Origin of the sequence: uncultured Gemella sp., assembly GCF_963515875.1 — a bacterium.
Lineage (GTDB): Bacteria > Bacillota > Bacilli > Staphylococcales > Gemellaceae > Gemella.
Window position 1 is genome coordinate 1 of the sequence record NZ_CAUPZX010000006.1, and the last position, 55,050, is coordinate 55,050.

General features: G+C 30.9%; 44 protein-coding genes. 10 read left to right on the forward strand and 34 right to left on the reverse strand.

Annotated features, from left to right (window positions below; translation table 11 throughout):
- Positions 1-368 precede the first annotated feature (368 nt).
- A complete protein-coding gene (locus RWL85_RS02155; protein WP_314084365.1) occupies positions 369-2,066 on the reverse strand; it encodes an N-acetylmuramoyl-L-alanine amidase in 1,698 nt (565 codons plus the stop codon).
- Positions 2,067-2,280: 214 nt separating this feature from the next.
- Between RWL85_RS02155 and galE the strand changes: the two genes are divergently transcribed.
- Complete coding sequence (gene galE, locus RWL85_RS02160) at positions 2,281-3,303, forward strand: UDP-glucose 4-epimerase GalE (RefSeq protein WP_314084368.1); 1,023 nt, start codon at positions 2,281-2,283, stop codon at positions 3,301-3,303.
- 49 nt (positions 3,304-3,352) lie between these two features.
- Here galE and RWL85_RS02165 read toward each other — a convergent pair whose 3' ends face one another.
- The 10 genes from RWL85_RS02165 to RWL85_RS02210 all read right to left on the reverse strand — a co-directional run bounded on the left by RWL85_RS02165 (position 3,353) and on the right by RWL85_RS02210 (position 15,608).
- On the reverse strand, positions 3,353-4,039 hold the full coding sequence (locus RWL85_RS02165) for a C39 family peptidase (RefSeq protein ID WP_314084370.1): 687 nt from the start codon (positions 4,037-4,039) through the stop codon (positions 3,353-3,355).
- 443 nt (positions 4,040-4,482) lie between these two features.
- Entirely contained in the window at positions 4,483-6,255 is a 1,773-nt protein-coding gene (locus tag RWL85_RS02170) for a CHAP domain-containing protein (protein ID WP_314084373.1), read from the reverse strand.
- A gap of 282 nt (positions 6,256-6,537) precedes the next feature.
- On the reverse strand, positions 6,538-7,539 hold the full coding sequence (locus RWL85_RS02175) for a glycosyltransferase family 2 protein (protein WP_314084376.1): 1,002 nt from the start codon (positions 7,537-7,539) through the stop codon (positions 6,538-6,540).
- A gap of 56 nt (positions 7,540-7,595) precedes the next feature.
- Positions 7,596-9,365, reverse strand: coding sequence for a glucosaminidase domain-containing protein (locus RWL85_RS02180; RefSeq protein WP_314084379.1), 1,770 nt, complete (start codon positions 9,363-9,365; stop codon positions 7,596-7,598).
- Between the two features lie 284 nt (positions 9,366-9,649).
- Entirely contained in the window at positions 9,650-10,357 is a 708-nt protein-coding gene (locus tag RWL85_RS02185; protein ID WP_314084382.1) for a sugar phosphate nucleotidyltransferase, read from the reverse strand.
- A gap of 10 nt (positions 10,358-10,367) precedes the next feature.
- Complete coding sequence (locus tag RWL85_RS02190; protein ID WP_314084385.1) at positions 10,368-11,246, reverse strand: DMT family transporter; 879 nt, start codon at positions 11,244-11,246, stop codon at positions 10,368-10,370.
- A complete protein-coding gene (locus tag RWL85_RS02195; protein WP_314084386.1) occupies positions 11,236-12,105 on the reverse strand; it encodes a choline/ethanolamine kinase family protein in 870 nt (289 codons plus the stop codon). Before RWL85_RS02195 ends, RWL85_RS02190 begins: the two co-directional genes overlap by 11 nt.
- Positions 12,106-12,311: 206 nt before the next feature.
- Positions 12,312-13,862 carry a hypothetical protein gene (locus RWL85_RS02200; RefSeq protein ID WP_314084389.1) on the reverse strand — a complete coding sequence of 517 codons (1,551 nt, stop codon included), beginning with the start codon at positions 13,860-13,862 and terminating at the stop codon, positions 12,312-12,314.
- A gap of 14 nt (positions 13,863-13,876) precedes the next feature.
- Positions 13,877-14,899 carry a ribitol-5-phosphate dehydrogenase gene (locus tag RWL85_RS02205; protein WP_314084392.1) on the reverse strand — a complete coding sequence of 341 codons (1,023 nt, stop codon included), beginning with the start codon at positions 14,897-14,899 and terminating at the stop codon, positions 13,877-13,879.
- 1 nt (position 14,900) lies between these two features.
- The gene (locus RWL85_RS02210) at positions 14,901-15,608 is read right to left on the reverse strand and encodes a 2-C-methyl-D-erythritol 4-phosphate cytidylyltransferase (protein ID WP_314084394.1); all 708 of its coding nucleotides are present in this window, start codon (positions 15,606-15,608) and stop codon (positions 14,901-14,903) included.
- A 163-nt stretch (positions 15,609-15,771) separates the two neighbouring features.
- Here RWL85_RS02210 and RWL85_RS02215 point away from each other — a divergent pair, with 163 nt between their 5' ends.
- Positions 15,772-17,253: an oligosaccharide flippase family protein gene (locus RWL85_RS02215; protein ID WP_314084396.1), complete on the forward strand. Its 1,482-nt coding sequence runs from the start codon at positions 15,772-15,774 to the stop codon at positions 17,251-17,253.
- Positions 17,254-17,266: 13 nt separating this feature from the next.
- Positions 17,267-18,742 (forward strand): MBL fold metallo-hydrolase, encoded by a 1,476-nt coding sequence (locus tag RWL85_RS02220; protein WP_314084399.1) that lies wholly within the window; start codon positions 17,267-17,269, stop codon positions 18,740-18,742.
- 2 nt (positions 18,743-18,744) lie between these two features.
- Here the strand turns inward: RWL85_RS02220 and RWL85_RS02225 are convergent, their stop codons facing one another.
- From RWL85_RS02225 to RWL85_RS02255, 7 genes are read right to left on the reverse strand one after another with little or no spacing between them, the layout of a single operon-like run.
- Positions 18,745-19,737: an acyltransferase family protein gene (locus tag RWL85_RS02225; protein ID WP_314084402.1), complete on the reverse strand. Its 993-nt coding sequence runs from the start codon at positions 19,735-19,737 to the stop codon at positions 18,745-18,747.
- Between the two features lie 16 nt (positions 19,738-19,753).
- Complete coding sequence (locus RWL85_RS02230) at positions 19,754-20,470, reverse strand: phosphate ABC transporter permease (protein ID WP_314084406.1); 717 nt, start codon at positions 20,468-20,470, stop codon at positions 19,754-19,756.
- A gap of 1 nt (position 20,471) precedes the next feature.
- Complete coding sequence (locus RWL85_RS02235; protein ID WP_314084409.1) at positions 20,472-22,607, reverse strand: LicD family protein; 2,136 nt, start codon at positions 22,605-22,607, stop codon at positions 20,472-20,474.
- A 7-nt stretch (positions 22,608-22,614) separates the two neighbouring features.
- Positions 22,615-23,577: a glycosyltransferase family 2 protein gene (locus RWL85_RS02240; protein WP_314084412.1), complete on the reverse strand. Its 963-nt coding sequence runs from the start codon at positions 23,575-23,577 to the stop codon at positions 22,615-22,617.
- A complete protein-coding gene (locus RWL85_RS02245; RefSeq protein WP_314084415.1) occupies positions 23,561-24,406 on the reverse strand; it encodes a phosphorylcholine transferase LicD in 846 nt (281 codons plus the stop codon). The genes RWL85_RS02240 and RWL85_RS02245 overlap by 17 nt, the downstream gene beginning before the upstream one ends.
- A complete protein-coding gene (locus tag RWL85_RS02250; protein ID WP_314084418.1) occupies positions 24,399-25,616 on the reverse strand; it encodes a DegT/DnrJ/EryC1/StrS family aminotransferase in 1,218 nt (405 codons plus the stop codon). The genes RWL85_RS02245 and RWL85_RS02250 overlap by 8 nt, the downstream gene beginning before the upstream one ends.
- Before the next feature lie 34 nt (positions 25,617-25,650).
- Positions 25,651-26,331, reverse strand: a complete 681-nt coding sequence (locus RWL85_RS02255; protein WP_314084421.1) for a sugar transferase — start codon at positions 26,329-26,331, stop codon at positions 25,651-25,653.
- A 241-nt stretch (positions 26,332-26,572) separates the two neighbouring features.
- Between RWL85_RS02255 and RWL85_RS02260 the strand changes: the two genes are divergently transcribed.
- Positions 26,573-27,511, forward strand: a complete 939-nt coding sequence (locus RWL85_RS02260; RefSeq protein ID WP_399533438.1) for a DDE-type integrase/transposase/recombinase — start codon at positions 26,573-26,575, stop codon at positions 27,509-27,511.
- Between the two features lie 94 nt (positions 27,512-27,605).
- Here RWL85_RS02260 and RWL85_RS02265 read toward each other — a convergent pair whose 3' ends face one another.
- Together RWL85_RS02265 and RWL85_RS02270 are read right to left on the reverse strand one after the other, a co-directional pair.
- The gene (locus tag RWL85_RS02265; protein WP_314084427.1) at positions 27,606-28,616 is read right to left on the reverse strand and encodes an acyltransferase; all 1,011 of its coding nucleotides are present in this window, start codon (positions 28,614-28,616) and stop codon (positions 27,606-27,608) included.
- The gene (locus RWL85_RS02270) at positions 28,616-29,719 is read right to left on the reverse strand and encodes a hypothetical protein (protein WP_314084430.1); all 1,104 of its coding nucleotides are present in this window, start codon (positions 29,717-29,719) and stop codon (positions 28,616-28,618) included. The genes RWL85_RS02265 and RWL85_RS02270 overlap by 1 nt, the downstream gene beginning before the upstream one ends.
- 668 nt (positions 29,720-30,387) lie before the next feature.
- Between RWL85_RS02270 and RWL85_RS02275 the strand changes: the two genes are divergently transcribed.
- The gene (locus tag RWL85_RS02275) at positions 30,388-31,425 is read left to right on the forward strand and encodes an acyltransferase family protein (protein WP_314084433.1); all 1,038 of its coding nucleotides are present in this window, start codon (positions 30,388-30,390) and stop codon (positions 31,423-31,425) included.
- Between the two features lie 141 nt (positions 31,426-31,566).
- Here the strand turns inward: RWL85_RS02275 and RWL85_RS02280 are convergent, their stop codons facing one another.
- The 5 genes from RWL85_RS02280 to RWL85_RS02300 form a co-directional block, all read right to left on the reverse strand.
- Positions 31,567-32,493 carry a helix-hairpin-helix domain-containing protein gene (locus RWL85_RS02280; RefSeq protein WP_314084436.1) on the reverse strand — a complete coding sequence of 309 codons (927 nt, stop codon included), beginning with the start codon at positions 32,491-32,493 and terminating at the stop codon, positions 31,567-31,569.
- A 1-nt stretch (position 32,494) separates the two neighbouring features.
- Positions 32,495-33,586 carry a hypothetical protein gene (locus RWL85_RS02285; protein WP_314084439.1) on the reverse strand — a complete coding sequence of 364 codons (1,092 nt, stop codon included), beginning with the start codon at positions 33,584-33,586 and terminating at the stop codon, positions 32,495-32,497.
- A 167-nt stretch (positions 33,587-33,753) separates the two neighbouring features.
- The gene (locus RWL85_RS02290) at positions 33,754-34,479 is read right to left on the reverse strand and encodes a Fic family protein (RefSeq protein WP_314084442.1); all 726 of its coding nucleotides are present in this window, start codon (positions 34,477-34,479) and stop codon (positions 33,754-33,756) included.
- Positions 34,480-34,893: 414 nt separating this feature from the next.
- Entirely contained in the window at positions 34,894-36,948 is a 2,055-nt protein-coding gene (locus RWL85_RS02295; RefSeq protein ID WP_314084445.1) for a heavy metal translocating P-type ATPase, read from the reverse strand.
- 1 nt (position 36,949) lies between these two features.
- Entirely contained in the window at positions 36,950-37,231 is a 282-nt protein-coding gene (locus RWL85_RS02300; protein WP_274460090.1) for a DUF6110 family protein, read from the reverse strand.
- A 576-nt stretch (positions 37,232-37,807) separates the two neighbouring features.
- Between RWL85_RS02300 and RWL85_RS02305 the strand changes: the two genes are divergently transcribed.
- Genes RWL85_RS02305 through RWL85_RS02315 form a run of 3 tightly spaced genes read left to right on the forward strand, consistent with a single transcriptional unit; the run spans position 37,808 to position 39,885 of the window.
- On the forward strand, positions 37,808-38,737 hold the full coding sequence (locus tag RWL85_RS02305) for an SAM-dependent methyltransferase (protein WP_314084451.1): 930 nt from the start codon (positions 37,808-37,810) through the stop codon (positions 38,735-38,737).
- Positions 38,738-38,755: 18 nt separating this feature from the next.
- Positions 38,756-39,316 carry a class I SAM-dependent methyltransferase gene (locus tag RWL85_RS02310; RefSeq protein WP_314084454.1) on the forward strand — a complete coding sequence of 187 codons (561 nt, stop codon included), beginning with the start codon at positions 38,756-38,758 and terminating at the stop codon, positions 39,314-39,316.
- On the forward strand, positions 39,313-39,885 hold the full coding sequence (locus RWL85_RS02315) for a CYTH domain-containing protein (RefSeq protein ID WP_314084459.1): 573 nt from the start codon (positions 39,313-39,315) through the stop codon (positions 39,883-39,885). The genes RWL85_RS02310 and RWL85_RS02315 overlap by 4 nt, the downstream gene beginning before the upstream one ends.
- Before the next feature lie 86 nt (positions 39,886-39,971).
- Here the strand turns inward: RWL85_RS02315 and RWL85_RS02320 are convergent, their stop codons facing one another.
- Entirely contained in the window at positions 39,972-40,217 is a 246-nt protein-coding gene (locus RWL85_RS02320) for a hypothetical protein (RefSeq protein WP_314084462.1), read from the reverse strand.
- 75 nt (positions 40,218-40,292) lie between these two features.
- Here RWL85_RS02320 and RWL85_RS02325 point away from each other — a divergent pair, with 75 nt between their 5' ends.
- Positions 40,293-41,504, forward strand: a complete 1,212-nt coding sequence (locus tag RWL85_RS02325) for a Fic family protein (protein WP_314084465.1) — start codon at positions 40,293-40,295, stop codon at positions 41,502-41,504.
- A 149-nt stretch (positions 41,505-41,653) separates the two neighbouring features.
- Here RWL85_RS02325 and RWL85_RS02330 read toward each other — a convergent pair whose 3' ends face one another.
- The 7 genes from RWL85_RS02330 to RWL85_RS02360 form a co-directional block, all read right to left on the reverse strand.
- Positions 41,654-42,685 (reverse strand): hypothetical protein, encoded by a 1,032-nt coding sequence (locus RWL85_RS02330; RefSeq protein ID WP_314084468.1) that lies wholly within the window; start codon positions 42,683-42,685, stop codon positions 41,654-41,656.
- Complete coding sequence (locus tag RWL85_RS02335) at positions 42,679-43,833, reverse strand: hypothetical protein (RefSeq protein ID WP_314084471.1); 1,155 nt, start codon at positions 43,831-43,833, stop codon at positions 42,679-42,681. The genes RWL85_RS02330 and RWL85_RS02335 overlap by 7 nt, the downstream gene beginning before the upstream one ends.
- A 659-nt stretch (positions 43,834-44,492) precedes the next feature.
- Positions 44,493-45,122 carry a polysaccharide biosynthesis tyrosine autokinase gene (locus tag RWL85_RS02340; protein WP_314084474.1) on the reverse strand — a complete coding sequence of 210 codons (630 nt, stop codon included), beginning with the start codon at positions 45,120-45,122 and terminating at the stop codon, positions 44,493-44,495.
- A gap of 9 nt (positions 45,123-45,131) precedes the next feature.
- Complete coding sequence (locus RWL85_RS02345) at positions 45,132-45,797, reverse strand: Wzz/FepE/Etk N-terminal domain-containing protein (RefSeq protein ID WP_314084477.1); 666 nt, start codon at positions 45,795-45,797, stop codon at positions 45,132-45,134.
- Positions 45,798-45,918: 121 nt separating this feature from the next.
- Complete coding sequence (locus RWL85_RS02350; protein WP_314084479.1) at positions 45,919-47,388, reverse strand: LCP family protein; 1,470 nt, start codon at positions 47,386-47,388, stop codon at positions 45,919-45,921.
- Between the two features lie 3 nt (positions 47,389-47,391).
- Positions 47,392-48,246 carry a diacylglycerol kinase family protein gene (locus RWL85_RS02355; protein WP_314084482.1) on the reverse strand — a complete coding sequence of 285 codons (855 nt, stop codon included), beginning with the start codon at positions 48,244-48,246 and terminating at the stop codon, positions 47,392-47,394.
- Between the two features lie 461 nt (positions 48,247-48,707).
- Positions 48,708-49,208, reverse strand: a complete 501-nt coding sequence (locus tag RWL85_RS02360; protein ID WP_314084484.1) for a hypothetical protein — start codon at positions 49,206-49,208, stop codon at positions 48,708-48,710.
- A gap of 187 nt (positions 49,209-49,395) precedes the next feature.
- Here RWL85_RS02360 and RWL85_RS02365 point away from each other — a divergent pair, with 187 nt between their 5' ends.
- Positions 49,396-50,229: a YwqG family protein gene (locus RWL85_RS02365; RefSeq protein WP_314084487.1), complete on the forward strand. Its 834-nt coding sequence runs from the start codon at positions 49,396-49,398 to the stop codon at positions 50,227-50,229.
- A gap of 337 nt (positions 50,230-50,566) precedes the next feature.
- Here RWL85_RS02365 and RWL85_RS02370 read toward each other — a convergent pair.
- Positions 50,567-55,050 (reverse strand): LPXTG cell wall anchor domain-containing protein (locus RWL85_RS02370; protein ID WP_314084490.1); only part of this gene is annotated, 4,484 nt, incomplete at its 5' end.

A 55,050-nucleotide genomic window follows, 5' to 3' on the forward strand; every position in this document is an offset into this window, starting at 1 on the left:
CTGTATTTACTGCGATTGGAGTTGCTAATACTGTTAGTACTCCTAATCCTAATTTCACGCTGTTTTTTGTCATAATATTTCACCTCAAAAAAAATTCCTTATTTTTTATAAATATCATCTTTTATTTTACACCAATCCACACTTATTTTCAAGGAAAATTCAAACCTTATTGTACACATAAAACGACTCAAAAATCTGATTTAATAAAATCCTATTTATAGAGTCGCTTTATATATTTTTATTAACCAACTTATATAATTCATCAAAAGGCAGGAGTGGCTCCAAAATCGTGATTTTGGAGAAACAAGATTTTATCGAGCCAGTCCCATAATTCTAAATATACCAATAAGTCGACTATTATATATCCCCTATTTATAGTAAGCTATAATTCCGTCAACAATACCATTAGCTAAACGATCTTGGTATTCACTTGTTCTAATCTTACTTAATTCTTCTGGATTATCTAAGAATCCTAATTCAACCAATATTGAAGGGATAGAAGTTTCACGAAGAACCGCAAATGATGCACGTTTAACTCCTCTATCACTAGCTCCTGTTTGGTATAATAGATTTTGTTGTACTTTTAATGCTAATTTCTTACTCTTCTCTAATCTTTCAGGATTATTATGATTAGCTTGGTTTATCTTAGATGGTATGTCAGCTTGTGATTGATAATAATACGTTTCAATACCACGAGCAACACCTCTACCACCTGAATTAAAGTGAATACTTAATAGCATATCCGCACCAGCATTATTAGCTTCTTCTGCACGATCTACTAAGTCCACATCTTTATCAGTAGTTCTACTAGTTAATACTGTGAATCCTAAAGAAGCAAGTTTACTACTCACTTTATTATAAACACTTAGAGTCAAGTCTTTTTCTCTCACACCTTGACTAATCGCCCCAGTATCACTTCCTCCGTGTCCAGGATCAAGGAAAATAGAACGCTTAGTATTCTTATCTCTAGATGCATCCTTCACCCAAGCACCGTTGCTTCCTACATAGTAACGTCCATTGTCTACCCATGAGTTAGTTGCCATTTTTCCATCTGTTCCTAACCAGTAGTTTCCTGCCCATTTATTTCGTGCTAATGTTCCATTATCATCATAGTAATACCAGTCACTTCCTGATTTTACCCAACCTTGTTTCTTCTCTGCTGGTTTTGACACTTCTTGTTTCTTAGCGTTTTTATCCCATAGCCCAGTACTTCCTACGTAGTAACGTCCATTATCTACCCATGAGCTTGTTGCCATACGTCCATCTGCACCTAGCCAGTAGTTTCCTGCCCATTTATTTCGAACTAATGTTCCATTTTCATAGTAGTACCAGTCGCTTCCTGATTTCACCCAACCTTGTTTCTTCTCTTCTTGTTTCTTAGCGTTTTTATCCCATAGTCCAGTACTTCCTACGTAGTAACGTCCGTTGTCTACCCATGAGCTTGTTGCCATACGTCCATCTGTTCCTAGCCAGTAGTTTCCTGCCCATTTATTTCGCACTAATGTTCCATTTTGATCAAAGTAATACCAGTCACTTCCTGATTTTACCCAACCTTGTTTCTTCTCTGCTGGTTTCTTAGCTCCTTGTACCCATAGCCCATTACTTCCTACATAGTAACGTCCGTTATCTACCCATGAGCTTGTTGCCATACGTCCATCTGTTCCTAGCCAGTAGTTTCCTATCCAAGCATTTCTTACAACACTTCCATTAGCATCTAAATAGTACCATGAAGCACCACTTTGTACCCAACCTTGTTTAGCTGTGTTCGTAGTTGTAGCCGCTGGTTTTTGAGCATTTTTTACCCACTCTCCATTGCTTCCTACATAATAACGTCCGTTATCTACCCAAGCGTTCGTTACCATTTTTCCATCTGCTCCTAGCCAGTAATTTCCTGCCCAAGCATTTCTTGCTAATGTTCCATTTTTGTTATAGAAATACCATGTATTTCCACTTTTAACCCAACCTTGAGCTGCTAAAGCGTCATTGCTTGCTACTGTATTTACTGCGATTGGAGTTGCTAATACTGTTAGTACTCCTAATCCTAATTTTAACCTATTCTTCTTCATAATATTTCCTCTTAATTTCTTCTAAAATAATTTTGATTTACATAAATACATATATCTTACCATTTTATTATAAATTCAATATTTTTTCAAAGAAATCCCACATCTGTAACATAATTTTAATATTAATCACAAACTTATTGACACACTACTATACTTTTTATAAAATTAATATATAACTAATAGGAAGGACTCACTTTGGTGAGAAAATTATACTATGACTAAAAAAATATTAGTAACAGGTGGAGCAGGATTCATCGGATCACACACTTGTATCGAATTGTTAAACAATGGAAATGAAGTAGTTGTCGTTGACAACTTATATAATGCAAACAAAAAAAGTTTAGAAGTAGTAGAGAGAGTTACAGGAAAAAAAGTAACATTCTACGAAGCTGATATTCGTGATGAAGCTAAACTAGACGAAATCTTCGAAAAAGAAGGAAATATCTATGGAGTTATCCACTTCGCTGGTTTAAAAGCAGTTGGTGAATCTTGTCAATTACCATTAAAATACTATGATAATAACGTGGCAGGAACTACTACACTATGTCGTATTATGGAAAAACACAACTGTAAGAACATTATCTTCAGCTCTTCAGCTACAGTATACGGAGATCCTCACGCATTACCTATAAAAGAAGATTTTCCATTATCTGTAACTAACCCATATGGACGCACTAAACTAATACTAGAAGAGATTTTAGGAGATGTTTATGCCGCTGATAAAGAATGGAACGTCGTATTACTTCGTTACTTCAATCCTATCGGAGCACACGAATGTGGAGATATCGGAGAAGATCCAACAGGAATTCCAAACAACCTACTTCCATACGTAATGCAAGTAGCTGTAGGAAAATTAGAGAAAGTTAACGTCTTCGGAAATGACTTCGACACACATGACGGTACTGGGGTACGTGACTATATTCACGTAGTAGACCTAGCTCGCGGTCACGTGGCAGCCCTTAAAAAATTAGAAAAAGGTAGTGGTCTAACTAAGTATAACCTAGGAACAGGAGTAGGATACTCTGTATTAGATATTATTAAGAGTGCTTCTGCCGCTGTCGGACGTGACTTACCATATGTTATCGCTCCACGTCGTGCAGGAGATATCGCAGCGTGTTACGCTGATGCTTCAAAAGCCAAAGAAGAACTTGGCTGGGAAGCTCAATACGATGTGAAACGCATGTGCGAAGACTCTTGGAGATGGCAAAGCAAACATCCAAATGGATTTGCTGATTAATATATAAAAAAATTCGGAGCTGGACTTTTTCTACGCTCCGAATTTTATTTTATTTATAAATTACCATAAAAGGTCCACCTGCTGAATTATCTTCAAGCTCCATACTTCGCTGATCCCAAATATCATCAATACTATACCACTTATTAGTTCTCTCAGGGTTATCAGGATCAACCGCATGAGTATTTCCATTCTGATACCCACTAAGAATAATCGCATGTGTACTATACCCTTTAACAAAAATACCATGCCCTACTGCACCAAATACAATATTACCATTTTTTAATGCATTCTTTAGGTCATCTTTAGAATTAATAATACGATAATTAAATCCCCAATGCTCTAATGCAGCAATTGCTCCAAGACTAGAAGTTCCAGAAAATAATGTATTCATCTCCATAGAAGTATCATAAATATAATCAGCAACTTGCACAGGAGTAACATCTTGCTTAAGCCCTGAAATAACCATTGATAGCGAAGTAGGAACACAACCAGATATCTTCATATTAGACATCCCATACCTCTTAAAACCCCATCTAGGATCAGCTTGATAATATTGAGGAAGCTTCACAGGTTTTACAAATTCTGTAGTCTTTTCACTATAAAAATTTTGTATAATATCATCTGATGAAAAATACTCCCATTTCCCTTGTTGATCTTTAATCCATTCAGCCTTAGCATCAGCTATACCTGATAATAGTAAACCAGCAACCATAATCATACTAGTAACTTTCTTCATAAACCTGTCACCTCCAATATCATTCTTATAAAATCACTTATAATTATACTATTTTCACACAATAAAAACAAATAGAACCTACTCAAATTACCCAATTAATTCAAACTTGAGGATGACCCAAAAAACCCTAAATTTTAACAAGGTTTATATGAAAACTCATAGACGCAGTGGTTTATTGATATCTAAATTCGCTTTATAAAAGCTTTTTAGATATCTAATAAACTTTGCGGGGGTGACTCGACAAAATCGATTTCTACGAAATCACGATTTTGAGTCACTCCCATTACATAGAACAGCTCTAAATTAAAAATCACCCCTACATTTCTAATATGATTTTCCCCATGAGCCAAATTTGAACAAAGAACCAAATAAACCACTGAAACCAAGATTAAAATTCTCACTTCAGTGGTTTAAATTATCTAAAAAATTCTGCTGTCTTTATCTTAATACGCTGGTCTTGCATAACCTTTAATATAGCTAGAATTCCAATCATATGTTTTTCTCTTAACTGAAGTATTCTCTCCACTACCAGCATAAGCTAAAGAGTTACCTTCAATTGTTGTAATTACTCCATTATTTACAGATTCAACAATACCGATGTGGTCAGCAAACCCTCCACCATCCCAGTCGAATGTAACAATATCTCCTACCTTAGGTTGTGTTTTACCTTTCCAAATACCTTTTTTCTCCATGATACCGATATGGCGTTGAACTCCGCACTCTCTTCCGATAAGATCGCTTAATCCTGCTTGTTGGAATACATTAGTTACAAAAATATCACACCAGTCATCCTCATATTTAGCAGTATAACCTACAGGTTTTGGATCAACAGAGTTATACTCATCAACAATCTTCTTATGTTCAGCAGAACCAGTTTCTACACCCATATAATTACGAGCGATATCAAGAATTCTATTTAAATTTGTAGTATTAGCAGGATCTTTAACCCACGCTCCATTACTTCCTACATAATAACGATTATTATCAACCCATGCATTAGTAGCCATCTTACCATCTGCACCTAACCAATAGTTTCCAGCCCATGCATTTCTTACTAATTTCCCTTGTGCATTGAAGTAATACCATGTAGTTCCACTCTTAACCCAACCAACATGATCACCAGTTGGAATTGGATCTTCTTTTTTCTTATCTTTATCCCAAGCTCCATTGCTTCCTACATAGTAACGATCTCCGTCTACCCACGCATTAGTTACCATTTTTCCATCTGAGCCTAACCAATAATTTCCAGCCCACTTGTTACGCACTGGAGTACCTTCATCATCATAATAGTACCATACATTATTAGCTTTTACCCAGCCGATTTTTTTCTCTTCTTGTTTCTTAGCATCCTTATCCCAAGAACCATCACTTCCTACGTAATAGCGGTCATTATCTACCCATGAGTTAGTCGCCATCTTACCATCTGAGCCCAACCAATAGTTACCTTGCCATGCATTTCTTACCATTATCCCTTGGTTAAAGTAATACCATGATGAGCCTGATTTTACCCAACCATTTCTTTTTTCTTCTTGTTTTTGTGCATCACGAACCCAAACTCCGTCACTTCCTACATAATAACGACCTCCGTCTACCCATGAGCTAGTCGCCATCTTACCGTCTGCCCCTAGCCAGTAGTTACCGATCCAGGCACTTCTTACTAGACTCCCTTCAGAGCTAATATAATACCATGATGAACCACTTTGTACCCAACCTTGTTTCTTAGTTTCTGCCGGTTTTTGAGCACCTTTAACCCACGATCCATCACTTCCTACATAATAACGACCTCCATCAACCCAAGAGTTAGTCGCCATCTTACCATCTGCTCCTAGCCAGTAGTTACCGATCCAAGCACTTCTTACTAGACTCCCTTCAGAGCTAATATAATACCATGATGAACCACTTTGTACCCAACCTTGTTTCTTAGTTTCTGCCGGTTTTTGAGCACCTTTAACCCACGATCCATCACTTCCTACATAATAACGACCTCCATCAACCCAAGAGTTAGTCGCCATCTTACCATCTGCTCCTAGCCAGTAATTACCTTGCCATGCATTTCTTACAACACTTCCTTGACTATTTAAAAAGTACCATGACGATCCACTTTGCACCCAACCTTGAGCCGCATGAGCATCATTACTAACAACTTCATTAACAGCAAACGGTGTTGCTAATACAGTTAGTAGTCCCAATCCTAATTTTAATTTATTTTTTCTCATAATTATTAATTTTAACTCCTTAGTTCTAATTCACACACTTATGCATTTACTATTATACCACCAACATATATATAATGATATTACAAGTTAGTTACAAATGTGGTTGACTTTCCTACATTTATATAAATAATAAAGGGAGTGACTCAAAAATCGTGATTTCGTAGAAATCGGTTTTGTCGAGTCACCCCCTTACAGTTTATTAGATATCAATAAACCTCTGCATCTATGAATTCCCATATAAACTTTGTTAAATTTCAGGACTTTTGGGTGAGCCCCTCTTAGTTAATTATTATAGTATTCCTTTTTCCACTTAAATCCTTTAATTAATCCTACCACTGTACCCAATCCATAACTAAAATGTACTAAGAATAATAATATTGGAATTAATAATAACGTTATATTGAATTTATTATTAAGGACTGTCATTAATATCACTAGAATTGTAAATAGCACATAAGATACACCAAGAAGTACTGCGAATATTTTCGTAAATGGCAGCATTAACAAGCTAAAAACAATACCTAAAACAAAGACAAACGGTACAAAATGGAAGATAGAAAAAGCCTTAGGATATACATGGCTTACTTTTCCTATCCAATAACCATTTGAATACTTCTGTTTCAACATCCTTTTTATCGTTGGCCTTGTATATTGATACGATAATATATCATTGCTATAGCGAATTTTATAACCATTTTTTCTAATTCTATAATGTAGTTCATTATCTTCAACACGTCCTACTTTTTCATCAAGAAGTCCAATCTTATCAAAAATTTCTTTTCTGTACATTCCTTGAAAAACAGAATTCACATATTGTTTTGAAGTCTCTTTTCTATAGTTTGCTATACCACTTCCAAACATATTCTCTTCAACCAACAATAAAGTTTTACTTAAATCATCTTCATTTTCTATAATATTCGGACGTGGACCTCCACAAACATCCTCTCCACTCTCTATTACTTTCACATTATTTTCTATGAAATTCTCCGTTATATGAGAGTGACAATCCACCTTAAGAATACACTGCCCTCTTGCGGCTCTAATACCCACATTCATTCCTGCAGATAATATGACTTTAGGATTCTTCAATAATACTATATCAAAAAAATCATGATTACTAGCTTTAAAATCTTCTAATATCACCCAACTTTTATCCTTAGACATGCCATCTATGAATATCAACTCTATCTTTTCATGATTATATGTCTGATTCTTAAAATCCTCTATCAATTTTGGTAAAAATTTTTCTTCATTCAAAAGTCCGATTACTACCGAAACTAACATAATTATCTCCTTACCAAAAAGGAAGCTAGATTAAAATAACCTAGCCACATCCTTTTTTATCCGTCTTTTCTTCCTAATTTTTCGTTGGCATTAAACATTATACTCGCAATAGATTCTCCCCAATAAGGTGCTGTTGCATAGTTAACATTCATTCCACCAGCTTTATTTCCTAAGTATGCTCCATTTGCAGGATATCCAGAATTATGTAAATATCTTTCCTTAATCCAACGTGCAGCTCCCATTATACCACCATCTACACTATCGTACTTCGTCGCAGAAGTATACGGTGTATCATCGTATGCTGCAATACCGAAGAAGTTATTTTTATCTTTAGCTATGTTACTTCTTCCCCATGCACTTTCAAGGGCACTGTGTGCTACTAAGTATAACGCATTAACCCCGTATTTTTGTTCAGCTGCTTTGAAAGTAGCGCCTTTACCTGCTAATTTACTATCATTAGCTCCCATTAAACTGTATAGTCTATTGATGTCTGCTGCAGTGTAATTAGTTTTAGAATTTAAATTAGCAAATTGGAATGGATGATCTAATTTAAATGTTCCAAAGTTAATTCCATCCGCAGAGTAATAAGATTTACCTACTTGCATATTAGCATTATGATAAGCAACCATTACTTTAGTACTTGGTGAATATCTGTGATACACATACTTACCATCACTCACATAATCCGGAATAAATGAACTACTAGAATCAACCGCAGTTACTTGACTAGCATTCACATATCCAGTAAGTCCTGCCACTTGAACAGGGATTCTTCCATTCGATTCAGCTCTACCATCTCTAAATAAAACTGTATCTCTTGAAACATGTGATAGAATACGTCCATTAGCATCATAAACAGGGATATATAATGCTGTTACTTTATAGTATGCTGAGTATGTCACTCCTTGTTCAGCATTTTTTACCCAAGCTCCATTACTTCCTACATAGTAACGTCCGTTGTCTACCCATGAGTTAGTTGCCATTTTTCCATCTGTTCCTAACCAGTAGTTTCCTGCCCATTTATTTCGTGCTAATGTTCCATTATCATCATAGTAATACCAGTCACTTCCTGATTTTACCCAACCTTTCTTATTGTCAGTTGATTTTGATGTTTCTTGTTTCTTAGCGTTTTTATCCCATAGCCCATTACTTCCTACATAGTAACGTCCGTTATCTACCCATGAGCTTGTCGCCATACGTCCATCTGTTCCTAGCCAGTAGTTTCCTGCCCATTTATTTCGCACCATTGTCCCGTTTTGATCAAAGTAATACCAGTCACTTCCTGATTTCACCCAACCTTGTTTCTTCTCTGCTGGTTTTGGCGCTTCTTGTTTCTTAGCTCCTTGTACCCATAGCCCATTATTTCCTACGTAGTAACGTCCGTTATCTACCCATGAGCTTGTTGCCATACGTCCATCTGTTCCTAGCCAGTAGTTTCCTATCCAAGCATTTCTTACAACACTTCCATTAGCATCTAAATAGTACCATGAAGCACCACTTTGTACCCAACCTTGTTTAGCTGTGTTCGTAGTTGTAGCCGCTGGTTTTTGAGCATTTTTTACCCACTCTCCATTGCTTCCTACATAATAACGTCCGTTATCTACCCAAGCGTTCGTTACCATTTTTCCATCTGCTCCTAGCCAGTAATTTCCTGCCCAAGCATTTCTTGCTAATGTTCCATTTTTGTTATAGAAATACCATGTATTTCCACTTTTAACCCAACCTTGGGCTGCTAAAGCGTCATTGCTTGCTACTGCATTTACTGCGATTGGAGTTGCTAATACTGTTAGTACTCCTAATCCTAATTTTAATCTATTTTTTCTCATCGTTAATTTCCTTCTTAAATCATATTTATGCACTGATAATTATATCATATTTACACACCTATAAAGGTTACAAATAGGTTATTTTTTATTACATATATATTACAAAATAGTACTAAAAATTGGAACTTAATTCACAAAAAAAGAGTGACTCAAAAATCGTGATTTCCTAGAAATCGATTTTGTCGAGTCACCCTCACACAGTTTATTAGATATCTAAAAAGCTTTTATGAAGCGATTTAGATATCAATAAAACACTACGTCTATGAGTTATCATATACACTTTTTTAAAATTTATGACCTTTCGGGTCAATCCCTTTTAAAATTTCTTCTAACTTTTTATAGTCCTTAACACTATCAATTTCATATATACTGTTAGGTTCTAACTCTTCAACATAAACATCCAGTTTTTCAATATTATCCTTAACCATATTATCCCAGTATAAATTCATAAACTCATTACTAGCATAAGACTCATCTATAAAACTTACTATTTTTTCAGCAGTTTTCTTATCCCAGAAAGACACCCCACTAAGGATTCTTCCCGCTTTACTATCTACAATAATATCTTGAACTTTATAATCATCTCCGTAGATCAAGAACCACTCATTCTCACAATCTTCACGATATACACTAAAATACGTAGAACGCGTGATATCTGCCCTAAACATATTCTTAAATAAATAGTTATCAGCATCAATTACATAACTATCTGCCAAATATTCTTTAACTAAGTATAATGAATAAAAGTTATTGTATTCAGCATATTTCTCATTAAACACTAACTCCACATTATACTTTTCTTTTAAATAATCGAACTGTTCATGCAAATACCCCACAACAACGATTATTTCATCTATTCCTTTTTCTTTTAGAAACTCTATCTGATACTCCACAAGCGGCTTATCTTTAACCTTAATCAAAGCCTTAGGCGTATTATCTGTCATAGGTCTAAGGCGCGTTCCTAACCCTGCAGCTAATATAATTGCTCTCATTATTATGTCGCTACTCCTCTCTCACAATAACATAAACACCTAATATAATGATAATAGATGTAATCACCAATTGTAAATTCACCTCTAAACCTACAAAAAGCATAGAAAATACTATTGTCCAAACGACATAACTCACATTAAGTCCTGTTGCCTTCGCTGGTTCTAGCTTGTTAATAGCCATATAATATAAAATATAAGATATCATATTACTAACAACAAAAAATACAATAAATCCTCCGAATTTAATATCCATACTAGTCTCAATTCCTAGACCGTTGAATGATATTATTACTAAATACGCTAAGAATGATGTTACCTGACGAATCAACAATGTTTCCAATTCATTAAGATTATTTTTCATCGCATATGAACTTAAAACACTCTCACTACCCCAAGCAATCGCGCATATTAAAGCAAACATAAATCCAAGATAAAAAGATTCAACCTGTTCACTCTTATAACTTTGGATAAAAATCCCTATAATTATTAGTGCTATCCCAATAATCGTTTTTGACGACACCTTATTTTTTAAGAATATAATCGCCAAAATGACTGACACGGCAGGATAAATAGCAGTTATTGAAGATGTTAACCCGCTTCCTATATACTTAACCGCGTATAAATTACATTGCATACCAATAGGCCCTGCAAGAAGTGCCCCTACAATAACACTAACACTTTTAATATTTGTAAAAATTTTGAAATTTATTTTTCTATACTTAACTAATATAATTGCCAAAAGAACAAAAATACTAATAAAATCATGAATCACTGCGACTGCGAAAGGCGAGATATTATACAGTGAAAATATATACGCACTTATCGCAAGTCCTAAACCCCAAAACATACCAGACAAAAGTCCAGCTGAAATACCTACTTTATTTTTCATAACTTTCTACATACTCCTTTAAATTCGTTAACGCTCTTAGATATCTGTCTTTACCATATGTTCCAAAATCCGCTCCCTGCTCTTCTTTGTAAATCGTCCATAGACTCCAAAGAAAATCCTGAAGTATCTTATAAATCATAATCTTAGCAACACTAACCGGGGTTTCCTCACTAAAGTAATACTTAAAGAATTCTCCCTCTTCAGCCTTTCTAAAATTAGACTCTAAAAATAATGCCGCTACATCCCACATCGGGTCATTCATCGCAGAATACTCCCAGTCTATAAGATAAACGCGACCAGTCTCGTCTTCGATGAAATTCTCCGGTACAAGATCAATATGACAAGACTTCTTATCAACACCAATTTCTTCTAAATGACTTTGCAAAGAAAACACCTTTTCCCTTATTCTATCATAATACGGATAAGAAATGCTTCCCTCTATCAAGCTCTCATACTTTTTAATCTCATCAAAGATTCGAAACTCACCCTCAAGAACCTTTCCAGAACTATGTACCTTCTTAAGTATACTCGCAATCTCTTCTTTTTTCGCTTTTAAATAATGCGCATCAAAAGTCGTTGCGTTTTCTATATATTCATTTACCTTTATCCCAGATTCAATATCAAACATATAGTTCTTAACATCTAAACCTAAGTCCTCTAGCTTCTTAAGATTCTCTTTCTCCGCTATCCTATCGATCAACTTATCAGTCCCTTTACCAAAGAACTTAACTATATATTTATTATTAGTTGTTTCTACTAGGTAATTACTATTAGTCATACCCCCTAACTTCTCAACCTTTACTATTTCCTCTGATTCAGTAAGCAATTTTTCAATTTTACTCTTAATTAATTGTTTCAATGTAACTCCTCTTTTCTACATTACAATATTATTTATCATTATATCACAAAATACGATAACTAACAGTATTTTTATTATAATTTTTCATTTATAGTAAAATTGTGAGTAACTCAAAATTCATAACTTCAGAGAAATCAATTTTTCAAGCCACTCCCTAATCCAATTTCTAAAGTATATTAAACAGCTTTCATAATATTCTTTAAATCTTATTCATTTATTAACTTTATCTCTTCTTTTAGTATAATTTTATTTTTTTCCACTTTATATTTACATTCATATATTCTTCTATTGGGATAAATAATTAATAATCTTCTATAAGGATTAATTGGGCCCCCTTCAAAAAATACTTGAATATCTTTAGGTATTTCTTCTCTATTCTTTATTAAAATTTTAGGATCAATTTTATCAACAAACTTCTTATCTATAGATAATTCCTTCACAATTTCTGGAATAAGAGTTTCATTAAAATTTATTCCTTTGTAAACTTTGCTGTATATTACATTCAATAAGGGATCAACAAAAAATTTAAAAACCTTATTGTTATTATTAAGAAAAATCATAAATAACAACACTATATAAGCAACCAGTACATTTATAAAACCCTTCACGACCCATTCTATTCCATAGTCTTTAAGATTCTTATTATAAATATGTGATATGAATTTAAGGAAATTCTCCGCAACATTTATCTTCTTGAAAATAAAAAACATAATATACAGTATCACAAATAATCCCATTATTACTATCTTTATTTTAAAAACATTTTTATTAACTTCCGCATTGTTTTTTTCTGTCAAATACTCCTTTGATATCGGATTTCTATCTTTTATTAATTTCCAAACATCTTCGGATACCAACAAGATTATTAGACTCAATATAAATAAAATTGCGTGTAATGTTACATCGCTTAAAACGCTAGCAAGAACTATTACTGCTAATATACCCAAGATTAAATATGGTGAGTTTAGTATATTTAACATTTCTATAAATAATAAAATGAATAAAATAAGAATAATAATTAATTTACAAATTATTATTAGTTCTATATTATTACTGTCTATATTCTTTTGTACTAAAAATATATATCCAGCCCAACACAACATCCTTAAAAACTTCCACCAATTCATCCCTTTCGGACTATAGATTAAGTAATTTATATGACCAATAACATCACTTTCTAATTTATATTCCTTAATATTTTTTTTATCAAACACGAATAAAAAAATACAGAATAAAAAAATACAGAATAAAAAAATACAAAAACTAAAACTTTGTTCTATGCTATTAAAACTTAAATTTTTCTGGGAACATATGAAGTATAATAACAATAATAAAGCCATTATTGGATGAAATAGTATATTGCTTATCAAATTGAATTTATTTTTTTTATCAGATTTTTTATATCTAATTAAATCCACAAAATTTAATACTTTTTCTTTTTCATCAAAGTAGCTTATTATACCAATCTTTTCATCTCCTAAAAAAAATTCTCTTTCGAAATATTTTCCATTTAGAGTTTTATATTTCCTATAATATTCAAATTTACATTTTTTGAAAAATTTCTCAAGTTTATTTCCTTCAGGTTTTAATTTTATTTCATATAAACTAATAATCTCTTTTTTAATCTCTTCTATTTTAGCATCAAGTTTAGCATCAAGCTCCTCATGTAAATCACTTATCTCCTCTAATAACTTATCTCTACTTTTTTGATACCTATCACTTTTTTTTATTTTAATATCTTTTATTTCAATATCCAAATATTTATTCCTCCCTATATCTCCCACTTAAACACCGTTTTAAAAGCTGTATTTAAGTCAGTTGCGAACACTCTATGAATGTCTTTAATATTCTTAACTGGTTTTTCAAGCTCAATAATATTCTTGAATCTTCTTTCAAACTTCTTATTACTAAGCATCTCAATAGCTTTTTCAAAGTCAACTCTTCCCGAACGCGATGAACCTAGCAATGTTAATCCTTTCTCTAAGATATCACGCGTATTAATATTGACCTTATACTCACTAACTCCCATTAATACTAAGCTTCCTTGGGGTCTTATATATTTAATAATATCATTTATCGCATATCCACTTCCATCTCCACCACAACATTCGACTCCATGATCAAAACTTAAGTTTTCTGGGATATCATCAGTAATATACCTTTCTTTAGCAAAACTAAATAATTCCAACTTATCCCAGTGGCGACCTATTACGATTATTTCACAATCTGGCAAAGTGTAATTTATTATATTAGCCATAACATAAGCAAGACTACCATCTCCTATTATAGCTATTCTATCTTTTTTACTATGTGAATTTTTTAAGAACCTATCCATAGCATGCATCCCAACACTTATGAACTCTGTGATAGCTGCTACAGAATCTTCTATCTCATCATAAGCTACAACTCTATCCTTAGTTAAAGCTACGAACTCTCTCATAAAACCGTCAAAACCACTCGATAAAAAATATGTTTCAGGCATATAATTTTCATAGAATTCTTCATCACTTTGTCTTGGTGGTTGGTTAGGTATCATTACTACCTTTTGTCCTACTTTATAAGTGCCTGTAGGGTCAGCAATAACTATCCCTGCGCATTCATGAATAAGTGCCATAGGTAGCTTTTTAACTAATACTTTAGGATCTCTTTTCCCTTGGTAGTATCTTTGATCTGCGTGACACAGCGCCATATAGTTTGGACGGATGATGATTTTATCACTATCATTTATGTTTTCTTCATTGTATTTTACATTAATGAACTTTGGCTTAACTAATTGATATATTTGATTTATCATATTACTCGTCCTCTAGCATACTCTTAGCTATCTTAAGGTCAATTACCGTAGTTATTTTAATATTAGAATATTCTCCCTTAGCTAGCGCTACTTTTTTACCTTTTATAACGAATATTTTACATGCATCTGTAAGTATTTGTTTTTCCTCTTTGTCCAGTGAATTATATAAGTTTAAGAAATCTACACATTTGAAACTTTGTGGAGTTTGACCTTGGTAGTAGTGTGCTCTGTTAGGAATATTTGAAATATATTCTCCATTGGTACTCTCTACAATAGTGTCAACAGCTTCTACCACTGTATCAACAGCATCGCTTTCTTTAGCCAAACGTATATTATCTTTAATAATTCTAAGCGTAATGAATGGTCGAACAGAATCATGAGTAACAATAATATCCTCATTAGTTAAAGGTTTGTATTCATTGATTCTATTAATGATGTTTTCAATCGTTGTGTTTCTATCAACTCCACCAGATGTAATAATAATCCTATCAGCAAATGCTGAAACATATTTTTCTATTAGATTTTCTGCATGAGATACCCAATCTTCATGAACACCAACCACGATTTTTTCGATTTCAGGCTCTAACAAGAACTTCTCTATCGTATGAATAAGGATTGGTTTCTTACCTAATTCTAAGAATTGTTTCGGCATATTACTTATTCCCATTCTAGTTCCTGTGCCACCAGCTAATATTCCCGCGTATATCATTTTCCCGCTCCTTTTAAATACTATTTTTTAATATATTATCTATTTTATTATATCATAGAGAATCAATAAACTTCAAAAATCTTCTATCTTAAACTTATAATTTTTAGCTAATGAATTAAAAATATGATATAATGTTAAATATAATTTTAGAAAGGACTTTTTTATGAAAAACATAAAAGTTAATGCATTAGCAAGTTTAATGGTTAATGTACTAAACATAGTTTTTCCATTAATCACTAATCCTTACTTAACTAGAATACTTAGTAAATCAAACTATAGTTATTTCAACACAGCAAATACCTGGGCTAGCTTTGTCGTTCCTATAGCTGCTTTCGGTATTTATAACTACGGAATTAGATCAATAAGTAAAGTTAAAGATGATAAAAATAAAATTAATTACGTATTTTCAAAACTATTTTATATATCCGTAATTACTTCAATTGCCGTAACGGCTTTATATTTTATATTTATTAGCGTAGGGGAATATGAAACAGAAAATCTAAAACTGCTGTATTATATACTTGGAATTCAAGCGCTATTCCAATTTTTAAATATTGAATGGATGAATGAAGCATACGAAAACTACACATTTATTCTATATAAAACACTATTTATTAGAATAGCTATGTTAGTATCAATATTCGCATTTGTAAAAACAGAAGATGACATTATACCATACGCAATCATAATGAGCGCTACTACAATCTTAAACTATCTACTAAGTTTCTTATGGATAAAAAGAGAAGTTTCATTTATTAAGATTAATATTAAAGACTTGTTAACATCTACAAAGGCACTAACAACAATGCTATTATTAGCAAATGCTAATATGCTTTATACTCTACTAGATAGAATGTTTATTACGAAGAGCCCTGATACGAACTATATTTCATACTATACTATATCTTTCAATATAGTTATGCTTATAGCAAGTGTGCTTAGTGGAGCTCTAAGTGTTAGTTTACCAAGACTGGGATATTATTTAGGAAAAAAAGATTATGATGCATACGAAAACCTAATCAACCAAGGTTCTTCTCTTTTCTTCTTCCTAATGATGCCGACTAGTATCGGAATAATGATATTAGGAACTTACGCAACCGTAATTTATTCATCTGAAAAATACCTAGAAGCAGGAATAGTAACGAGCATCTTTGCTATTAGAACTATAGTTTGGGCTGTTGAGACAATATTAGGAAAACAAATTATGTTCATCAACGACTTTGAAAGTAAGTTGACTTCATTTTACTTTATCGGTGGTGGATTAAATGTAATATTAAATTCTGTGCTATACTTTTGTAATATTTTTAAACCTGAGTATTATATTGGTACAACAATATTCGCTGAAGGACTAGTTGTATTGCTAGAGATACAGTTTATTAAAAAACATAAATTAATAAACTTTGAATCTGTATTTTCACCGTTGTATAAATACCTTATAGTATCACTCGGATTTATTCCAATATATTTCATATCTAAATTCGCATTTCAGATTCACTCTTATGAAATCACATTAAATATGATTCTTATGGTTTGTACAGTTATATCAATCTGTGGAATTTATTACATAATCACCTTAGCAATCTTAAAAGATTCAGCAATATACTATGCGATAAATATGGTTAAAGGTAAAATTAAAAAGAGTTAATAAAGGAGCATTTATGAAACTTTTAAAAACAATAATTATAACAACACTATTATTTATAACTTCTCTGCCAACAGCATATGCTAAAGCTAATGATAAATTACATATTATTACCGTAGCTGAATGGTCAGACGCTATGATACTAGAAAGTAATGGTCATTACGCTATGATTGACACAGGGGAAGATTTCTCATATCCAGATGGTTCAGACTCTAGATACCCTGACAGAGAAGGGATAACAAAAGATAAAAAGAAAATTACCCAAGATAGATTATTTGCGCATATAAAACAATTGGGAATTAAAAAGTTTGATTTCATTATTATAACTCATGCACATTCAGATCATGTTGGTTCTGCACATGACGTACTAAAATCTATCCCAACAGGAAAACTATACATTAAAAAATATAGTGATGATAGAATTTCTGATAAAACTAGACTTTGGGATAATTTATACGGATACGAAAGAGCATTAAAAGCAGCAAAAGAAACTAATACTGAAATTATTCAAGATATCTCAGAAAAAGATTCACATCTAACACTTGGAGATATTAAAATTGATTTGTTAAATTATGAAAATGAGTACGAAAGTGACGGTTCGTTAAAAAAAGTATATGATGACAATTTAAATTCTATCTTGGCAATAGTAAACATAAACAATACTAAAATTTTCTTAGGTGGGGATTTAGAAAATACTGAAAGACACCTTGAAGAAAAATATGGTCCATTAATCGGTCAAGTAGATGTTATGAAATTTAATCATCATGTAGAAACAACAAAATCAAATACGAAAGAATTTGTGGATAAACTTAATCCTAAAAAAATTATTAAAACAGGTATTAGACCTGTAGAAGAAAAATATACGGAATATCTAAAACAAAAAAATATCAGCATTATAAATGCTGGTCAGCTAGACAGAGCAGCAATTTCTTTAGAGTTTAATAATGGAGACGTAAAAGACATTTCTAATGATTATCCTCACTATGGATTTTATAATGAAAATAATATATTAAAATTTAAAAATTGGAAAAATGAAGCCCCTGAAGATGGTTGGACACAGCACAACGATAATTGGTACTATTTCTTTAATTCAGGTACTGTTGCAGTAGGTTGGAAATACCTTGATAACAAGTGGTTCTACTTTAACAATAATGGTTCTTTAAAAACAGGAGTAGTTAAAGATAACAATACCTTCTACTACATAGATAAAAATAACGGAATGTTAACAGATTCATGGAAAGAAATTGATTCAACTTCTAAATATTATTTCAAAAAGGATGGAAGAGCAGCAAAAAATGAATGGGAAAACTTCTATCATTTCGAAGCTAATGGAACTTTAAGCAAAGATAAATGGATCGGTTTCCTTCATACAAATAATGATGGACGACTTAGCCTTTCTGATTATAAAAACTATCCACTTGCAATTGTGCTAATAGCAATAATCATATATATAGGCTATAAAATAAAAAATAGAAAGCATCGTAGTTATTAAAATCACGATGCTTCTTTATTAAAAAATATTTGTTCTCTTATTTGTCTTATTGGAAAACTAAAAATCTTATGAGATAGTATCATACTCAATAACACTGCCATTAATAAAAACGCTAGTTTTCCACTAACTCCATAATTAAATACATTAGAGATATTGAATACTTTATTCAAAATATAATATATATGCATATGCCAGAAGTATACATTTATAGAATTTTCCCCCATGTCTGTAATTACGAACATTCTTCGATTAGGCATCAGCATTATAAGAGCAAAGCACATTCCAAAAGATATGGTATAACTAGCTAATCTTGCTAATGGAGCGTAACTCATTATCTGAGGAAAGAATGGATTTCTTCCTGTGAATAAATATCTCAATCGATAAAAAATATCCAATTCAAAAACACACAACCCTAACCAAATTACAATAATGAGTCCAGCTAAGAATTTATATTTAGATTCTTTAGCTTTAAGACCCACTATATCAAAGTTTTGTAATAATACCCCGCTTAAAAAGAACGGAAAGAATATTATTATTCTTGATAAGTATAGGAAATCTCCAATTCCTGGATCATATCCTACAAAACAAGCCAATACGATCGAAAACATTAAAATATATTCCTTGTTCTGTTTCTCAATTATTTTTAAAATTACTATATATGCCGCCAAGGCAAACATAAACCATGAAAGCCCACCATCCCATAACAAGAAAAATTCAACCTTCACTGTCCCGAGTAACCTTTCCACTATTGCTGAAACTATTTTATACGCAAAGCCAATACTTATATAAAATATAGCTTTAGCTGTAATATTCTTATTCTTGAACATCAATCCAGCTATAAAAATAAACAGCGGAATATGAAACGAATATATAAATAAAAATATACTATCATAAACATTAGATAAACCAGTAAATTGATCTGCAAAATGCCCTATCACAACACAAGTTACAAGAAAAAACTTCAGATTATCCCATAATACTATTCTATTTTCCATAATATTATCCTCTAACTTAATTCCCCTTATGTAAAATAACCTCAGCTAAGTCTGCATCCCCGCGTTTATAAATTGGATTTTCTTTCCAATTATAGTTAGTATTAGGAGTCTTAAAATCTTCTCCATATAAAGTTCTCAAATATTCCTCAGTGTTACTAGGTATCTTCACGTTCACACCTTTAAAATCACATTCTTTTATCCCTACAAATGGTATTTTATAATGATAGACCTCATATCTAGTAGGATTCCCTAATGCATTAATCATAAAAAATATTGTGTCAGAAGAGATTTTATCATCTTCTTTTTTATAGATAATAAAATCTACATTAAGCCCTTTATAGCTGTAAGATAATTCAACTAAACTTTTATTATAATAAAATTCTTTCATTCTTTTGAATCCATTATTTGTAAGATATTTTTCTACCACTTCGAATTCTTCAAAATTTGAAACTTGAACTCCGAAATCCATATCCAAGTCATGGTGTATAAAATCATTTTCTCGGTAGTAACCTAATAACGTTCCAAAATCCAACCAAATATTATAATCCTTCAAATTAGAACTATAAACAACATTCAAAATTTTCTCAAAATTTTCTCTTAACAAATTACTTCTTTTTGAATCTAATTCTATATTAGCTTTCTCATTTAATTTTTTTATTAAGGGGAAGTTCTTAACCACATCTTTTTTATCACCTAAAAAACTAGCTAAACTTCTCTTAAGCCATTGCAACATATTACTTCTCCTTTTTTATATACGCTACAAAATTGTCATGCTGTATTCTTTTTTCTACTGGTGGTATTTCCATATAATCAGAACCATAAATTGTAGTAAGAATATGATCATAATCTCTAGGAATATTATAAACTCTATCCTCGAACTTACATCCAATTACAGCAACTAATGCTTTAGCATTGATTTTAGTACTGTATTTTTTAGATTCCATTAAATAATCGATACATTCACTTTCACTACCCATTCTAGAATAAGCGTTTAGTTTTTTATTCCAAGTTTTAACTCTAGTTAATCTAAATACTACTAATAGTATATAACGGATAAGATTCTTAATACCTGCTTTTTTATTTCTTATACCATACAAAGTGTATACAGAAAGACGGCGATACATATCTAATTTGGTAACTTCTTTATTTATGTCTATATAGTTATCAAAAGGAAATACATCTACGCAAATACCCAATTCTATATCATTTTGAATATAATTATTTTCATAAACAGTTCTGCTATCATACACTCTGTAAAACGGATACGGATATCTAGAATCGTTTTCCCAAGAAACAACCTTATAAATATTATCATTATCTTCTAAAATAGCTTTATATAATTTATCATACTGATCTCTCTTTAAAGAAATGTCCAAATCATCATCCCACGGAATAAATCCTTTATGCCTTACTGCACCTAGCAAACTTCCATATGCTAATGAATAATTAATTTCTTTTTTCTGACAGATATTATGAATATAATCCATGATACCTAATTCTATCTCTTTGATTTCATCCATATCTAATTTTTTATAATTACTCCTATCAGAAGTAATTATTGAATAATAATATCCGGATATTAAGAATAGTATCATACCCAATAGTGAGATACCATAAAGTGTCGAACTTAAGAATAAATTAGATACTAATATTACTAATAACATTAGAAATACAGATAATAGTTCCTTATTTATTATTCCATCATTCTTTTCCTTAAGTATTCTTTTTATCATTAATATGAAAAATGATAATATAAATATTCCCATAAAAATAAATCCTGTTATCCCATTATAGAACATAATTTCTAAATATCCATTATGAGTAAGGTAGTGTTCTCTTATAATATATTCATCTGGATTGATCTTCTTACCTATTTCATACCAATTCCCACCAGAGTAACCAAAAACAGGTTTTTTAGGTACAAAAGATACTGTAGATTTCCAAATTGCAAATCTATTATTAGATATATTTTCTTCACTTGTATCTGTTCTTTCAAGAGATAGATTATTATCTTTAATTTCTATTCGTTCTTTATTATATTTTAAATATTGTTCACTTGTATAATTAACAGCTTTATAACTAAATAAAACAACTATTATCGCTAAAATCACCTTAAATATAGATTTAGCATTCCCTTTTTGGTAAAACATTACAAATGCATATACTACAGATACTAATATTGTACAAATAAAAGCTGTTCTTGAACCAGATAGTACAATATAGATAAAATTCAATGCAATAGCTGTATAAGTTAAATATCTATAGTTTCTCACAATGCTACAGATTTTTGAAGCTAAAAATATAATTACAATTAATGAAACTAACGATAAAAAGTTAGGACTTGCTAAAATACCGAATAATCTAGATTCTATAAACCCTTGTCTAATATACAATCCTTTATAGTCATGTACTCTGTAGCCTTTCAATAATACGAATTGAATTAATGAGACTAATACTCCAAATGTATTAAGTACAGTAACCATATAGAAAAAATAATTATATAATGTTTTACCCTCTTCTCTAGTAATTCCAGTAAATATAGGAAATACTGTTAAGAAATAAATATAAAATATCAACGTATTTTTAATATTTGTAGAATAACCATAAGATATCACTAGAATACTAGTAATTATATTAAAAGCAAAAAATAGTAATAAATATTCTATTGTTTTTATTTTCAGATATACTTTCTTAATAACTAAATTATACGTTGCTAAAAGAATTCCAAGCAACGTCATTCCCCCTGCAACTATCTTGTTAGCTGAAATAAATTGTAGCGGAACAATTAAACCACACATACAATAAACCGCAACAATTAAGATAAATGCCAGATTTATTTTAAAATAATTTTTTTCTAATTGTTTTAACATACTCTAATTAATATCCTCTCTTCTCTATTATTTTTCTATATAGATTTCTATTCAATAATAAGGCAACAAATCCAATTTTTCTACCTTTTGTAAATAATGAATCTGTTAAAATACTCTTACTATGATCTTTTAAATACGATATTAACTTATTTTCTAATTTTTTATCAGTATAATCTTTATCTAGTAATAATCTATCTAATACATAAAAATACGCCCAATTCATTCTCATCTGAGCTACTTCTTTTAATTCAGGGTATTTCTCTAAAATAATCTCTTTATTCTGTTCATAAGCTTCTATTACATTTAGAAATTTAGTTGAGAATTTTTGCGTAGTAATGCTATTTTCTCTATGCACATAGTAGTATTTTTTTTCATTTGTCGCTACTACTATATTACATTTATCAAGAAGTTTTATCATAATAAATGCATCTTCTGCAATTTTCCCAATGTTAAATTTCAAATCTGAAAATAAACTCTTCTTATATAACTTATTAACAGCTGTAACAGATAATACCTTAGCTTCCATAACCATCTTAATAGCTTCTTCGGGACTAAGCGTCCATGTTTTCTTTTCAGTTACTTGTGCTTCAGAAACATTATTATAAACATCATAATGACCACACATTGATAAATCTGCATTAGTTTCTCTTAAATTATCTATCAGTAACTCATACATATTTTCATCAATATAATCATCACTATCTATAAATCCAATTAAGTCTGCTTCAGCTTCTTCTATACCAGTATTCCTCGCATCCGATAAACCACCATTTTCCTTATGAATAACTCTTATTCTATCATCTCTCTTAGCTAATTCATCGCAAAGTTTTCCACTGTTATCAGTTGATCCATCATTTACTAAAATAATTTCTAAATTCTTATACGTTTGATTGATAATTGAGTCTACACAACGTCCTAGGTATTGTTCTACATTATATACTGGTACTATTACACTAATTTTTTCGCCCATAATACTCCCCTTTATACTTAAGATAACTATTTTCCATATCACTTATCACCGCGTCATGATGTGGTACTTGCTTTTCTTTTGAAGGTGGTGTCATATAATCACCAAAAGCAGTCTTCAGATAAATATCATATCCTACAGGTATAGGCATTTTAGTATTTTCGAAATCTATAAAAATATTATCTTCGAATGCTTCAATTGGATATTTTTTCATCATATATCTAGGACCTGTACAAAGTTCTGTTATCCCATCACTTTCTTCAAGCGTATATTTTGTCATTTCTTTTTCAGCTTTTTTCCAGATTTTATAACGTAATTTACTCGGTATTACACCTAATAAAATCGTACTGCCCCATTTCTTTATCGTTCCATGATTTTCTGGAATAGTCTGCGCACAGAATAAAGAATAAATAAGCGCCCAACGAACTTGTTTTCTTCTATCCACTTCATTCTTAGGATAATAATCTAAAGGTATAACATCTAACGCCAGACCATGTGGCATATTCAAATCTTGCTGATATGGTTTTATACATGTTGTTTCTCTATCTCGAATCGTGATAAATAGATTTCTATCGACAAAGTTACTATCGCTTTTTGATAAAAAATATTGTTCCTTGGCATACTTTCTCCAAAGTTCTGGAAGTTTCTCATAGTCTTTTCTAGGCATGAAAAAGTCTAAATCATCATCCCAAGGGATAAATCCTTTATTTCGAAGTCCGCCGATAGCTCCACCACCACAAAGATAACAAAGTAAATCATATTTTTTACAAAATTCTACAAAATATTCAGCCATCTCTAAGCTTTTATTTTGAATTTCTTTTAAACTACTCACCTACTACCTCCTCAACTATTTCCTTGAAGTTATCAATAATTACGTTGACATCTTCGTCACTAAGCCTTGTGTGTAAAGGTAATGTTATTTCTTTTACATAATAATTATACGCATTAGGATAATTTTCAATATCGAATCCTAAATTTTTGTATCCAGTTAATAATGGTAGTGGTTTATAGTGTACATTACAGCTAATTCCACGTTCAGCCATTTTAATGATTATCTCACCACGTTGTTCAAATGTAGCACCTTCAACATGAGTTATATACAGATGCCCACAAGATTTATAATCTTCTGCACTATGGCTTAAAGCTGTAACTCTAGTCCCTTCAAATCCTTTATTGTACTGATCTATAATGTCTTCACGACGTTCTAAAAGTTTAGGATAACGGTCTAGTTGAACTAATCCAATAGAGGCTGCAATATCAGTTAAGTTACATTTATATCCAGGAATAACAATATCATATTCCCAAGATCCTGCTTTTGTTTTAGCTAAGGCATCTTTAGTTTGACCATGAAGTGAATATATTTGGTATTCTCTATAAAGTTCTTCATTATCAAAATCTGGATTTTCTTTCCAAGTTACACTTCCTCCCTCAGCAGTAGTGAAGTTTTTCACAGCGTGGAATGAGAATGTAGTAAAATCAGCTACCGAACCAATTTTTTTACCTTTATAAGTACTTCCTAAAGCATGTGCTCCGTCAGCTACAACAGCGACTCTTCCAAGCTTTTCTTGATATGCGCTATTAGCTTTAAAGAGGTGTTTCTTGCTTTCAACTACTTCGAAAATTCTGTCATAATCACATGGAATCCCAGCTAAATCAACAGGAATAACAGCTTTAGTATTCTCAGTAATAGCATTGGCTAAAGTAACATAATCCATCTCATGACTATCTTCAGCGATATCGACGATAACAGCCTTCGCTCCAACATGGTAAATCACACTACAAGAAGCAGTATATGTCATCGCAGGAACTATAACCTCATCACCTTCACCAACACCTAGAACACGTAATGTTAATTCTAGAGCTGCTGTTGCAGAATTAAGACAAACAGTTTTCGGCGTGTTAGTAAATTCTGACAATCTTCTTTCTAATTCTTTTGTCTTCGGTCCAGTTGTAATCCAACCTGATTTTAAAGTGTTTATTACTTCGTTAATTTCTCCATCACTGATGTCTGGTGGAGAAAATGGTATATTATATTTTTTCATCTCAAACTCCTAATTATTAAAAATCTAGCTAACTCTATTTAACAACCGCAACAGCAGTTCTTATCATTATTTTTATATCATTTATAACACTGAATTCTTCAATGTACTTTAAGTTATATTTCATCTTATCCGGAAGAATTTCCTCCACATAGATTTCATCTACACTTCTTCCACTTCCTTTGAATTTCTCAATAACTTCGTCTTCATCTTTGTACTCAATACTCGCTGGAGAAGTTATCCCAGCAGGAAGAAGTAATGTCGCATTCATTTCATCAGTATACTTATCTACATATTTCGCTATTTCAGGTCTTACTCCAACAAAACTCATATCCCCTACAAGTACGTTAATAAGTTGAGGAAGTTCATCAAGACGCAATTTACGAAGCTTATGTCCTACCTTACTTATACGAGGATCATTTTGCTGAGTAACAGCTGTTCCAAGCTTATCCGCATCTTTAACCATAGTTCTAAACTTAAATATTCTAAAAGTACGACCATAAGTTGTAATGCGTTCTTGCCTGTAAAACACAGGACCTTCACTATCAAGTTTTATCCAAATAGCTATTCCTAAAATTATCGGCGATAAAGGAATAAGCAAAATCAATGCCAATACCTTATCAAAAAGTAATTTCAGAAATAACGATATCTTCTTCTTTTCAATCGAAGCTCTATACTTTTTTACCGCTTCTGTTTCAAATCTATTATCAATATTCATCTTTCACCTTAATAACTAATCAACTTCTTCAATTAGCTCTACTAATTTATTTCATCCTTTTATTATACCATATTTCATAATAGAACTGAAGAAATGGAAGTAAAAAAAGACAACCAAATTAGTGTAGTGTTACAATTGATGTGAGACAAAATATAAAAAAAGAAGAGTAAATCCTGTATAATGAAATTACGACAAATCAAGAAAGGAATTTACTCTTATGAAAACTATTATAACAGAAAACATGCAAAATACACAACGATATATACCTCAGACTTTAGAAACAAGATTAGCTGCAGTAAAAACATATAGAAATAAAAACTCTATTAACTTTATTTGTAGATGTTACAAAGTTTCTAAAGCATCTTTAATGCGTTGGAATAAAAAATATGATGGAACTAAAGAATCACTTATGGATAAGTCTCACAAACCACATTCCCAACATCCAAATGCTCATACCCCAGAAGAATTGGATTGGATTAAAAATCTAATTAAAAGAAATCCTAATATTTCTATGATTGAACTATATGCAAAATTAAAATTTAATAAAGGATATAATAGACATCCTTGTTCATTATTTAGGATCCTTAGAAAATTAGGTTTCTATAAAGATATCGAAAAAAAAGCTAAACCTTATATACCAAAACCTTATAACACTCCAAAAACTTTAGGAGAAAAATGGCAACTTGATGTAAAATATGTCCCTAGACAATGCTACACTGGTAGACATCCTGATAAATTTTATCAATATACTATGATTGATGAGGCTTCTAGAGAAAGATTTATTTATCCTTTTAAGGAACAATCTTCTTATTCAACCGTACAATTTGTTAAGATGGCTATTTCGTTCTTTGGATACAAACCAAAAATTATACAAACTGATAATGGTTTTGAATTTACTCACTTTAAGGACACTAAACAAATACATCCTTTCGATGCATTGTGTAATCAGTTAGATATAAAACACCAACTCATTAGACCTAGAACCCCACGGCATAATGGTAAAGTTGAAAGAAGTCATAGAAATGATAATGAACGTTTTTATAAATACTTATCTTTTTATTCTTATGATGATCTTATTATCCAAATGAAGAAATATCTTTATCGTTCTAATAGACTACCTATGCAGACCTTAGGATGGCTAACTCCTGTTGAGAAAAGGCAAGAGTTACAGAGAAGCTAGCTTCTCTGTAACTCTATCATATCAGGTATTTATTTTTAACTTTTTTTGTCTCACATCATTTACAAATGTACAGGAAGTAAAAAAGACAACCAAATTAGGTTGTCTTAAATGATTTCCCAATAATAAACGGAAAAGTATTATTAATTATCTTAGCAATCAATTCACACAATATTATCGCTAAAAATAGTTCTACAATGGCTATTATATAATTACTAACAAATATTCCCGTATACTTACCAGCAAGTTGCTCCATAATTATATCTAAGATATATAAAACTATTGGTGAATGATATGCATAATATATCAATGTGTTACCACCAATTCTTTCTAGTATTGGTATATTTGGAATATTTTTAAATAATATAAAACTTGCCCAGATACCAAAGAAAGCAGCAACAAAATACAATAAAGTCGAATTAATCTGTTGATAAAAAAGGTCTACTCTAGTGTTGTAAACTCCACATATGATACTTACCGCAACAACTGGTAAAAAGTATAATATTTTGAAATAACTTTGTAACGTGGCTAGATTTCTTCTCAATATATATCCTGATAAAATAAAGATAGTCGCATACGGTACAAGATCAAAACTCCAAATTAACCAAAATTCCATCTCATATAGTTTTTTTCCTAAACAACCACACAATATAAGTACAATATATACAATTATATATTTATATAATGTATCACTGTATTTTATCGCAAAATAACAAACTAGTTCTGCTAAGAATAATACATTTAAAAACCACAGTTGATAATAAATATGCATTCTATCAGCGACTATCATTGCTTTTATGAAATGTATAATATCTATTTTCAATATAAATTGCGGTTGCAAGATAAATGATTTAATAGAAAATATAGAAATATTCATCAATAAGCAAGGTATAACTATTGTTTTAAACTTTCTAACGAAGAATTCAAAGAATGATGTATACTTAGCTACGTTTAAAGTCATTCCAGATAAAAAGAAAAATAAAGGTATATGGAATATATACAGTAATAATTTCATCTTGATTGGAGTGTATCCCATATGACCTGCTATTACTAGGATTATACAAAAAGCCTTTAGCATATCGATATATTCAATTCTCTTACTACTCATTACTGGTCACTCCTTAATATATATATATTCATATCATTTGAAATATCACTTTCTTTCACAAAATAAACATCTCTATCATAATTTTCCTTAAACAATACTCTAATTTTATCAAAAGCACTAGAATCCTTAGGTAAAATGAATTTAATATTATCACTATTTACCGCACCAGAAAGAATATTATTCGTATCTTTCACTCCAAATCCTTTTAGTTTATCATGATATTCCGGTGAGAATGTTTGCCACGTTCCAAAAGTTATTATGTTTTTTGTTAACTTATCTGTCTCAACAAATACCTTACTAACATTAGGTTGTGAACTAATTAAATTCCCATAACCTGCAATAACATATAAGTTCTCTCTATTATTAACTAGCACATTATTATAATCTTTATTAAAATCATGAGGATGATAATTAAACCAATACAATTCATTTTTCCCATAGTTCCAAATAGAGCCCATTAATAGTATGCATGTAGCTGTAAAAATAACGTTTTCTAGATTATTCAATAATTTATAATTTCTTTTTATAAATAACTCATTCCTATATACAATAAAAATAAATAGAGTTAGAATAATGATAGGTATATAAACTCTCTCTACTATTCTTTGCCTAACTATTAGTGCTGTTAACAAAGCGATGGGGCATAAAAATAGCAGATATCCATAAAAACTTTTAGATTTATAAAAAATAAAAACAAGGAGTACAAAGAATGTAAATGACTTGTAAAACTCGTTAGATTTAAACTTAATGAGGATATCTTTAATTGAAAAGTTATATTTTTCTGATACTGATCTTACTTTATCAAGATTATCTAACAACTCATTGCTAAAGATTTCTTTTTCTGAAAGTATCCAAGAATTATGACTTACTAAAGTATTTTCAGTAATACCTATCTTATCTAGACTTTCTTTTTTTGCAGAATAATCAATAGCTGGATAATCCCTTATTAAAGTACTCTTTTCATTCCATTCTATATAAGATTTCTCTACATCATTACTTTGTATAAATAACCAATTAGTTAAACTTACAATAAAAATTGTACTAATTAAAATACATGTTTGTTTTACCTTTTTATTCCTAATTAGTTCAAATATGATTATCACCAAACATAATACCAAAAGACTTGATATTATTTGAACTCTAAGAGAGATACCTATAAATATAAGTATAGTAGGAAAAACTATATTTTTTTCTTTATAAAGTAAAAATATTCCCGAGATAGATAACAAATAAGCAACCACAGAATATGTAAAATATTTTAATAAAGAAACCTCTATTACTAAAACTATTATCCATAGAACTATTTTATATTTCCTATCTCTCATCAGATAAAACAAACATGAAAAGCTTATACTATACGCTGATACTAAAAAAACGAAGAAAATATTAATATTTGAAAATAAACTCTGTAATATTACTAATATCTTAGTTAATATTATTCCCATGTAGGGAAGTAACATATATCCTTTATTTAAAATCGAATAATTAATTGTAACATCATCAACAGCATGATAAATATATCCATATAAATATCTATACAGCACTACAATTAACAATGGTATAACAATTGAAATTATTAGCGATGTAGTTTTCTTCACTACTTACCTTTCCCCCTTCCCTTAAAATATAATACTCAAAATTTAATAACACTAGTATAATACTATAATTAAAAGTTTTTTTCAAATTATATCTAACTTTACTTTTCCTTATACTATACTATTGTATTTTTTTATGATATATTGTTACTAATCAAATTTCTTAGAGGTTTATTATGAATTTTTCAAAACGAAATATTAATATTGATATTATTAAAACACTTGCATTATTACTAGTTATTGGCTTACACTTTTTTCTATACACAAAATTTTACTCTATAGAGTATACACTTATTAGTATACCATTCGTTACTGTACGTAATATTACAATGACATGTGTTCCTTTGTTTATTGTTGTTACTGGTTATTTAAATAAGGATAAAACTTGGAATAGAAAATATTATTTAAATATTGGTCGTATTTACCTACTGTATTCATTTGCTATGTTTATTTTAACACTAGTAGATAATAAATATGCTATTAATACTATTCTATTTAAAACTACTCTTATTAATATCTTACATTATAAATACTACGGATGGTATATTAATATGTATGTAGGTCTAATGTTAATCGCACCTATTATTAATATATCTTTTAAAAATATGACAGATATAACTAGAAAGCACGCAATGTTAAATATTATATTAGCTATATCTATACCAGTTACCTTATTAAATTTATTTTATGGTATTAGATATTCTATCTTAGGTTATATTTTGCCAAATTGGTGGTCCCTTACATGGCCTCTTTTATATTATATTATAGGGGTATGTTTCTCATATAATAAAAATATATTAAATAGAAATTCTAAGTTTACATTAAAATTACTTGCTATAACAAGTATATTGTCAGCTCTAGTTTATTACAAATTTCAGATATATGTTGAATCTGGACTTCATATTAACATCTTCATCGTAATTATTACAACATGCATTTTTTCATGGTTGCTTAATCTCGATATTAACGTGAATTCTAAACTTAGGACTAGCATCATTTTTGTATCGAATAATACCTTGCTAGCCTACCTACTTTCATATATTGTGGATAATATTACATATCCTTTTGTAAATCAGATTACTAATACGACTATAAGATTTAGTCTATTTCCAGTGGTAGTAGCCCTGAACTTCATACTTACAATAATTCTTGTTATTATCGTAAGAATTATATTATCGACACTTTCAAAATCTATAAAACTAGTAAAAAGGTAGTTTCGCATTATTGTGAGACTGTCTTTTTATTACCCACCGCAAAAACCTCGAATCCAGTTCCCTAGATTCGAGGTTCTGCTCAATATATGCCTTTAATCAACCGATAAAAACTTATTCTAACCAGTTGTTGTTCTCTGTTTTTTATACTTCCTTAAACTCTATACCCGCTTCTTCTAACTTCGCAATAGTCTTCGGTCCAATACCATCTATGCTTAAAACTTCTTTTTTAGTATAGTTCTTAAAATCATCTTTAGTTCCAATTCCAAAATTCACAAGATTCCACGCATAATCACTTCGGTTGATACCTAAACTTTGTAAAAATCTGTCCATTCCCATTTTTTGGCTTTGTATCTTTTCTTTCTCTTCTTTGATTTTTCGTATATTCACTGGATTTTTCGCGAAATATTTAAGGATATGATAAATATGCTCACTCTGTAAATATTCTTTATATCTCATCAACATATTAAAAAATTCGTCATTATTTTTTAATGTTTTTGGAATAGTTCTTTTTATATTATTGGTAAAGAGTAAGTCTTTTTCGAAAAATAGTGCTATGTCACGATGTTCTTCTCGTAATCTCTCGAAATAAACCCTCGCTTCTTCTTCATCTCCTTCCATAATAGCTGACAATGTGCCTGCCATTAGCAGCTCTATATCTGTGGTGTCATGGAAATATTCCTCAAAAATAAAATGCCTACCTAACTCTACACACAGTTCTGCTATCTCATACGCTATTGAAGCCTTATTGCTTGGATTAACTAAATAAATCAATAATAATAGTTCCAAACTATCTGTATATTTATGAGCCTCTTTAAATTTTTTTGCAGATATTGAAAAAATATCTAATACCGCTCTCCCCCAGTCAGTTTTCTCTAAATTAACATTCATATCTGATGCTAAGTTAAAAATAAATTTTAAATTTTTTATAGCTTTATCTAAATAAATTACTTGTGTTAGTGTAGACTGTTTATCTAATTCATTATTTATCTCCTCATGATATTTTAATATAATTTCTGAAACCTTTTCCCAATCTGGACCTAATAACTCGATTGCCTGTTCATTTTTCATATTAACTTCTTACCTCCTTTTTAAACTCTACACCATTTTCTTTTAATTGTTTTATAGATTTCTTCCCTACATTATCGACTTCATTTAATAAATATTTTTCTGTAACGTTTAAGAAATCCTCTTTTTTTAATAATCCCTCTTTTTTAAGAGCATTTAACGCCTTAAAACTAATATTTTTGAAAATCGAATCATTTTTCATCGTTTCTACAGATATACTTCTTGCCTTAATTTTTTTATTTAATTGTTTTCCGGTTCTTATACGAGAATTAACCCACATTAAATACTCTATCACATAATCAACCATAATAAATTCAATTAATTGTTCTACCTTTGTCTCACTATGTATCAATCTATTAAATTCGTTTTTATTAAATAATTGTTGATTAGAGACAATATCTAGTAATCTCTCAATTTTCGGATTAATGTATTTTATAGTCGCCATAGTTTCTACAACCTCTTCATCATTCAACCTTCTAATATCAAATATTATCTTAGCTAATTGAACAAATTCGTCTAATTTTGAGGTAGGTGATAATTCATTATACAACCTATAGAATCTATCTGCAGAATCAATTTTTAAATATGCTATAATAGTATCCATTAAAATACCATCAAGTTTAAGCTCTCCTCTATCAAGATTTATCCAAATAAGACTAGCGTTAGGAATTGCACTATACATTTGATTATCAAGATAAATTGAAATCAAATGCTGAATTACAACCTTATTAAAATCATTCTTGAAATTAGGATTACCTACAATTGGATATTTTACAGTTTTAAATTTCAACTCATCAATATCCTCTATTATTTCAAGAGGAGATTTTTGTTGTTCAGATAGCATATACATATTAGCGAATATATTATAAGGTGATTTTAGATGTGCTTTTTCAATAAATTTCTTATCTCCTGTCACCATAAAATTAGCAAAAAGTTTTAACGATTCATTAAAATCTAATTGATCTTCTTTGTTAATAAATTTGATATTCTTAAAAGTATTTTCTTGTAGTTCTGTATATACCAGCTCTATTTCTCTATCCAAAACGAAATTATTATTCTTTTTTATCGATGGAAATTTTCTTATTTTTTTACCCATAATACATCCTCTTAATTTTTTATAACATTTTAGTTATATTGTACCATGAATTATTATTTTTTCGTAATTTTAACGAAAGATTATATGGAAGCAACTCAAAACCGTGATTCCTTAAGAAATCACGGTTTCTGAGTCGCTCCCTATTTATTGACTGTTCATAATCTATTTTAACAATCTATCATACTAATATACTTTTCAAGTTCTTCAACTTCATAATTCGTTATTAAGTCAGTTAGATAATCAGCATTACTATTTATATAATACTCATCAAAACTAGTGTAGTATTTTTCCCTATCTGTAAATTTAATATTTACTGGTAGCAATCCATGTTTTATTAATTCAAAATTAAGAATTAGTCTTCCTGTTCTTCCGTTTCCATCAATAAACGGGTGTATACTTTCAAATTCTAGATGTAACAATGCTATAGCTTTAATAATATGATGTTCTTGTTTCCACGCTTCATATTTAACTAATAATTTATCAATATTACTTTCTATTTCTTGCGGTTCACTAGTCTTATGGCTAGAACCTAATATTTGAACGTTAACACGTCTAAATACTCCTTTATTCTCTCTATCATGCATTAAAACCAAGCTATGTATATCTTTTATAACTTGTTTTGTCAATGACTCGTTAACAATATCTAGAATATAATAAAAAGCATCCTTATATCCTATTACCTCTAAATGTTCACGTACCTTTTTACCTTGAATGGTAATACCTTGCTGCAATATTAACGCCGTTTCCCTTAAAGTAAGAGTATTTCCCTCAATAGCGTTAGAGTTATAAGTATTCTCTATAATAAAGTTTTCTCTTAGCTTTTCAAGTTCAGTCTTGTTTAAAGGTCTAAGCTTTGCTATTTTCTCCTGTAACTTATCAATCTTATCAAACATTGTTTCACTTCCTTTAAAAAATCTGTAATTAATTTCACTTTATATTAATATAATCAAATAGTAATACCACTTCTACTCCATTTCCCCTAATATGGGAACTAGATCCATTATTGGTCGTGCGTCTTTATGTCGTACTTGTTCCATTTTCTTATCCCCCTATAATTTTAATATGAAACTTTATACTAAACCTGTTACTTAATTATCTTGCTCATCCTCATTATACTCTAAAATATATTTATTTTCTAATGAAAATACATCTAAATCAAACAAAATATTTTGCCTATACCTGCAAAAAACTCGAATCCAGGTTATCCTAGATTCGAGTTTTTTGTTTTTATTATTATTTGGTTTACATATTCAAAAGAAGAGATACCTTCTTCCCGACATGATTAACTTGACACCTTTTTATCTTCTCTACTTAATATTAAAATTCTTCAACACAATACTGAATGTTGTTAGGTTGTGCAGTAAAGCTAATAAGTTTGATGGTAATACGTTTATTAATCCTAAGAATATTAATGAGCTATTAATTGATACTGTGCTCTTAACGTTATTACTCATTTGAGCTCGTAGTGTTTTAGAAACATCTGACAGTAATAATAGCGAGTTTAGTGAATCTGATTTTAATACGACATCACTTATTTGTTTTGAAAGATCTGCACTCTCGCTCATAACGATACTTACATCACTTTCTGATAATGCCGCCGAGTCATTCAGACCGTCACCTATCATTAGAACTCGGCGTCCCTGTTCTTTTTCACCCTTAATATACTCAAACTTCGTAACTGGTGTCATATTTGTATGAACCTCGTCAAAAGATACATCATTTAAGATTTTCTTCGTTCTAACTTCATTATCGCCTGTCAATAAGACAACTTTTTTGCCTCTATTCTTAAGTTCAGTCAACACTGCATTTGCTTCATCTCTTAATGGAATATCCACACAGAAAATTGAGATTAATTTCTCTTTATATCCTAAGAATAATAGGTTGTATTGTTCTTGTTTTTCAGCTATGATTTGTTCTTGTTCCGCCGTAACAACTACATTCTCATCTTTTAATAATTGTCTACTTCCAATAACAACTTTCTCACCATCGATATGTGAGATTATTCCTTTTGATGCTATGTGATATAGCTCTGTGTGCATTTCTTCATGTTCAATTCCATCTTCTTCCGCCTTACTTACGACAGCACTTGCGATTGGATGGTAAATATGTTCTTCTAAACATGCACCAATTTTAAGGACTTCTTCATAAGAATATTCATAAAATGGTAATACTTCTTGAATATATGGTTTGGATACTGTAATTGTTCCTGTTTTATCAAAAACAAATGTATCGATATCCTCGTATTTATCAAGAGTTACAGAATTTTTTACGACGATTTTTTTATCAATTAGATTTTTTATAGTTGTTAGGTATGCTACTGGTGTTGATAATTTCAATGCACATGAATAATCAACTAGCAAGAATGACATCGCCTTAGCAAATGATCTCGTAAATAAATATGTTAGCCCCATTGCTAGGAAGTTGTATTTTACGATGCTATCGGCTAATTTGATATATTTGTAATGATATGTGTCTTCTCTACTTTCTGAGTCTTTCATCAATTGAATTAAATGATGAATACGACCATTAACCTGAGGATTTTCAACTTTTAGTTTGACCTCACCGTTAACAACTATGGTATTAGAGTAAACTTTATCCCCGACATATTTAACTACTGGGAAACTCTCTCCTGTTAACGAACTCTCATCAACACTCGCACCTTCATTTATGACAATACCATCAAATAAAATTTCATTCCCTTCTGAAACAAGGATTATATCATCTTTTTTCACTTCTGAACAAGTTACTTTTCTAGTTCCACCTTCTTCTACAAGCCATATTTCTTTATCCATAGATGTTAGACTTTGTTCTAATACTTTTACAGATTTCTTCTCCGACCAATTGTTTAGAGATTCACCTAGTTCTAGAATAAACATAATAGAACTTGCTGTCTCTCTTGCTCCTGTCGCTAATGAAACAAGGATTGCTGCAGAATCAAGTGTCTCCATTGTAACTTGTCTACGCGCTAATAATTTCAATGTGTCTTTCAAATATCCTGATGCCTTCCACCAAGTATAAACCGCTCTTAGTGGTAGTGGCACGAATAATTTAGACATACCACGCCAAAACAAAGCATCCATTATTATTGAATAAGGAGTTTCCTCAGCTATTACAACTGGATTTTCATAACAATTTCTTACTTTTTGTTTATCTACCAATTTGAAAAATTGTTGTAGACAGTCTTTACTTCCCTTATTAAAAATAACAATAAAAGTATACTCATCTTGATAAAAGTCTACTTTTTTTATGTTTTGAATTCTAGATGCTTGTTTTTTAAAATATTCTTTTACATCTGGTGTTATGCGAAAACTTGATTTAATTCTCGCTCTTTCACTAGAAAGATGTAATATTTTAAAGTTCATCTTATTTTTCCTCTAATTCTTGAAGATTGCTTTCTCTTTTTTCTTTTTCGTATAAGTCTTTAGCATCTGCTACTACATCATCAGCGTGTTGTTTGATGTTTGAAACAGTTCCCTCTACTCCGTCTTTTGCTTTATATAATTTTGATAAAACAACAGAGTATCCTTTTTTAGCATCTTTGCTTGATAATAATTTAAGACCGAAAGTCCCAAACGCTACTCCTCCTGCAAATACTCCTGGTGTTTTTAGTGCTGCTTTTGCAACTTTTAATACTTTGATTGACATATTCAATTCCTCCTTATAAATATATTATTATAATTATATTATATCATTTTGCAATTTATATGTAAATGCTAATATATCAAGGATAACACTGTTTAACTTTATCTAATAATAACTTTTTATTCCGAAAATATTACTACTTTCCACTTTGCTTGTATAGACAAAAATTTAATACTTTCATAATTTTATACTTACTTCTGAAATCTTATATAATTAAAGGTTTACTTCAAATATTTACAGATTTGCTATAATAATTTAATGCTAAATTTTCTGTTTTTTCATGATATTTCCTTGTGCAACTTTTCTCTCTTCATACATTTTTCTTCTCTCAATTGTAGTGAACACAGTTGTTTATTAATGTGGAATATATCATTGTTTTTTATATTTTAGATATTTTTTGATAATACTTATGTTGTATTACTAATATTTCTTACTTCTCATATTCTTTTATATATTTTTTTAATCAGTCAAAACGTTATTTATGGTATAATAGCTATGTTAGAGAATGCACTATACAGATGTTTTATATTATTTTTTATTAAAAATCATTTGTTAAATATAAGAAAAAAGGAGCATATTATGATTTATATTATAGGGCTTGGTCCTAATGACAGTTCAAATATTAAAGAGAATATTAAACAACTATTATTAAACAATAAAAATGCTGTAGTTATTGCTCGTACTAAAGAGCATCCGGCGATTTCTTTCTTAGCGGAGAATAATATTTCTTTTGAGACTTGCGATAAGTTTTACACAGAAAATGAGAACTTTGAGAATACATATAACAGCATAGCAAACTACATCGTTGAGAAAGCTGAAAATAACGATGTTATGTATCTTGTTCCAGGTCATCCAATGGTTGCTGAACTGACTACTCAACTACTTATAAATAGTGATAAAGATGTAAAAATCGTTGGTGGTGAGAGCTTTTTAGATTCTTGTTTTAATGCAGCACAGTTTGATCCAGTAGAAGGTTTTTCTCTTATAGATGCTACTGCCCTTGAGACGCTAAGACAGGTTAATCCGCTTCAACATCTACTTATTACACAGTGTTATGATGATTTAACTGCAGCTAATGTCTCGGATGAACTTATGTCATTTTACCCTTACGATCATGAGGTTACTGTAATCGAGCAAGCAGGTGCTGTAGATGAGAAGATTTACACATCACCCCTTCATGAGCTTTCTGCCGCTGTTGGTGAGGATGTAAATAATCTACGTGCTTTATATATTGCACCACTAAAAGATGGGCTTAGCTTCAATATCAAAGATTACACTAAAGAATTCGATGAAAACGATGATGTTACAGAAGCTGATTTAGTAAATAAATTAGAAAAACTTGTCACAGATCTTAAATCAAATTTAAACCGGGAGGAAGACTATACAAGTGATAATTCTAAGTTGTTAGCAGAAATTATCACTACATCACTTGATTTTACAATCGCAAGCGATAACTACTACGAACTAAACGATATACTTAACGAAATGAAAAAACATAGAGAAAAATAATTTTATAAGGATAATAAGATGGATAAAGTTTTAACTTTTAGTAAAAAATTATTAAAAGAAGTTATAGATAAAAATTCAGTCGTTGTTGATGCTACTGCTGGAAATGGTAATGATACATTGTTTCTAGCTAAGACTTCGGCTAAAAAAGTATATGCCTTCGATATCCAAGCTCTGGCAATAGATAATACTACGAAGCTAATTGAAGAAGCCAAACTAATGGATAAATGCAAAATTATTCTTGATTCACACTTTGAATTTGATAAATATATAAGTGAAAAGATCCGTGCTGTTGTCTTCAATCTAGGATACTTACCAAATGCAGATCATGAGATTACCACACTAGCCGAGACGACAATTGCTACTATTAAAAAGTTTTTATTACGACTAGAGATTGGTGGCAGAATTGTCATTGTTGTGTATTGGGGACATGAAAACGGCAAGGTGGAAAAAGAAGCTCTATTAACCGAACTTCAAAATCTTGATCAAAAAGATGCTGAAGTACTAGTTTATCAATTTATAAATCAAAAAAATAACGCCCCCTTTATTATTGCTATTGAAAAAAGAAAGGAAATTTCATGAGAGAAATAGAAATAGAATTTAAAAACTTACTGTCTGAAGAACAGTACTTAACCTTATTTGAAAAATATGATTTGAAGAATTCTGAAGAAATAATTAATAAAAATTTCTATTATGATGATGCAGATGAAAGCTTCAAAAAAATCGGTGCAGCTCTTAGAATACGGTATACTAACAAGAAAACCGAGATGACTTTGAAGATAAAGGGAAAAACTCAAAATGTTGAAATAAATATTCCTCTTGACGAAAAGTATCCTAAAGAACCAACTGTACTGCCAGTTTTACCAAATGAGATTATAACCGAGCTAGAGCGTATGAATGTAAGGATTAAAACGCCTATATTTATCCAAAAAATCGAGACTTTAAGACACGAAGTGACTTTAAATGAAAATTTATTAGTGCTTGACAAAACAACATTCATTAACGATATAGTCGACTATGAGTTAGAATTTGAGGCAAAAGATTATGAGTCAGGATTAGTTGCATTTGAGAAATTATTAGAAGAAAACAATATTGCTAAAAATACTGCAAAACCTAAAATAGCTCGTGCTGTAGAATATTCAAAACGATAAACTAAAATATATCAAAATAACCTCTCTTTGTATTTTATTCAAAAACACTAGTTTTGATAAATATACAAAGGAGGTTTTTATATTAATCAAGGCATTATATTAAGCTGTACTACTTCAGCTAATCTCAAAATGGAAATTTTGTCTATTTTTTCCTTTTTGAATTGATTTTCTATTCTCAAAATGGAAATTTTGTCTATTTTTTCCTTTTTGAATTTATTTTCTATTCTCAAAATGGAAATTTTGTCTGTTTTTTCCTTTTTGAATTTATTTTCTATTCTCAAAATGGAAATTTTGTCTGTTTTTTCCTTTTTGAATTTATTTTCTATTCTCAAAATGGAAATTTTGTCTATTTTTTCCTTTTTGAATATGCTATAATTATTAAAAATAGATTAAAGTAGGTGATTTGTATGAATAAATATTATTCATTAGAAAAATTATTTCATATGAATTTTGATATAGAAAACGAGTATAACAATAGAATTAATTCTCCATCAGCTTTTGTTACATCTCTTAAAATTAATCCGTTTATTAAGGGGGTAAGAAAATCAGAAGAGTATCCACTATTTATATATAATTCAATCGATTTAATTTTGACTTTAGAAAAAATTTACAATAATAGTGTGGAAATCACTACCAAACAAAGTATGCTGCCAAAAGTAGCTCAAGAAAAATTCTTTAATTTACTTCTTATCAATGAATTACAAAGTACTAATGAAATCGAGAGTGTTCATAGTTCTAAAAAAGAGATATCAGCTGCTTTAACTAATAAAAGTGATTCTCCTAATATAAAACGATTCTTTGGTTTAGTTAAATTGTATTCTTATTTATATAAGGACATAACTATCTCTGATCCTTTAGATTTCAGAAAGATTTACGATACACTCGTTAGTGATGAAGTAGATAAAAAGGATAAATTAGATGGAAAAATTTTTAGAAAAGATGGCGTCAAAGTTTATTCCGGTAATGATATAATCCATCATGGGATACAAAAAGAAGAAGATATATTAAGAGCATTGTCTGATCTAATTACATTTATACAAGACTCTAAACTTCCTCAATTATATAAAACTTTTATTTCTCATTATTTCTTTGAATATATCCACCCCTTTTATGATGGGAATGGTCGTGTAGGAAGATTCTTACTTGCTAATTCTCTAACTAGTATAGTAGATAAGTACACAGCCATTACTCTATCGTATAGCATTAATAGAAATAAAAATAAATACTATAAGAGTTTTGAGAAAACATCACATCCCTTAAACAAAGGTGATATGACTTTATTTGTTAAAGAAAACTCAGAGCTTTTAGTTTCAGGTCAAGAACATATACTATCTTTCTTAACAGAAAATATACAAAAAATGACAACAGCTACGGACTATCTTAATAACAATATCAGCGATGAAACGCTAAAAAATATATTATATATACTTCTACAAAGCCATTTATTTAGTGCTAAAGATGATTTAATAACTCATAGAGAACTCGCAGAAATTCTTGAAATTACTACAAAAACTCTAAATAAATATCTATCTGATAATGAAGATAAGATTACAGTAATTAAGAAAAAACCAAAAATATATACGCTTAGTGAAGCTTTTTTATCTGAAATATTTGAATAATAAAAAATCTGAGAAACATCGGTAGTGACTCCAAAATCTTATTTCTTCGAAATCATGATTTTGGAGTCACTACCTCTTCCCAAATTTTCCACTTTTTATATATACAAATTTTCGACAGTTAAGTTCTACTAAGATATAAATCCTATCTTTTATTCCTCTCTGAACTTAGCACCATTATCTTTTAATTTTTGAACGACTGTAGCTCCTATGCCATCTAATTTTCTCAATTCTTTTTCTGTATATTCCTCGATAATTTCTTTATTATACAATTCGACATTGATAAACTTATTTAGTTGTCTTTCCATCCCTGCAAAAATAGGATCTTTTTTCATCATTTCCTTGGAAATATTAAATCGACCTTCAACAATCAGATACTGTCTTCTTTCCATCTCTGATTCGTATAAGCTTTCTAATATTTCATAATGATATCTATTAAGCAAATACTCTTCAGCTATGGTAGCAGCATAATGAATCTCAAAAGTTTTTTCCTTATTAGCACCTTTCTCATTTTCCGGTGCCCCTATTATGTAATCTGAAATCTTTTTAAATCCACCCTTGAAAATATTACCAATATAAGCATTAAGTTTTTTAAGCTTCGTCATATAATAGTGAGCTTCATCAAGCTTTCCGCGATTAATACCAAAAATACTTAGCAATAATAGTGTGACTTCTGACTTTTCATAATCAAAGCACTCAATATGATTCTGCATCAGACTTTCACTGTTTAAATGAACATATACTTTTGTCAATTCATCTATAACCTCTGAAAAATCAGATGGACTGGCTGCCAACATAAATTTATAAAGTTTCGCAGCTTCATTATACATTCCAGCTTCTCTATAATACCCAGCAAGCATGTCCACTAATATCATCTGTTCAGTATCTTCATCATTATCTGAATATATGATATCCTCTCCTAGCATAATAGCTCTTTCTAAAGCATCTTTATTTTCCTCATGAAGTTCACGTAGAGCATTTAGCTTATCGACAGCACTCATATCTCCTTCGTCAATCGTATCAACAATATCTCCAAGGGGAGCATCTACATCATAGTCTTCTTCAACCAGCTCATAAAGTCGCTCAAATACTTCGATAGCCTCTTCCTTACTAGAAAAGTTCTTGCCTTCCGTTCTTAAAAAATCTTTAAGCAATATTTCAAATTCTCTATCACGTTTTACCATAAGTCATCCTCCATAAGTTCCATCTGGATATCAAACTCACTATCATCAGCAAACATTACACCATTCAAATGTAAGTTTCGAATAGTTCCTTTTCCTAAGCCTTTTATTTTAAGAAATTCAGACTTCGTGATTTTCAAGAAATCTTCTTTTGTTAATAAAAAATTCTCATGCATGATTTTTAATTCCGTATCTCTAATCGCCATAAACGATCTATCTCGTTTCATTTCGGCGACTGTAACTTCCTTACGTTGTGCATACTTATCCAAATTATCACCAATTACATATTCGCTTTCTCTTATGTGCATAAAGAAATCAAAATAATATTCTTTACTAAAGAAATAATCGAATTTCATAACTATTCTAAGAGCCTCAACATACTTTTCATCACTATCCGTGCTAAATTTAATCAAATTCGGATTAGCTATTCTGTCTAAGACATCTAAAATATATTTATTTTTTTTAATAGCTTTGTTGTAGAATGCGATCGCTTCTTTTTCTTCTCCTTGCATCAGGTGATAAAAAACTTTTGATAACAAAATAACCTCATCATCGTTTTTATCATGTCTATGAGCAATTTTATAACAACGATTTGTCTCCTCAAAATTATTCAAAATAAGACTAGAAAGTATGTAATTGTAATACATCGGCATTACAAACTCGTCATCCATCTCAAAAAATATATAAGGATTTAAATATATTTTACTAATTTTATTATAAAGTTTATTACTAATATAAAAATCAGCTAAGTGGTTACAAACTTTAAAATGTAGAAAATTTATAGGAATCTTGCTAGTTTGAATAAACCCTTCTTCAAACCTATATGCCTCATCTTTTAATTGTATTAGCGCATGCTCAACTTCAAACTCTGAGATATCTCTAGTAAATATTTCAAATACTCTAGCATCTACATTATATTTAGATAGCGCTATTGCTTTTTCAAGATAAGAAGCACAATCAGAGCTGTCTATATTTTTAATACATTCACCAAAAATCCTCATTGATTCCGCAAAATCCTCTTCAACCTGCTTAGAAGAAAATTCAATTTCCATATAATTTTTGTCAGTTTCATAATTTTGGTATCTTCTATCCTTCTCCGTTGCAAACTCTTCTCTACCTACAGGAAATTTTATAATTTTTTTGTTATCCATTGTTTCTCCTTCCTTTACTATAATCATTTAAAAATTACAGAGATTTTTATAATTATCTTATGTGAAAAGATTTTTATAAAATTCACTACTCTTTCAACTTAATTTTACATCAAAATTAGATGTAATACAAACTTTATAATTATATAAATAAAATAATATAGATTATTAATAATGTACATCATAAAAATTCTACATCTTTATGTAATAAAATTTAAGAAACAATTATTATCATATTTTTTATTTAATATAAAAAAAGCAACTGAAGCGCAATTCAGTTACTTTTCGTGATCTCATGTGAATATAATCGTCCAATTCACTTAACTATATTTTAACACATACCTTCTTTTGTTGTCAATCGATTCGAAGAGGAGAAATTTACACTTATGGCGTAACTTACATCTCCTCCTCATTTAACAAAAAACATTCGGAGCTGGATTCTTTTTCCATACTCCGAATATAATTATACATCTTATAACTATCAAGAGACTGACTCAAAAATCGTGATTTCGAAGAAATCAATTTTGTCGAGTCACTCCCGCAAAGTTTATTAGATATCTAAAAGCTTTTATAAAGTAAATTTAGATATCAATAAACCACTGCGTCTATGAGTTATAATATATACTTTTTTAGTTTAGGATTTTTAGGTCATCCCCATTTTTTTAGTAGAATTTATTTAAAACTACACCGATGCATTTTGAACCAACTTTTTCAATTTGTGCTATGCTATGTTCTAGTTCTTTTTTCTTCACACGATTCGCTTCGGCAACCATTATGAATCCATCTGCGCTCTTCGCTACTACTGCTGCATCAATTACGTCTCCTACCGATGGAGTATCTATAATCACTATATCATAGTACTCTTTGAAAACCTCTATCATGATATTATAGTTTTTATTTTGTAATATTTCAGTTGGACTTTTCGCTTTTACTCCTGCTGGAATAATATTTAGATTTTTTACATCAGATTCATATATAGTATCCTCAATAGGATCGGTCCCTGTTAAATAATTTGTAAGCCCACAAATATTGCTTTTGAATTTGAAGTATCCTGGCATACTTGAATTACGAGTATTCGCGTCAACTAGCATAGTTTTAAATCCTAACTCAGCAAATGATACGGCTAAATTCACCGCAGTCATAGTTTTCCCTTCACCTTCTAAAACAGATGATACCATAATTACTTTTTTATTTCCGCTTAAAGCTTGAATATTTGTACGTAGTGCATTGAAATATTCTTCACTCTCATCATTTATAATAGTCTTATTTGTTAATAAATTTATCTGTGCCATTTCATCTTCCTATTTCTTTCCTAAATTTATCTCTGGAATTACTCCTAAAAGTACTACATCCATACCTTTTTCTACATCTTCTGGACTCTTAATTCTATCATCTAATAATTCAAATGCTACTGCACCAATTAATGATAATACAAAACCTATTGCAGTCGCTAGTAATGCATATAAAGGTATATTTGGAAAACTTGGTACTCTTGGAACTTCAGCATCTTCTAGAGTACTTACATCTTCTGATTTTGCCATCTCTTTAATTTTTGTAACAGCTAATTCTCTTACAGAGTCAGCCAATTCACTAGCAACTTGCGGATCTTTATCTCTAACTGTGATAGAAACAACTTTCGTGTTTTTTGGTACTTCAACAGATACCTTGTTCTTTAATTGCTTAACTGTATACCCGGCATCACTTTTTTCTGCCGCTTCAGCTAGAAGTTCATCATCTAATACAATTTCTTTATAATCTTTTTCTAGTAACGTACTTTCTCCTTTTGAGCTCGTTACACTTATCTTCGCTGTTGAGTCGTACCTAGGTGTTACTACAAATATACTATACGCTAACGATCCAGCCGTACATAAGAACGTAATTAATAAAATTAATATTTTTTTCTCCCACGTTCTTTTCAACAGTAGTGGACCTTTTGACTGTCTTACAACTTTTTCCTTACCCTTCATCTTATCAATTTTCCTCTCGTTATAATTCTTATTTTATTTTCGCTTTTTTAGCTTTATCTTCTGTTATATTTTATCACAAATTGTCCCTTTGTGCTTTATTATTTTAAAATAATTATTAGCACTATTTCTCTTCTAGTACTTCTTTTATATTATTTTTAACTTGTTTTAGACTTTGCTCATCAATTTGCATCATATATAGGTTTGCCCCCGGCATTGCATATGATGGTAATCCTAAGCTTCCTGTACCGCTAAGCGCTTGTGATGAGATATTATAATCTCTATTAGAGCTTAATTGTTCATTAGCTAGTCCCATCACTGTTTCAATCGGCATATTGGTCTGAATAGACTCACTTAGTTCTTTGATTACTGCTCTATAATTTTTCAAAGTATCTTTAGTAGTCATTTTCTTCACTATTGCTGCAATAACTTTTTCCTGATTTTTTCCACGGTCATTATCTCCTTCAAGAAGATTATAACGTTCACGTACAAAACCTAAAGCCTTGTCTGCATCTAAATGTACCATACCAGGTTCAAAACTATAACCACCATACTCTGATATAAAGGTCTGATCATTATAAACATCGACACCACCGACTAAATCTATTAATCTTAAAAATGATGTGAAGTTTAGCCTAGCATAGTAGTCTAATTTAATACCATAAAGATTTTCAAGTGTATGAATAGAAGACTCTACACCATAAAGACCAGCATGAGTAAGCTTGTCATACTCATTATTACCATCATCTGCTATCGGTACATAAGAATCCCTTGGAGTTGTCGTTAATAATATTTTCCCAGTTTTTTTATTTATTGTCATAATAATATTAACATCCGAGCGACTTACACTCTCCACTTCTCCAAACGTATCAATTCCACTCACATAAACATTGAAGGTATCTCCAATATTCACACTTGTTTTCAAATCTATCTTTTTAGTAATCTTGTATTCAAATATTTTTTTTGTATTTTCTCTGAAATCGGCATATTTCCCTCTTATTAATCCCTCAAACGAACTATTAAGAACCATCGCTCTACTTGTTCCAGAGATAAGCTGTTCATATGATGACATATAGTTTTTCGTCTCAGCAAGCTCCAATCCTTGGTAGCCTTTGTCACGAATTTCTTTCATAAGCTTGTTAATATTTTCGCCATCTAATGATACCGGAGCAGATATATCTTCACCCTTTAAATCCTCAAACTTTGAAGCCTCATCATTTTTCAATACTACTACACTCATAGTATATTCGCTTATCATCGCCTTATCATTTATATCATCAAATAGACCAATTGCAGTTCTAAACTGCACATAAGAAAAAACTAATGTAATATTCAGAATAACTAACATAATGACATTGAATATTTTTGCTTTTTTCTTAATCACTAAGATTCCAGCTAAAAATATAAAGAATAGTATAATTGCGAATATCACATAATTTATTTCCCTAAAATTCAGGAAATCATATTTCAGCATTGTCCAGCTAACTAGACCACCTAATATAATCAATAAAATAGTCAATAATCCATTGACTATTTCAAATATGCCTATGTTTCTATCAACTACTCTTTTTCGCCTACGTGAATTCCTTCCCATTACTTACATCCTCTTTAACTTATAAAAATTACTTATGCAACTAAGTTCTAAGCTATCGCTATTTTTTACTAATTCTCCATCAATCTGAAAGTATTCTTGATTCGTTGTGACTGTTAATCTGTTCGTAGTTATCAAATCAACATTTTTTAGATTATAATGTTTATTTAAAAGCAGGCATAAATAATTATAAATAAATGTTAAGATGCTCATATCTTTCATTATCATGACATGCAACTCATCACTTTTACCTGTTGCATTTGGAGCGAACTTTATCCCTCCTCCTTCATAAGGCTGAATCATTACATTTAATAAGTACAATTTTTCCGTATTTATCTTATTATTATCCCAACATATCTCCGCTTTGTATTTTCTAAGTTTTAGAATACCTAGAACCCCTTCAAGCAGATAGATTCTCTTACCTAAATATTTCTTAAACTTAGAGCTATTAGCACTTTTTATAATATCAGCATTAAAACCTAAATCAAAACCTGAACAGAACTTCTTGTCATTAACAACGCCAACAGTATAGTCATCTATTTCTTTGGAATTCAACAATTTATCTATGTCTATACTATTTCTATCAAACTTCAAAGATCTAGCAAGATCATTACCAGAGCCATACGCTAAATAAACAAACTCCTTACCATGATAGTTATTTATTACTTCATTAATCGTTCCATCACCACCAATGACGATAAGATTATCTCCTATCACTTCATCCATAAGATCACAAGCAGTCTTGTTTCTCGATGTTTTAAGTACTCTATACGACAAATTCTTTCTACTTAGCATTTCTTCAATCTTTTTTAGTTCAATAAGGCTACTCTTACTTCTAGAATTCACTATTATCTCAATCATATTTGGATCCTACACAAAAATACTTTATCTTATTAATTATACAACAAAACTACTTTTTAAGCAAAAAATTGACTATTCAACAAAGCGACAAAAGACAATATTTTCAAGCGTTTTAAACGTATGAAAGAGGGAGTGACTCAAAAATTGTGATTTCATAGAAACAAGATTTTGTTTAGTCACCCTCGCACAATTTGTTAGATATCTAAAAAGTTTTTATAAAACGAATCTAGATATCAATAAACCACTGCGTCTATGAGTTCTCATGTGAACTACTTTTAAAATCTAGTACTTTTGGGGCAGCACCTTAACTTGTATCTTACAGCGATTATATAAATATGATTCACAACTCTTTTACATTATTTCTACTAATCGTTCACAGATGAGAAATATCCTATCGGCACCTCATGTACCAATAGGATATTAATTAAAACATTTTTATCTTTATAGATTGTAAACTTAGTCTATAAATATTCGATTTTATCTACGACTGGTTTTTCTGTTGTAGTTGTAAAATCTGTAAAGTCTTCCTGTTTTGGAGCTTTTCTAACAAAAAGCATAATAGCTACTACAAAATATAGTAAATATACAGGAATTAGAATACCTACCGTCATTAATGCTACTATCCCTGCACTAATTAGGAATAAAATTCCTGATACGATTCTTGCTTTCATAACAAACGAAGCTATTAAAGCTAAAACTAGTGTCACAATCGCCGTAATAGCATATATTTTTACCACTAATACTAGAAATGTTGTTATTGACATACCAGATGTAGATAACACCATAGCTACTTCTTGTTCCATCGCTAACGAACTAATAGCAAATGAAAGTTGCGGTTGTTGCAAGACCCCTTCTAATTGTCCCGAAAATGCCGCAAGAGATATTAACCCAGTTACTAATATCATAATTACATTAGCAATCCACGCTAATATTTTTTCAATTTTTCTGCTGAATGGTTTCATTCTATTCTCCTTATGTTAATGTTATAATTAAATTATATCACAAAATATAGTTAAGTAATACTTATTTACATAAATAATAAATATTTTCATACATTTTTATTTTTATTTAAAAACCACCTTTTTTGTGGATCTGTTGTACTTCGTGTTATAATATCTGTAATGATTAAACTTGTTCTGGAGGATTTTTATGATTAGTCGCGATAATATTAATGAGGTTATTGAGATAATTAGAAATAATAATACACGGGAATATATTCGTATTTTTGCTGAGGCAAGCGATAAGACGGGGATTTTTTCTAGTAAGTTTGGAGGGGTTCCGTATGTTGCTAATGATGATACTATTCCTGTAGATTCTGCTAATAATCAGCTTGCATTATTAGCTCAGATTAATTGCAGTGGATTGCCTGAGAATAATCTTTATCCTAAGGTTGGCTTGCTTCAATTTTGGATTTCTAGAGATAGTAATTTTGGTTTGGATAATAGGGATTCTTATTGTGTTAAATATATTGCTAATATCGATGAGTCTGTGTCTGAAATAGATATTTTAAAAAAGTATGATATTTTAGATGAAAATAATAATGACGAGCATTCTCCTTTTAAAGGTAAAAATGCTTCTTTTTCTTTAACATTTGAAAAGGGAGTGTCTACTATTACTTCAACTGATTGTCACTTCGAAGATATTGCACTTAAAACAATTCAGGATTTGTTCCCTAATGAACAGATTAACGATTTATATGATGATTTAGAAAACGATGTCTACAGCACTTTATTTAAAGCTTTTGAAGGTGTTCAACATGCTATTGGAGCTTATCCTACATTTACTCAATGGGATCCTAGAAATCCTGATGATACTTGTGCTTATAACGTTATGCTACTGCAAATAGAAAGCATGTGGAGTACCGATTCTAATGAATATGAGATTATGTGGGGAGATTCTGGGGTAGCAAACTTCTTCATTGATAGTGAAAAATTAAAAATACTAGATTTTAACGATGTTCTATTCAACTGGGATTCTTTCTAATAATTCGTTTAAGTAACAACTAGGATAACTCTCGAAAAATCATGTAAGAAAATAGCTGTTCTTAAGAAATTTATTTTTAATAAATTATTGAATATCATTAGGTTAAAGTGTGAATTAAAACGTATGTCGACTAGAATTATGTACTAAGATTGCTCGGCGTTTATGTAAATCAAAACTATATACTAAGGTTACTCTGCATTTATGTTAACCAAAACTGTGAGATATTCGTATTAACTTACTTTACACCTTGTTTATCAACTAAAATAGCACCCTCAATAATTTTGAGGATGCTATTTTTTATTTTATTAAAGCCTTACGCTTTTATTAAAATCTTTTATTATTTTTCTTTACGACGTCTTGCTGCTGCAAGTAATCCACCTAAGATTCCTAATCCTAATCCTGCTAATCCAGTATTAGTTTCAGTTGCACCTGTATTTGCTAGGCGTTGTCCTGCTTTAACATTTACATCTTTATCTTTAGAATCTACATCTGTTGCTTTAGCACCTACATTTGCATTAGTTCCTGCACCTGCATTAGTTCCTGTATTGTTATTAGCACCTTTAGCTACTACTAGGTTAGCTGCTGGGATTACTACTACTTTTCCATCTGGGTAAACGATTGTTGCTTCCCCTTTTGCTGAGATTGTGATCTTAGCATCTTTAAGTTTTGGATTTGCTTTGATTAATGCTTCTTTAACAGCTGCTTTTTCTGCGTCTGTAAGGTTATTCACATCACCTACTGCAACTTTTTCTGGTAAGTTAATATCTAATTCTGCATTTCCATTAGAGTCAGATAATTTTTCTTCTACTAATTTATCTGCTGGAATTACCACTTTTTGTCCATCTGGGTAAACGATTGTCGCTTCTCCTGTTGCTGAAATTGTAATGTTAGCATCTTTAAGTTTTGGATTTTCTTTAATCAATGCTTCTTTAACAGCTGCTTTTTCTTCATCTGTTAAGTTTGTTTTGTTAACTACTACAACTTTTTCTGGTAATTTTGGTGTTTCTTTTTGTCTGAAAGCATCATCTCTTGGAATTGCTAATACTTGACCTTCTTTTGTAACGATTGTTACATTTCCTTCTTTGTCAATAGTAACAGCTAATTCTTTCTTACCATCTTTTTCGATTGTTGCATTACCATCTTTATCAATAGTAATTTTCACTTTACCATCTTTAGATGCGTAAACTGTATTTCCTTTATCATCAGTTGATTTCTCTAGAGTGCTAATGTCGAATTCTTCAACACCAGTAATAGCTCCCAGAATCATGAATTGGAATTTCGCTTTTTCTTCTGGAGTAATATTCTTAAGATCAGTTACTGTTACTTTACTTAAGTCAAGTTCAAGATTATCTCCACGATGTTTACCTTTAGTATCTTCTTTATCTTTCACTAGTTGTTCTTTAGAAATTGTTGCCGTAAAACCGTCTGGTAATGTTACTGTTGCGTTTCCTTTTTCATCTACTACTACAGTTGCTCCTGGGTTTACTGCTTCAATTGCTTTCTTAACTGCTTCTTTTTCTGCGTCTGTTAAGTTTTCTTTATCTCCAACTAATGTACGGAATGCTGGTGTTTTCACTTTAGCATTTGTTGCTTCATCAGCTAAGTTTTCTGCAGGGATTACTAAGTCTGTTGATGGGATATTAAGAACTGTTCCGTCACCTTTCGTTACTGTTGCGTTTCCTTTATCGTCTACTACTACAGTTGAATCTGGGTTGACTGCTTCTACAGCTTTCTTAACTTTTGCTTTTTCTTCATCTGTTAAGTTAGCTGGATCTTTTACTACAGTCTTAGCTGCTGGTGTGTTTGCATCGTTACCACCATTTGGTTTCGTAGCATCATCTTCAACTTTAACTAAGTCTGTTGATGGGATAACTGAAACATTACCATCTTTGACTACTGTTGCATTTCCTTTGTCATCTACTACAACTTCAGCACCTGGATTTGCTGCTTTAACTTTGTCTGCGATTGCTTTCTTCTCAGCGTCAGTTAATTTCTCAGGGTTCGCTACTTTTGTCTTAGAAGCTGGTGTAACTGCGTTGTCTTTAGCTTTTCCATCATTCACATCTTTTTCAGATTTTGTTAAATCTGATGCTGGGATGACTGCTGTATTACCATTTTCTAATGTTACTGTTGCGTTTCCTTTATCGTCTACTACTACAGTTGAACCTGGGTTTACTGCTTTAACTTTAGCTGCGATTGCATCTTTCTCATCTTGTGTTAATGAATCTGGATTTGCTACTTTTGTCTTAGAAGCTGGTTTAACAATTTCATTCCCTGCTTTTGGTGCATTTTCTGCATCTGCATTCTTCGTTAAGTCTTTCGCTGGAATTACCGCTGTCTTACCGTTTTCTAATGTAACTGTTGCATTTCCTTTGTCGTCTACTACTACAGTTGAACCTGGATTTACTGCATTAACTTTAGTCGCAATTGCATTTTTCTCATCTTGTGTCAATGAGTCTGGATTTGCTACTACAGTCTTATCTGCTGGTTTAACTACGTCGTTTCCTGCGTTTGGCTCTTTAGCTTGCGCTTCTGTCTTTGTTAAGTCTGACGCTGGAATTACCGCTGTCTTACCATCTTTAGTTGTTACTGTTGCATTTCCTTTATCGTCTACTACTACAGTTGAACCTGGATTTACTGCTTCTACAGCTTTCTTAACAGCTTCTTTTTCTGCATCTGTCAGTTGTTCTGGATTTGCTACTACAGCCTTATCAGCTGGTTTGTTCACATTGTTTCCTGCTTCTGGTTTAGCTGCATCTGCTTCTGTTTTCACTAAATCTTTTGCTGGAATGGTTGCTACCGCTCCATCTTTCGTAGTTACTGTTGCATTTCCATATTTATCAAATACTACTTTAGCTTCTGGATTCACTTCTTGAATTTTCTTAGTGATAGCTTCTTTATCAGTATCTGTTAAAGTATCTGGATCTTTTACAACTACTTTATCAGCTGGTGTATTCACTTTGTTTGTAGCATTTGGTTTAGTTACGTCTTCTGGTGATTTCACTAAATCAGTTGCTGGAATTGTTGCTGATTTACCATCTTTCAATGTAACTGTTGCATTTCCTTTGTCATCTACAAATACTGCTTTAGCATCTGGATTTACTGCTTTAACTTTAGCTTCGATTGCTTTCTTCTCAGCATCAGTTAGAGCATCTGGTTTTGCTACTACAGTCTTATCTGCTGGTTTGTTAATGTTGTTTCCAGCTTTCTCGTTAGCAGCTTCTGCTTCAGTTTTCACTAAATCATCTTTCGGAATGACTACAGTCTTACCGTCTTTAGTTGTTACTGTTGCATTTCCTTTGTCATCTACGAATACAGTTGTTCCATCTGCTGGTGGGTTAACTTCTTTAACTTTAGCTGCGATTGCATCTTTCTCTTCTTTAGTTAGTGCATCTGGATCTTTCACTAAAGTTTTATCCGCTGGTTTCTTAACTGCATCTTGTTTAGCTGGGTCTTGTAAATCTGCTTTCGGTTTAACTAAATCTGCTGCTGGAATTGTTGCAATGTTACCTTCTTTAGTCTTAACTGTAGCATTTCCTTTATCATCAAATACTACCTCAGCTTCTGGATTGACTTCTTTGATTTTCTTCTCAATCTCTTTAACTTCTTCAGCAGTTAATTTAGCTGGGTCTTTCACTAATACTTTATCTGCTGGTGTATTTACTTTGTTACCAGCATTCGCTGTATTCTTATCAGCTTCAGTCTTCACTAAATCATTTACTGGAATTGTTGCAGTTTGTCCATCTTTCGTTGTGACTGTTGCATTTCCTTTGTCATCTACGAATACTGTTGATCCTGGATTAACTTCTGCAACTCTATCTTTGATTGCTTGGATATCGTCAGGAGTTAAGTGATCTTTATCTGCCACTAATTCTCTATCAGCTGGTTTATTAATTACGTTACCTGCTTTTGGATCAGTTAACACTTCATCTGCAGTTTTCACTAAATCATCCGCTGGAATTACTGCTGTTTTTCCTTCTGGAGTTGTGACTGTTGCATTTCCATTAGCATCAACTACTACTGTTGCTCCTGGATTTACTTCTTGAACCTTAGCTTTAATGGCTTCTTTTTCTGGCTCTGTTAAAGCATTTTTATCTGCAACTACTGTTTGATCAATAGGTTTCTTAATCGCATCTTGTTTAGCTGCATTTTCTAAATCTTCTTTAGCATTTGATTTCACTAAATCAGAAGCTGGGATTGTTGCTGTAGCCTTAGTTCCATCTGGATTTGTTACAGTTACTGTCGCATTTCCTTTGTCGTCTACTACTACTGTTGCTCCTGGATTTACTGATTCTACAGCTTCCTTAATTTTATCCTTAACTTCTTTTGGTAATGTTGCATTTGGATCATTCAATACCGCTGGATCTACAAGTGCTTTTTCAGCTGGAGTGTTTACTTTGTTTCCTGCTGATGGAGTTTCTTTAGCTGCTGGATCTTTCAGTAAGTCTTCAACTGGGATTGTTGCTGTCTTACCGTCTGGTGTTGTGACTGTTGCGTTTCCTTTATCGTCTACAAATACAGTTGCACCTGGGTTTACTGACTCTACTGCTTTTTGAATTTTAGCTTTAACTTCGTCTTTCTTGTCTCCAGTCAAGTCTGCTGGTGTTGCCGAAACTTTATCAGCTGGTTTGTTGATGTTGTTTCCTGCGTTTGCACCTTCAGCTTCTTTTGCAGTTTTTACTAGATCTGATGCTGGAATTACTTCAGTTTTACCTTCTGGTGTTGTTACTGTTGCATTTCCTTTGTCATCTACAACTACTGTTGTGTTTTCTGGATTTACTTTTGCTACAGCTGCTTTGATTGCATCTTTTTCAGCTGGAG

What these genes read in the sequence shown, in the direction of transcription:
- RWL85_RS02155 (WP_314084365.1), bottom strand. Translation starts at nt 2,066, where the DNA reads ATGAAGAAGAATAGGTTAAAATTAGGATTAGGAGTACTAACAGTATTA.
- galE (WP_314084368.1), top strand. Translation starts at nt 2,281, where the DNA reads ATGACTAAAAAAATATTAGTAACAGGTGGAGCAGGATTCATCGGATCA.
- RWL85_RS02165 (WP_314084370.1), bottom strand. Translation starts at nt 4,039, where the DNA reads ATGAAGAAAGTTACTAGTATGATTATGGTTGCTGGTTTACTATTATCA.
- RWL85_RS02170 (WP_314084373.1), bottom strand. Translation starts at nt 6,255, where the DNA reads ATGAGAAAAAATAAATTAAAATTAGGATTGGGACTACTAACTGTATTA.
- RWL85_RS02175 (WP_314084376.1), bottom strand. Translation starts at nt 7,539, where the DNA reads ATGTTAGTTTCGGTAGTAATCGGACTTTTGAATGAAGAAAAATTTTTA.
- RWL85_RS02180 (WP_314084379.1), bottom strand. Translation starts at nt 9,365, where the DNA reads ATGAGAAAAAATAGATTAAAATTAGGATTAGGAGTACTAACAGTATTA.
- RWL85_RS02185 (WP_314084382.1), bottom strand. Translation starts at nt 10,357, where the DNA reads ATGAGAGCAATTATATTAGCTGCAGGGTTAGGAACGCGCCTTAGACCT.
- RWL85_RS02190 (WP_314084385.1), bottom strand. Translation starts at nt 11,246, where the DNA reads ATGAAAAATAAAGTAGGTATTTCAGCTGGACTTTTGTCTGGTATGTTT.
- RWL85_RS02205 (WP_314084392.1), bottom strand. Translation starts at nt 14,899, where the DNA reads ATGATAAATCAAATATATCAATTAGTTAAGCCAAAGTTCATTAATGTA.
- RWL85_RS02210 (WP_314084394.1), bottom strand. Translation starts at nt 15,608, where the DNA reads ATGATATACGCGGGAATATTAGCTGGTGGCACAGGAACTAGAATGGGA.
- RWL85_RS02215 (WP_314084396.1), top strand. Translation starts at nt 15,772, where the DNA reads ATGAAAAACATAAAAGTTAATGCATTAGCAAGTTTAATGGTTAATGTA.
- RWL85_RS02220 (WP_314084399.1), top strand. Translation starts at nt 17,267, where the DNA reads ATGAAACTTTTAAAAACAATAATTATAACAACACTATTATTTATAACT.
- RWL85_RS02225 (WP_314084402.1), bottom strand. Translation starts at nt 19,737, where the DNA reads ATGGAAAATAGAATAGTATTATGGGATAATCTGAAGTTTTTTCTTGTA.
- RWL85_RS02230 (WP_314084406.1), bottom strand. Translation starts at nt 20,470, where the DNA reads ATGTTGCAATGGCTTAAGAGAAGTTTAGCTAGTTTTTTAGGTGATAAA.
- RWL85_RS02235 (WP_314084409.1), bottom strand. Translation starts at nt 22,607, where the DNA reads ATGTTAAAACAATTAGAAAAAAATTATTTTAAAATAAATCTGGCATTT.
- RWL85_RS02240 (WP_314084412.1), bottom strand. Translation starts at nt 23,577, where the DNA reads ATGGGCGAAAAAATTAGTGTAATAGTACCAGTATATAATGTAGAACAA.
- RWL85_RS02250 (WP_314084418.1), bottom strand. Translation starts at nt 25,616, where the DNA reads ATGAAAAAATATAATATACCATTTTCTCCACCAGACATCAGTGATGGA.
- RWL85_RS02255 (WP_314084421.1), bottom strand. Translation starts at nt 26,331, where the DNA reads ATGAATATTGATAATAGATTTGAAACAGAAGCGGTAAAAAAGTATAGA.
- RWL85_RS02260 (WP_399533438.1), top strand. Translation starts at nt 26,573, where the DNA reads ATGCAAAATACACAACGATATATACCTCAGACTTTAGAAACAAGATTA.
- RWL85_RS02265 (WP_314084427.1), bottom strand. Translation starts at nt 28,616, where the DNA reads ATGAGTAGTAAGAGAATTGAATATATCGATATGCTAAAGGCTTTTTGT.
- RWL85_RS02275 (WP_314084433.1), top strand. Translation starts at nt 30,388, where the DNA reads ATGAATTTTTCAAAACGAAATATTAATATTGATATTATTAAAACACTT.
- RWL85_RS02280 (WP_314084436.1), bottom strand. Translation starts at nt 32,493, where the DNA reads ATGAAAAATGAACAGGCAATCGAGTTATTAGGTCCAGATTGGGAAAAG.
- RWL85_RS02285 (WP_314084439.1), bottom strand. Translation starts at nt 33,586, where the DNA reads ATGGGTAAAAAAATAAGAAAATTTCCATCGATAAAAAAGAATAATAAT.
- RWL85_RS02290 (WP_314084442.1), bottom strand. Translation starts at nt 34,479, where the DNA reads ATGTTTGATAAGATTGATAAGTTACAGGAGAAAATAGCAAAGCTTAGA.
- RWL85_RS02295 (WP_314084445.1), bottom strand. Translation starts at nt 36,948, where the DNA reads ATGAACTTTAAAATATTACATCTTTCTAGTGAAAGAGCGAGAATTAAA.
- RWL85_RS02300 (WP_274460090.1), bottom strand. Translation starts at nt 37,231, where the DNA reads ATGTCAATCAAAGTATTAAAAGTTGCAAAAGCAGCACTAAAAACACCA.
- RWL85_RS02305 (WP_314084451.1), top strand. Translation starts at nt 37,808, where the DNA reads ATGATTTATATTATAGGGCTTGGTCCTAATGACAGTTCAAATATTAAA.
- RWL85_RS02310 (WP_314084454.1), top strand. Translation starts at nt 38,756, where the DNA reads ATGGATAAAGTTTTAACTTTTAGTAAAAAATTATTAAAAGAAGTTATA.
- RWL85_RS02315 (WP_314084459.1), top strand. Translation starts at nt 39,313, where the DNA reads ATGAGAGAAATAGAAATAGAATTTAAAAACTTACTGTCTGAAGAACAG.
- RWL85_RS02325 (WP_314084465.1), top strand. Translation starts at nt 40,293, where the DNA reads ATGAATAAATATTATTCATTAGAAAAATTATTTCATATGAATTTTGAT.
- RWL85_RS02330 (WP_314084468.1), bottom strand. Translation starts at nt 42,685, where the DNA reads ATGGTAAAACGTGATAGAGAATTTGAAATATTGCTTAAAGATTTTTTA.
- RWL85_RS02335 (WP_314084471.1), bottom strand. Translation starts at nt 43,833, where the DNA reads ATGGATAACAAAAAAATTATAAAATTTCCTGTAGGTAGAGAAGAGTTT.
- RWL85_RS02340 (WP_314084474.1), bottom strand. Translation starts at nt 45,122, where the DNA reads ATGGCACAGATAAATTTATTAACAAATAAGACTATTATAAATGATGAG.
- RWL85_RS02345 (WP_314084477.1), bottom strand. Translation starts at nt 45,797, where the DNA reads ATGAAGGGTAAGGAAAAAGTTGTAAGACAGTCAAAAGGTCCACTACTG.
- RWL85_RS02350 (WP_314084479.1), bottom strand. Translation starts at nt 47,388, where the DNA reads ATGGGAAGGAATTCACGTAGGCGAAAAAGAGTAGTTGATAGAAACATA.
- RWL85_RS02355 (WP_314084482.1), bottom strand. Translation starts at nt 48,246, where the DNA reads ATGATTGAGATAATAGTGAATTCTAGAAGTAAGAGTAGCCTTATTGAA.
- RWL85_RS02360 (WP_314084484.1), bottom strand. Translation starts at nt 49,208, where the DNA reads ATGAAACCATTCAGCAGAAAAATTGAAAAAATATTAGCGTGGATTGCT.
- RWL85_RS02365 (WP_314084487.1), top strand. Translation starts at nt 49,396, where the DNA reads ATGATTAGTCGCGATAATATTAATGAGGTTATTGAGATAATTAGAAAT.